Genomic DNA, 57,671 nt, shown 5'->3' on the forward strand with positions numbered 1-57,671 from the left:
GGTATCAAGACATTGGATTGGACAGAAATAATAAGCGGACTTGACATGAACGATCAGGTGGTTGTACCCAATCAAAACTGATATGCCGGCCGTAAATTATAAGATCGCATTTGTTCATTTGACCTTTAAGATCAAACAAACCATGGTAGCCATGCTTGGAGTGGTTTTTGGCATCTCTATGTACGTATTCATGAACAGCTTTATGGCTGGTATCAACGACCTGCAAACGACGCTGGCCTTTGCTAATACGGCGCATATCAGAGTGTACAATGACCAGCCACCGGATCATACCAATATTGCAGAACGGGCATTGAAGGGCTATCCTGTTGTACTCGTCCGGGACAGTCGAGTCATTAAATACACAGAAGGCATCAAAAGTCCGGCTCCCATTATCAGCTGGCTGCTGAACCAGCCGGAAGTGGCAGGCGTGGAACCGCAGGTAAATTCGAGCGTGTTTTTTAGAAACGGGGGCAATAAGGTCAACGGCAACCTTTGCGGTATAGACGTTGAGAACGAAAATAAATTGTTCAAGATCGCGCGTTTTATGACCGAGGGTCGCTGGAATGACCTAAAATTCCGGCCGGAAGGTATCATCATGGGATCGATACTGGCAGAAGCCTTGAGTGTTCATATCGGGGATAACGTTAACCTGCTTACAAACGACGGAATAAGCAAAAATTATAAAGTTGTTGGTATTTTCGAAACTGGTGAACGCGATATTGATAAAACGAAGGCCTACGTTAATATCAACGCGGCCCGGCAGCTACAAGGTAAAAATCAGGATTATGTAACAGACCTACAGGTCAACATTCAGCATTATAAAGAAACCGGTCCGCTAATCAGCCGCCTTGCCCCGGTCATACCTTTTAAAGTAGAAAGCTGGCAGGAGGCTAATGAAGGCATGCTGTCTGCTTCAAAACTGCGCGATATTATTGCGATGGCGGTTTCACTGACCATACTCATGGTCGCCGGGTTCGGCATCTTTAATATCATGAATATTACCATCAATGAAAAAATAAAAGAGATCGCTATTCTGAAGGCCATGGGATTTTCAGGAGGAGATGTAACCGTCATCTTTTTGTTTCAGGCTTTGGTAATTGGATTATCAGGCGGGTTATTGGGGCTTTTATTTGGTTATACGGTATGCCTGCTTGTCGGATTAATTCCTTTCAAACTGGATGGTAAGGAACACTTGCCTTTTACTTATCATTTCGCAGATTTTTATTCAGCGTTCCTGTTCGGGCTTGTCATCACGCTTTTCGCAGGGTATCTGCCAGCCAGGAAGGCATCCAAAATTGATCCGGTAACGATTATAAGAGGTTAACATGAAAAATGAAACAGTATTAAAGGCCAACCATATTATGAAAAGTTTTTTACTGCCTGATTCTTTCCAGGTGTTGAAAAATATTTCGTTTGAGGTTAAGTCCGGAGAATTTTTATGCCTTACCGGAAAGTCAGGATCGGGTAAATCAACGCTACTTTATGTGCTTTCAACAATGGACACTGCTTATCAGGGCGAGCTTTACCTGAAAGGTGAATTACTCACCGGCAGGACGTTGAATCAACTGGCTGCTTTTCGTAACGAACACATCGGGTTCGTTTTCCAATTCCATTATTTATTACCTGAATTCAGTGTATTGGATAACATTATGCTCCCAGCGCTGAAACTGAATAAATTTAGCCGTCAGGAAATTGAGGAAAAAGCGTACCGACAACTTACCCTGCTGGGAATGCAGGAACAAGCTTTAAAGTCAGCTGGCCGCCTCTCCGGGGGACAACAGCAAAGAGTTGCCATTGCCCGCGCTCTGATTAATGATCCGGCCATCATCATGGGCGATGAACCGACGGGAAACCTTGATTCAAAAAATACAGCTATTGTCTTCGACATTTTTAAAGAGTTGTCCCAATCCAACGGGCAAACGATTATAGCAGTTACGCATGATAATGACTTTGCCAAGAAAAGTGACCGCGTGATCGAAATGAACGATGGACAGATTTTATTTTAAGGGATTTGCATTCAGACCTCATGTTAAAAATCAACCCAAGCTACAAGAGGCCCTAATAATGCAATGATGTATTTGATATACCCGATTTCGACGATTCAAAAAGCTATTAACCATAGCCAAAATACTCTTGACAGTTCAACCTCCATACACGAAAAAGAGCCATTCAAACAACGGTATATCCGTTTCAGGCATAACAAAAATGGTAGGGTGAAATACCAAGGTATCATTGCATAAATAAAAGCTAAAAGTTCATTATGAAAAACAAAAATCGTCCCACAAGCTGACAACCCATGGAGTAAAGCGAACTCAATCCATTTCCTTACGAATTATCCTAAAACTATGTTTAAATCAAACCATCTTATTACCATTTTATTGCTGTTAGTGCCGGGCTTGTTGCTTGCGCAGCAGAAAAAGGTTACCATCTCGGGAACCATAAAAGACAAAGCTTCCGGCGAGACACTGCCCGGAGCTACTGTAGGCTTTACTCAACTTCCAGGCATCGGCGTCTCAGCTAATACCTACGGGTACTATGCAATCAGTGTTCCCGAAGGTCAATTGACGCTGGTCGCTTCCTATGCAGGTTACAAAACCGATACCATAAAGGTCGATGCAACAAAAAATACGGTTATCAATATTAACCTGGCTTCCGGCAATAGCCAGTTACAGGAGGTTGTGATTAAGTCAAGTACCAACAAAAATTCTAATGTGCTCACCGCACCGGCAGGTGTACAACGATTATCAATTGAAAGCATTAAAAATGTACCTGTACTGGCTGGTGAGAAGGATATTCTTAAAACCATCCAGCTTCTGCCCGGCGTGGTATCGGCAGGTGACGGCCGTGCCGGATTTTATGTCCGGGGCGGTGGACCTGACCAGAATCTAATTCTGCTTGATGGCGCGACGGTCTACAATGCGTCTCATTTATTAGGTTTTTTCTCTGTTTTTAATTCAGACGCGATCAAAGATATCAGTATTTATAAAGGAGGTATGCCGGCCAGCTATGGCGGCAGGCTTTCATCAGTGGAGGACATTACGATGAACGATGGTAATAACCAGCGCATTGGAGTCAATGGCGGCCTCGGCCTGATCGCCTCCCGTCTGACTGTTGATGGTCCGCTCTTCAATAAAAAGGGTTCGTTCATTGTTAGTGCAAGAAGAACATATGCGGATCTCTTTACCAATCTGGCTTCTGACACAACGATAAAAGGCAGCAAGTTTTATTTCTATGATTTTAACGCTAAGGCTAATTACCAGATTAATGATAATAACCGAATTTTCTTGTCGGGATACTTCGGTAAAGATGTAATGAATATCAAGAAGGTAAACGGAATCGACTACGCAAATACAACGGGTACCTTCCGCTGGAACCATATTTTCAGCGAAAAGCTTTTTTCCAATACATCTCTGATTTATAGCAACTATAACTATAATACTTCATACCTCAATTTTGCCAACAATGTGAAAGTGACCTCGGCGATAACCGACTATCATTTCAAACAGGATTTCAATTATTATATCAATCCCTCGAACAAACTTGATTTTGGTTTTGAAAGCACTTATCATATCACTCAGCCGGGAAGCGCCACGGCAGATGCAGATTCCAAATACAATAATGTGGTATTGGGCCTTAAGCATTCTATAGAAAGTGCCGCTTACCTATCCAATGAATGGTCGCCATCAGCCAAATGGAAAATTACTTACGGGGTAAGACTGAGTGACCTGGACGTGGTCGGACCCGGGAATTTTTACACTTATGATGTTGCCGGTAATGTGCTGACCACCACTAACTACGGGTCATTGAAATCAGTGAAGAACTACTTTAACCCGGAACCAAGGGTTGCCGCCAATTATCAACTGAATGATCAGACCGCTTTGAAATTGTCTTATGACCGCACGGTGCAAAATATTCACCTGCTAAGTAATACCAGCGCTACCTCGCCAACAAGTATTTATTTACCAAGTACCAATATTGTGAAGCCGGAAGTTGGTGACCAGGTTGCCCTGGGTTATTATCACACCTTCCATCAAAATGACTGGGAATTTTCCAGCGAAGTTTATTACCGCACTCTTCAGAACCAGATCGATTATAAGGATGGTGCAAACCTGATCGGAAATGAAAACGTCGAAGCGGATCTGCTCTTCGGCAAAGGCCGCGCTTATGGCTGGGAAAATTTCTTAAAAAAGAAAACAGGTAAGTTAACCGGTTGGATCAGCTATGCGCTTTCCAAATCGGAAAGACAGATTGCGGGTATCAATAACGGCAACTGGTATAACGCTTCCCAGGACCAGACACATCACCTTTCCATCGTTAGTATGTATCAGGCCAGTAAAAAATGGACGCTTTCTGCCAGTTTTGTTTATAGTACAGGAAACCCTATTACTTATCCAAACGGTAAGTTCACCGTAGACGGAGCCCCGGTATATACTTATGGCGACCGGAATGCTAGCCGCCAGCCTGCCTACAACCGTCTTGATTTGGGTGCCACGTTATACACCAAAAAAACCAGCCGTCTCGAAAGTAGCTGGAACTTCTCGATCTATAATGTCTACGGAAGGGCCAATCCATACACCATCGATTTCCAGCGTGATCCGCAGAATCCCGATAAATCCCAGGTTCAGTTGACCACCCTCTTCAAATTCGTTCCGGCAGTTACTTACAACTTTAAATTTTAATCTTATGAAAACGCTAAAAACAATATTCATTCTCTTTGTCGTGGCTTGCGCTGCAATATCCTGTACAAAAACGATTACTCCAGTTTTACCAGATAACGGTACGCAGCTGGTCATTGAAGGTGTCGTGAGCGATACCACCGGGCCATATCACGTCAACATCTCCAAAACGGTAAATTTTTATGCAGACAATGTTGATCCCAGCGTTTCCGGCGCTACCGTTACTATTACTGATGTGACCAGTGGCATAACTGATAATCTTTCAGAAACCTCCGCAGGTGTTTATACTACCCATACCATTGTAGGGGCTTACGGTCACTTGTACAGAATGACTGCTTTCGTAAACGGGAAAACTTACACGGCAACCTCGACCATGCCGCAATTAGTAAAGATCGATTCTGTAAGTTTTGATTATTCGGATAAAAAGCAAATCCGTCCTGTTGCGTGGTACCAGGACCCCGCACAGTTCACCAACTACTATAAGTACTCGCTGACGGTTAATGACGTACGCCTTAAACGCTTTTCGACTTTTGAGGATCGTTTATCCAATGGCAGGTATATTCGTGATAAGGCAGACGTCGATACGATGGAAATTAAAAACCATAATGTCGTTAAATTCAGCCTTGTAGGTATCGACGTAGGTGCATATACCTTTTTGAGCGAGGCGGCAGACGTAGCCTATAACAATAGCAGTCTGGCAGCACCGGCTACTCCGGTATCAAATATCAGCGGAGGATGTGTAGGTTATTTTAGCGCGCAGACCGTAAGCAGTGCAACCGGAACAGCATCTTACTAAAGGATTAAAATTCCCTTGCGCTCGATTCAGTACCAAATTTACAGAAAAAACAGGACGTATTTAACCATCAAATAAGCAAACATACCATAACCAGGCAGAACGGACATAACCCAATTTGCCTGGTTAATATCCTTGCTCAATAACTGCGATTAACGCTATCCAGTTCATTTGATGGTAAACCCCCAGACCGCTTTCAGAATTTCGGGTTTATTTATTGAATATTATGACAAATTTTATTGACATAGATGTAGCCGAAAAATTCGCAACCGATTTGATTCAGCACCTTCCTCCAAGCTTGACTTTTCACAATTGGCAGCATACAGCGGAAGTTGTTGAAACAGCTATGGAGATTGCTGATTATTGCTGTTTAGATCAGGAACCAACCCTGCTATTAAAACTTGCAGCGCTGTTTCATGACACATGTTATCGGGATTCATAGCTTTTTCATTATTTTAGTTTTTGTTGCACACCTCAGTTTTGAAAACACTGTGCCGGGTGGTTTTGGAGTTACAAACCATGATCCGGGAATTGCCGAAACTGGCGACAGGCTTGTTAAATTACGTGATCAATAACAAAGATCAAGATGCGGGTCACTTCAGTCATCTCATCAAGGCCAGCTACACTGATGTTGATGATTTTTATAAAAAGGTTGGATATTTTGGAGACAGCGAGAGCAAGTCCGCCACCTGTGAACAACACCGCTCCTTTTGTCTATTTAAGTTGTCGTTGTAGGGTTTTTACACAATGAAAAGCGTTTGCAACAGACATTTTGAAGTCTTCCGTTAAATCTTCTGCCTTTTCATCAATGATGTTTTTGTATTTCATTGCCGCAGCATTGTATAACAGCAAATCCACACTTCCGAGTTTGTCTGCTAATCCTGTAACGGCATTTTCTATTTGTGACTTGTCATAAGCGTCTGCAACGACATATTCGGATTTAATTCCTTCCGTTGCAAAGTCAGCTACCTGTGCCTTTAGTTTTTTTTCGTTTCTGCTGATAAGTCCGACTGAAAAATTATTTTCGGCAAACTTTTTGGCAACTGCCAGACTTAAATTCGGTCCCGACCCAACGATGATTATATTTTTGTTCATTTTTTACTGTTATCTTTATTGATGCAAAGTTGAAACGTCGGTAAAAAATTGATGTAGCCAAAACGACTGTTGTTGTAGTCAAAATACATTAATTACGCAAACCGTTTATGCTTACGACAAAGCGGGATTTGGTTACAAAGCTAATGGCAAATAAATAGATATTTGAATAACGAAAGTAAAAGATCAGTAGTTATGAAGAAAATTCTTGTTATTGGTGCGTCAGGCTTTGTAGGAAAACGTGTAGCTAAAGCCCTCTTAGCAGAAGGGTATCAGCTACGGTGCCTGGCCCGCAAGCCCGAAAAAGTGGAAGACCTTAGAGCCTTAGGCTGCGAAACTGTCCAGGGCGATATTTCAGATGCAGCTTCTTTAAATTACGCATTGGCTACAGTTGACGCGGTGTATATTTCAATACAGACCCTTGTTTCGCAGCATTCCAGTACGGAGGGAAAAGGCTTTATGGATATTGAAATGGATGGCTTAAGAAATATAATCGAAGCTTGTAAGATCAGAAAGGTTACCAGGCTAATTTATATCACCTTTCTTGGGGTTGCCCCAGACGCAAAAAGCGCATGGATTCGTGGGCGGTGGCAAGCGGAACAACTGTTGCTGAACAGCGGGCTTGACGTAACGGTAATACGGCCTGGCATGATCGTTGGTTCAGGCGGGCAAGGGTTCAATATGCTGATTAAAAACGCAGGTAGCCGCGTTGCGATCGTGATGGGTTCTGGCAAAAAAAGATATCGTTCTATCGCCATTGACGATCTGGTATTTTACCTTACATCCATACTGGAAAACGAACATGCGTACGGCCAATGCTATGATGTGGGTAACAATGACATTCTAAACATGAATGATATGATAAATAGCGTCGCTAGTGTCATCGGAAAACCTCATCCTTTTAAAATACATATTCCTATCGGGCTCTTAACTATTGCTGCCCCACTAATTGAACGGATGAGCAAAGCCCCTAAAGGCGCCATAAAAGGGATGTTGGATAGTACTGCATCTGAAATGATCGGTGATCCGCTTCCGATCCGGAAACTGGCGGAACATATGCTGCTATCATTCAAGCAAGCGGCGGAAAGAGCAGTCAACAATGTATCCTGATAAAGCACATATATCACACGTTGTTGCAACATTAATTTTAATGCTTAAATGCAGTGGAAATAATTAAGCCTCATTCGATCAGATCCCTAAGCGAGGTCCACAGATTATTTGGCTTACCTAAGCCGGTGCATCCGCTGATCAGCGTCATTTATATCGAACCTTTCGTTGAAATACCCGTCGGCTTGCCAAAATTGGTTTATACCGATTTTTATTTGATTTCCTTAAAAAAGAACTTCAAGGCACCTGTTAGAATCAAATATGGTCAGCAACATTATGATTTTGACGAAGGTGTACTTACATTTATGTCTCCCGGGCAAATTTTTGGTCTTGATCCGGAAAAATATGCAAGTCCCAATCAATCAGGCTGGATGTTATTTGTCCATCCCGACTTTCTTTGGAATACTACATTAACCAAAAAGATACGGCAGTACGGATTCTTCGATTACTCTGTCAATGAAGCATTATTCCTCTCCGACAAGGAAGAAGCGGTGTTAACGCAACTCATTCAAAACATAGCGGCAGAATACCAACTGAATATGGATAAATTCACTCATAATATTATTGTATCTCAATTGGAAACACTGCTTAATTTATCCGAGCGATATTATGAGCGGCAATTTTTGACCAGGCGTAAAACCAATCATCAATTACTGGAGCGTATGAACGACCTGCTGGATACCTGTTTTGACCGTAATTTAAACTCACCAAAAAGTCTGCCTACGGTAAAATACATCGCCGACTGCCTTAACTTATCTCCTGATTATTTAAGTGGTTTTCTTAAAACGCTGACCGGCTTAAATGCACAGCAGCACATCCATTTAAAACTCATAGAAAAAGCGAAGGAAAAGTTATCGACCACTAACCTATCGATAAGCGAAATAGCTTACGAGCTTGGCTTTGAATATCCGCAATCGTTCAGCGCGTTGTTCAAAACAAAAACCAAATTTTCGCCACTGGAATTTAGAAGATCATTTAATTAATATCGAACCTGCTTTGAATACAATATCCAGGATTCGCCTACATCAATGATTAACAACTATGAAAGCGATATTATTGAATAGTGCGGGCGGCGCAGAAAATTTCATTTACGGGGATATTGACAAACCAGTCTTGCATGCTGGCGAAATTCTGGTGAAAATTAAAAACATCGGCATGAACCCTATGGATGCTCAAATCCGTGGGAATGAACAACTTCTTACGCGAGTTTTTGGAACCGAAAGACCCGCCATCCTGGGTTGGGATATTTCCGGAGAGGTGGTTGAAAAAGCGAATGATATCACTGATTTTGAAATTGGCGACGCCGTTTTTGGTTTAACGAGTGGCCGAGGTTATGCAATTATGTGACGGTTAAACGTGAAATGATCATACATAGGCCTGATAACATAAGCTATCAGGAAGCAGCGGCTTCTCCCATTGCCGGAATTACCGCCTGGAAGGCATTGGTAGGTTTGGGCAATGTTAAGAAAGGAGACAAGGTACTGATTCATGCAGGGGCCGGCGGGGTAGGACATATGGCCATCCAACTTGCCAAACATCTGGACGCTACGGTGATCGCTACCTCATCAGCCAAAAATCGTGATTTTGTATTGTCACTGGGGGCTGATCAGCATATTGATTATACTGCTGAAAAATTTTATGAATTGGTAAAGGATGTCGATTTTGTTCTTGATCCCGTCGGTGGCGAAACCCGTCAGCGGTCGCTTGATGTTGTCAGGAAAAATGGACTTATCGTATCTATCGTTCCGCCAAATTTTGAGGCAGCTCAGGAAAAAGCGCGTAAAAAGGGTGTGAATTTAAGTCTGCTGCTTGTGAAAGGGAGCAAGGAGGAAATGGAAGCTGTTGCGGCTTTATTACTGAAAGGTGTGTTCAAGGTATTTATTTCCGGCGTTTATCCATTTTCAAAAATGGCCGATGCGCATTTACAAATAGAAAGTAAACGAACAGTAGGGAAAATCGTTGTTGCGCTGTAGCAGCCTGGAGGTCCTGGTGAATAATCCTATGTTTAATCGTTACTTATCTACCAAAAAGTCTTTAACAATATTTATATAAGTATCAGGCTCCTCAAACATAGGTGCATGCCCTCTCGAAAATCTAATCAATTACCTTCAGGACGAACCAATACATGATAGCCAACACGCCAATGTTACACCACCGGAAGCACTTGCATTCAGAAGCCGATTTATTAAAGAAATGATTGTGTTATATCCGCAAGGGCCGGAACAGGAAAACTTTTGGACAAGAGCTGGCGGCGATCCTTCCATTTTTGTTAATATCCTAACAAGAAAAGAGCATTGGCGGCTTGCTTTAAATTATTTGTGGAACGGAGCGGGCGGTCAAGATATTTCGCTCGATAGTTTATTAGCTGCGATAAAAGAAGACTATCCCCAACGGACATTTGAAATTTACTAATAGCAGGATTTTGTGTTGAATCCAACGAAAAACCGTCACCATTCCGTCATGGAATTATTTGCAAAATAGAAAATATTGTCGTAAATTAGCCCTAAGCAAGTCAAAACGCAGTTTTTGGCTCAAGATATTCCGAACCAACTCGACCACTCATAATCTTTTGGTCCCTGGTTCGAGCCCAGGTGGGCGCACTAAGTAAAAAAGCCGCTTTCTGGTACAGAAAGCGGCTTTTTGTTTCTAAACGCAATACTCCAACCTATGGGGCACCACCACGATGAAGAATGGATCACGCCGGAAGACTGGGCGGCTATTGAACAAATGAAAAAGCCCCGGTGATGGCCATGGCTTGCTGTAATGCGAGGTTTATTTGGTAGTTATGGTACCCAGCTTCGCATATTCCACATCATTGGGTTCCCATAGCTCGATCTTATTGCCCTCTGGGTCCATCAGGTGGACGAAGCTGCCGTAGCTGACTTTTTCAACCGAATCGGTCGGTAAAATACCTGCTGCTCTCAGATTCACTAATAGCTGAGCTAAGCCCTCTACGCGATAATTGATCATAAATTGCTTTTCAGAAGGCTGGAAATATTTGCTCGTCTCCTTAAAAGGGGCCCATAAGGTAAAGCCTTTTTTCGTGCTGTCTATGCCCTGGTGCCATTCAAAGTTTGTGCCGCTTTGCACCATGCGCATACCCAGGTTTTTTTTATACCATGCCTTCAGCGCCTTAGGATCCTTAGCCTTAAAGAAGATCCCGCCTATACCCGTTACCCGCGGGCCTTTATTGACGGGGTTGGTAAAACGGCTGAACCCATAGCCCAGCAAAAAGGCAAAGCAAAGCAAGCCGAGAAGTGTAAACTTTTTCATGACATCTGGTTTATGCTTTAAAGATAAGTAATATGTGATTGCGATTTTATTTTTGAGGATCTAAATCCTAACTTCATAGCTTATGAGTTGGATCTGTCCTAAATGTGAGCGGGAATTCCCCAAACCGGAGCAAAGGCATTATTGCGCGCGGGTCAGCCTGGATAGTTTGTTCCTGGGCAGGCCGCCAGAACTGGTCTTGGTGTTTGATAGGCTGCTTGCAGAAGTCGCGGATTGGGACGGCGTGCTCGTCGGTACCACACCGAACTGTATCGTCTTTACCAGGCGGTTAACCTTCCTGGTGATCCGGCCATTAAAAAAGGAGCTGGACCTGAAGTTTTATTCCAGCGTGGCACACCCGGAAAAACCCGTTCTCAAAAGTGTAGCCTCGGGCAATAAATTTGAAAATCATATCCGGATCGCGATGCTCGATGATCTGCGGCCGGCTTTATTTAATTATCTTCGGGAATCCTACCGGCTGTTATAAAAAAGCCAGTCACTAACAAAAACTAATGAATAATAACCGATAAAATAAATCCATGACCGTAACCGAATACATCAGCAGTGCGCCTGCGGAGAGGCAGGCCATCTTAACTACGCTCCATGAAGCAATATTGGCGAATGACCCGACCGTGGTCCCGGTTATAAAGCCAATGATGGGCAAGGAAATGATCCTTTATGAAGAGCGCTCTTATATGAAATATGGGTTGGCCAGCACCAAGAACCATATGTCGCTGCATTGTCTGCCGATTTATATGAACCCGTCCCTTCATGCCAAATACGCCGCCTTGTTACCCGCCGCCAAATTGCAAAAAGGTTGTATCAATTTTACGGGTGAGGAGGCGTTGCCGCCCAAAATCTTAACCGCATTAATTGCTGATTGCTCCGTTATCAGCATCGCCACCATGCTGGAAAATCGTAAGAAAAAATAAATCGCGAAAGTATCATTCGTAAGGCGCTAAAGGGGGGGATCCCCAGGGAAAAATCAATTTTTTGCGCGATAATTTTTTCGCCCCTGGTGAGAGCCCAAGTGTGGGCACGAAGCGGATAATCATTGATCGTCCGCTTTTTTTGTAAACTATTGTTTTTTTATCGATATCGGAATATCAGGCAACCGGATAACCCGGTGACTATATTTGGCATCGTTTTCAGAATGTGTAACCATAATGATAGTGGCGCCGTCTTTATTCAGTTCGTCCAGTAAGTCCATAACTTCCTTGCCGTTGTCATGGTCTAAATTTGCTGTTGGCTCGTCTGCAAGTATCAATTTAGGCCTGTTCACTACCGCCCTTGCCAGAGCAACGCGCTGCTGCTGCCCACCCGATAGTTGCCGTGGATATGTTTTGAGGCGCTGATCGATATGCATTTTATCCAATATTTCTTCGGTCCGCTTTGCACGCACTGAAGTTGGTAAACCGGTGTAGATCATCGGAAGTTCCACATTTTCAAAAATGGTCAAATCATCAATCAAATTGAAATTTTGGAATAAAAAGCCGACATTTTGCTTGCGCAGTTCTGCGCGTTTACGCTCATTAAAATGAGTTACTTCAACGCCGTTGAAAACATAGCTTCCGCTATCGGGATCGGCAAGAAACCCTAAGATATTCAGCAGGGTTGATTTTCCGCAGCCAGATGGGCCCATGATCGCCAAAAATTCGCCTTCATCAACCTCGATGGACAGTTTGTTTAATGCCACGATATCCTGTTCATCGATATGATAGCATTTTTCGATATCAGAGATCTTTATCATATGCTTCAGATTTTAGAGTGTCAAAATCATTATAAAGCTAACGCTACTCAGTGTTCTTTTTTTAATTGACGAACTAAATAGTTGATTACTATAAATTTAGGGAAATGTAATATCAAAATCACTATTTGTGGATAATAAAAACGGGATGATACACATACTCTTTGACGATGCTTGCTATCTAAGCCTTGGAATAATTGATTCTACATATTCAGCAAAAAAAAAAGCAAAAAAATTGTGTAGTTAAATAGCTACATGTATATTTGTAGTCAAATAGCTACGCAATGAATTTAAGACGAGATGTATTTCAAGCCATAGCCGACCCAACAAGAAGGGCTATACTACTGTTGGTTGCTGCACAATCCATGACTGCCGGAGCGATAGCCTCAAACTTTGACACTGCCAGACCAACCGTTTCCAAACACCTGCAAATACTCACCGAGTGCGAATTGCTTGAGCAAAAACAAAATGGCAGAGAAATTTACTACCTCATCAATGCAAAAAAAATGAAAGATGTAGCCGACTTTATAGAGCCATTCCGCCAATTGTGGGATGACAGGTTTAACAAACTGGAAACTATAATGAAAAACTACCAATCAAAAAAATAGCATATTATGGAACTAAAAACAAAGATTGCCGCAGAAGATGGCAAACAGTACTTAGTAATTACAAGAGAATTTGATTTGCCATTGGAATTACTTTTTAAAGCTCATGTAGAACCCGAAATTGTGGAGCAATGGATGGGAACCAAAGTGCTGAAACTTGAAGGAAAAAAGCACGGCGGCTGGCAATTTGAAACAACAGATGCAAAAGGAAACGTGGTATTCAGGGCCAACGGCGTGATTCACGAGTTTGTTCCGAACCAGAAAATTACACGAACATTTGAAATGGAGAACACGCCGTTTCCCGTTCAGCTGGAGTTTTTGGAATTTGAAAGACTTACCGACGATACCAGCAAAATTAATATACACATCGTATATAAATCTGTGGCGCACCGCGACCAGATGTTGCAGCTTCCTTTTGCCCAGGGGCTTAATATGGCACATAACCGTCTGCAAGATACCGTAAGCAAATTAAAATAAGATACCATGACAAAGCGAAATAAAATCATTTATTGGGTTGCTACCATCTGGCTTGCATTAGGAATGGTATCCACCGCTGCAGTACAATTGCTCAAAATGAAAGAGGGGCAGGGAGGGGCAGATAGTATTATACATTTAGGTTATCCCATTTATCTTTTAACAATTTTAGGTGTTTGGAAAATTTTGGGTGTTGTAACGGTGCTTATTCCTAAATTGCCTTTGTTAAAGGAGTGGGCTTATGCTGGTTTTTTCTTTATCATGTCTGGAGCGATACTTTCGCATATCGCTTTGGGTGATTACGTTAAAGAAATATTTCCCTCGCTGCTGTTGCTGATCCTTACAATGGTATCGTGGTATTTGAGGCCTGCAGATAAAAAGATCATTTCCGTTAATTAATAAAATAAACCGTATGAAACCTAAATTGTCATCAGAACAAAGTGAAGAATTGCTCAAAGTATTGAAAGCTCGTTTTGAGAAAAATATGAGCCGTCACCAGGGGCTTGAATGGGCGAGCGTACAAGCTAAATTGGAAGCTAATTCTGAAAAACTATGGTCGCTTAATGAAATGGAACAAACTGGCGGTGAGCCGGATGTTGTTGATCATGATAAAAAATCGGGCGAATATATTTTTTATGACTGTTCAGCCGAAAGCCCTAAGGGTCGCAGAAGCCTTTGCTATGACCGTGAAGCGCATGAGGCAAGGAAAGAATTTAAGCCAGAAAATACGGCTATTGATATAGCGGCTGCCATTGGTATAGAACTGTTAACAGAAGAACAATACCGGGAATTGCAAAAACTAGGTAAGTTTGATTTGAAAACATCCAGCTGGGTAAAAACTCCGGCCGATATCAGGAAACTTGGTGGGGCTGTTTTTTGCGATCGTCGCTACGACACCGTTTTTCTTTATCATAACGGAGCAGAATCCTATTACGCAGCCAGGGGCTTCCGGGGCTCGCTACGGGTCTGAGTTTTGTACAGAAAGTTTAATAACTATAACCAGGCGCATAATGAATCCTAAGGTTGATTTTTATTTTAATAAAGACAAAAAATGGCAGCAGGAACTGGAGCAATTGAGAATGATCATTCTTGATTGTGGGCTCACCGAAGAATTGAAATGGGGCGTTCCTTGTTACATGTTTCAGGGGAATAACATCGTTTTAATACACACATTTAAAGAATACTGCGCGATTTTGTTTTTTAAAGGCGCCTTGTTAAATGATGCCAATAGTATTTTGGTGCAACAAACAGAGAATGTGCAAGCAGCGCGCCAAATCAGGTTTACCAATGTCGGGGAAATAGTTGAGACGTTACCCACCTTGAAAGCTTATATCTATGAAGCCATTGAAGTGGAGAAGGCCGGATTAAAAGTGGATTTTAAAAAGACAGCAGAATTTACCATTGCCGAAGAATTTCAAAATAAATTAGACGAGATGCCTGCACTAAAAACTGCTTTTGACGCATTAACGCCGGGACGGCAGAAAGCATACTTGTTGCATTTTGCCGCACCTAAACAATCCAAAACCCGCGAGGCAAGGGTTGAAAAATGTATGCAACAAATTCTTGAGGGGCAAGGATTAAATGATTGAAGAACAACCTAGTCAGAAATATGAAAACCTCTGCCTTTTTTACAGCGATATTTTTACTGTTGATAACACCATATTGGTTACTTGCCCAGCATACGCTATCAAAACTAAATGGTGAGTATTCAAGCAATTTTGGAAAATTCACTATCGTTGTAGATAACAACGTTGTTACCGGCTGGTATGAGTATTATGAGCAATACGATAAACAAGTGAAAGGATACCAAAGGGAAAACGTTTTCTTTTTAAAAGGAAAGGTTACTGATGGAAAGGCTTTTGATATTATAACTACTAATCCATCGTTTCCAAACGATATTGTAAAAGGGAAGCTTTCGTTCCTTGGCGGGAAAATGAAAATCGTTTTAGATGGAACTCCCGCGTTAGATGCTGGGTTTGATATTGATCACGAGTCGGAGAAAAGTTATTTTCCGTTCGTAAAACCTAATAAATACACGCTGTTAACTTTTATTAAATCTCCCAAAGCGCATTTATATAATTTAAAGGACCGCCACTTTACGGCGCGAAAAGGATATTTAGTAAAAGATGAATTTGTGAGGGTGATTGAAAAGAAAAGCGGTTTTTCGAAGGTTTTATATGAGCCTGTACCCGAAGATAAGATTTTTACATACTGGGTAAGCGATAATGATTTGCTTGACCCTACAGCGGATAGCTGGGAAGGGTTTGTAAAATGAGCCACCTGGTGAGTGTTTCTTCCTAAACAGAAGGGCCTTATAATTCTCCTTTTGTAACAAAATAAATATAAAGTCTATAGATTTTGTAGTTTATTAATTAATTTCTATGTTTGCGCTGTAACAACAAGCAAACAAAGTAATGAATACTCCTTTTACCAAACAAAGAGTAATCTCAAAATGCAACCAACGAATGCCTGCTTCTCTAAAAGTACAGGCTTGTTGTTGTTATAAACAATAACTTCTAATTGATAAAATTGATGATGGCGGGTTTATATCTGCCCAGTATCGCTATGGGCTATACAGTTAAAAATTAAGGTGATAAACGCTTATGAAATAAAATATACTACTACTAAAAATTAAACCGGCAAGGAAGCCTTGCCGGTTCGGCAATGAAAGATCAGTTACGTAACGCCAATCACTCACTGATCTTCATTTAAGCTTAAGCAAAAGCATTAATCATTTACTTAAAACCTCGTTAAATATGGAAATATTTATCCGTAAAAAAAATATAACGTTTTTACCAAAATTCCTGTTCTTATTATTCCTTTCAATACCGTTCACGTTATCGGCGCAGCAGGAGCCACCGGCAACTATCAACTCAATTTTAAAAGGCCGGGTGTATGATGCAGCATCCAAAGATGTATTGCCCGGTGCATTAGTAACCATTAAAGGTACAACACACGCGGTGTCAACAAACGCCGAAGGTCGTTTTGATTTCATTACAGGTCAAAAATTTCCTTATACGCTTGTCATTCGTTTTATTGGCTTTGAGCAGCAGGAAATCGTGGTAAACGGCAGCCCCGTCGAAATTTATCTCAAACCTATTCCGCAACAGCTAAATGATGTGGTTGTGGTAGGATATGGTACCAAAACCCGCAAAGACCTCATCAGCTCGGTATCTACTATAAAAGCCGATGAAGTAAAACAGATCCCTGTTGCCAGTTTTGATGCGCAGCTGCAGGGTAAGGCGGCCGGGGTACAGATCAACTCAAATACCGGTGTTCCCGGCGATGGTATTTTTATACGTGTACGCGGCACCACATCCATTAATGCAAGTAACGATCCTTTGTATATTGTAGATGGTGTTTTTTTGAACAATACCAGCCTGCAAACTATTAGTACAGGAGGCCGGGCTACGTCGCCAATTGCAGATCTTAATCCCGATGACATTGAAAATATCGAAGTTTTAAAAGACGCCAGCGCAACAGCCATTTATGGTTCCCGCGGCGCCAATGGCGTCGTTATTGTTACAACCAAAAGGGGAAATTACAATTCCAGGCCTAAAATCAATTTTAACGTTTCGCAAGGTTTGGCATGGGAGCCCAAAGGAAAGCTCTGGAAGCTCACAACAGGCCCCCAACACGCCGAAATTGTAAACGAGTTTTACCGCAATTCAGAAGCAGACGCTATCGCGGCGGGCAATACGGCAGGTATCAATACTTATAAAAATGTGCCCTTTCGCGCATTGGGCGATAATCCCACCGGAACGCCTTTACCGAGGGGATTACCTTCAGATCAACAAACTTATGATCGTTTAGGCGAGATCTTCCGCACAGCCAATCTTGCTACCTATGATCTTTCTTTGGAGGGAGGCAGCAAGGATACCAAATATTATATAGGTGCCGGGTATACCAAACAAGAGGCCGATATTAAACCTATCGATTTTAGCCGCCTTGGTTTTAAAGTAAACCTGGACCAGCGCATAAGCGACCGCGTACAAGTGGGTACAAGCAACAGCATTTCCCGTTCGTACCGTAACCAGGCCCGGTCTGGCGATGGCCCGGCAGGTGGGTTACTGCAATCAGCCTTGCATACGCCAACATATCTGCCCGAGGTGAACGCCGATGGTACGCCGGCAAGGTATGCTGGTTTTGATAACCTGCAGGTATTGCTCAATAATTATAATGTACATACAGCCAGCCTTCGCTACATCGGTAATTTATATGCCGATATTGAAATACTGAAAGGCTTAAAATTCCGCACAAGCTGGAGCCTTGATTATAATAATTATAATGAAGCTGAATACTGGAATGATAAAACCCAATTAGGTGCTTCGCCAACCAATGGACTGGCCACATCAGCTATAACGCAAAGCAGCGCCTGGATCAATGAGCAAACCTTAACTTACCATCATTTATTCGGCGAAAAACATACGTTAGATGTAGTAGCCGGTAATACACTGCAAAGTAATATCGTACAGCTTACATCGGCGCAAGGATCAGGTTTCCCTAATAATGCTTATACCGATATTTCATCGGCTTCAACCCGCACCGCTAATCAAACGTGGACAAAGGGAAATCTTTCATCCTACTTTTCACGCATCTCTTACAACTACGCCAGTAAATACTATCTGGAGGTAAGTGCCAGGGCCGACGGATCATCTAAATTTGGGGTAAATAACAGGTGGGGTTACTTCCCATCTGTGGGTGCTTCATGGCGTGCTAAGGAAGAAAGCTTCTTAAAAGATGTTAATGCAATCAGCGACCTGAAGTTACGTGCCAGTTACGGCGTTACCGGCAACCAGGCCGGCATCAATAATTTCGCGGCCCAGGGTTTATGGACAGGTGGGGCAGGCTACCCGGATAACGTAACCGGTGGTGATAAAGCAGGAACCGCACCCCAGCAGTTAGCTAATCCTAACCTGAAATGGGAGCGTACTGCCCAGGCAAACGTTGGTTTTGATCTCGGTTTGTTAAACAACCGCCTCAATTTAGCTGTCGACCTGTACTCTAAACAAACCAGCAATTTGTTACTGCAATTGCCCGTGCCCGAGATTACCGGATACAATACCTATTACAGCAACGTTGGTAAAATAAGTAACAAGGGATACGAGGTTAGTATCAGCTCAACCAATATAAAAACCAAAGACCTGACATGGTCAAGCAGCTTCAATATATCGGGTAACGTTAATAAGATCACATCGCTACCGGTACCTATTAATCAATATAGCCGCGATTGGATCCGGATGCAACAAGGTTATTCTATGTTTTCCTTCTGGATGTACAAGCAAACGGGTGTTGATCCGCAAACTGGTAATGCCATATTTCAAGACGTAAATAAAGATGGTGTTATCAATACCGCCGACCGCCAGATTGTAGGTAACGCGTTGCCGAAGTTTTTTGGCGGACTGAGCAATACCATTACTTACAAGGGCTTTGATGCCAGTTTTTTATTCAGCTTTGAACAAGGCAACAAAGTGCTTAACCTCAATCGCTTTTTTGGCGAAGGCGGTGGTACCCGCGATGCCAACCGTGTAATTTTTGCCAGCCAACTTAACAGGTGGCAGAAACCCGGCGACATAACCGATGTACCGCGCCTTACCGCTTATGGCAACAACTACACGCTTGAGAAAAACAGCCGCTTTTTAGAGGATGGATCATTCATCAGGCTTAAATCATTAAGCATCGGTTATACACTACCGAAAGCGCTTACGCAAAAAATTGACATACAGGCATTGCGCTTTTACGTGGTGGGTACCAACCTGTTGCTTTTCACCAAATACACCGGTCCTGATCCGGAAACAAACGTAGGCGGTGGGCAGGATGTGCAAGGTATTGACCTTGGCACGCCACCACAACCGCGCACGGTTCAGTTAGGTGTAAACATTACTTTATAAGGAGGCCCTTGATCATGAAAATATTAAAAACTATAAAATATATAATACCTGTTTTAGCCCTTGTAGTGCTGGCTTCCTGCAAAAAATTCCTGGAGGTGCAGCCAAAGGATTCTGTATCTGATACGCAAACCATTTTTGACCGTGCCTCAGCCGAAACCGCTGTTCGCGGCATTTACCGGGCACTGTCTGCCGATAATTATTACGGTGTAAACTTTGTGTCAGTTGGTTATCTGTCAGGCGATAACGTGCAATGGACAGGTTCACAATCCATCGTACAGCAATTTATTGATCACAATGTAAAAGCAGATAACGCAACTGTGTCTGGTATCTGGCTGGCTATTTACGCTACCATAAACCGGGCCAATTATGTAATTGCCAAACTCCCCGGAGTTACCGATGGATCATTGACTGCGGCAGAAAAGAGCCAGCTTTTGGGTGAGGCCTATTTCATCAGGGCTTTATGCTACTTTGATCTTGCCCGTACCTGGGGCGGCGTGCAAATAGTTACAGCTCCAACACTATCCGCAACGGATAAAAATGGGATACAACGCAACACTGTTGAACAAACCTACGCGCAGGTATTGAGCGATCTGAACACCGCCGAACCTTTACTGCCATTACCAACAGCTCAAAACCCCGTAAGGGCCAATAAAGAAACAGTTTATGCTTTAAAGGCAAGGTATTACCTGTATCAAAAAGATTGGGCCAATGCCGAAAATTATGCCACACTGGTACTTGCGGATACTAAGAACTATGCATTACTAAAACCATACGGCTCCTGGTTTGCCAATAACGTGGTGGGTACAAGAGAATCTGTTTTTGAGCTTGCTTACAGTGCAACCTATACCAATGGGCACCGCGGGCAATGGCAGCCACCTGCAAACAGTGGTACACGCCAGTGGGCACCCAATAATACCTTTATCACTTTGGTTAATGATCCAACCATTGGTGGTAACCGCAGCGCGTTGGTGGCCAAAACATCTGCCGGTTTGTGGTATGGCAACCTGTACTATCGCAGCCCCGCTACCGACCCGGCTTACATTATCCGTATTGCCGAATTATACCTCATCCGCGCAGAGGCCCGTGCCCAGCAAAGTAAACTGGATGATGCCCGCACCGACCTGAATGCAGTGCGTGATAGGGCAGGTTTAATTGCCACCACGGCGGTTTCTAAGGATGATGTACTGTTAGCGATTGAAAATGAGCGTCGTATTGAGTTTGCTTTTGAAGGTCACCGCTGGTTTGACCTGGTACGCACCGGCAGGGCCGCTACCGTATTGGGAGTAGTCGATGCCAAAAAATATGTATTGCCCATCCCGGTAGATCAATTGAATGTTGACCCATCGCTTACGCAGAATCCCGGTTATTAATAGTTGAAATGAATTTTTAAAAGGACAAAAAAAGTCGGGTGACTGAGTGGCTAAGTTGAGGTCTGCAAAACCTTTTACGGCAGTTCGAATCTGCCCCCGGCGTCTTCTGAATCAATTAATCATAAAATTAAAATGAGCACTTTAACCACCAACCAAACCAAATGGAAGGAATACGAAAAGACCATTTTTCGTTTCTTCTTCATTTACTTTTTGCTGCAGGCGCTTCCGCTCGATTGGAAATACTTTGGCAACCTGTTTCGTATTCAATGGACAAACCTGCATTTCGGCGACATTTTTTACATTAGCCGTTACACTCCGCAATTTATATCAGGCGGCAGCACGCCCGGAACCTGGGGATTAGCTACCCTTGCCGATTGGGCATTGATTGCAGCTATAGCTTTAATTGGAACAGCTATATGGAGCATCCGCGATAAAAAGAGCGAAAACTATAACAACCTTTATTACTGGTTACGGGTAATATTGCGTTATCGCCTGGCCATTGGCATTATTGCTTATGGCTTTATCAAATTTTTCCCGCTGCAATCGCCACTGCCATCATTGAGTAACCTCAATACCGCTTATGGTGATTTTAACCGCTGGAAGCTGTTTTCATTAAGTCTTGGTATTGTACCAGGTTACGAGTCGTTTTTGGGTTTGGTGGAGATCGTGGTCGGCATACTATTGCTGTTCCGCAAAACAACCACATTTGGCGCGGTGATTATTTTGGTATTTACCGGCAATGTGTTCATCTCCAACCTGGCTTATGATGGCGGCGAGGGAATCTATGCGCTCTACCTCATCAGCATAGCATTGTTCCTGACAGTTTATGACGCGCAGCGTATTTATAACCTTGTAGCATTGCGTAAACCAACACCACCTAATGAATTAAAGCCTTCATTAAGTAAGCAATGGCAAACCCCACGGCTGGTATTAAAAAGTCTGTTTATCTTCTTTTTTATCATACTGTACGGGTACAAAACTTACGCTGCTTACCATCATGATATTTATCAATATCCGCAGGCAAAGGGCCTGGCAGGATTTGCCGGTTTGTATAATGTAAGCGATTTTAGGTTGAACAACAAACCGTTGCCTTATTCGCAAACTGATACTACCCGGTGGAACGATGTTGTTTTTGAAAAATGGGCAACCATCAGCATTGGCTCAGTTAAAAAATACAAAGTTGATATTGCCAGTACCGAAGAAATAAGCGTTAACGATCAACAGCGCAATTACGAAGTTAATGGCACCAGCGGCAGGGCTTATTACAGCTATGTGGCCGATACTGTTAAACAAGAGTTACGGCTCAAAAATAAGAACAGCAATTACGCCGCCGATCAGTTTACCCTGCATTACACTAAACCTGAAAACGGTAAGATTATCCTTACAGGTATCAGCCCTAAGCGAGATTCTGTATATGTACAGCTGGATAGGATCAACAAGAAATACCTTTTGCAGGAAGCAACACAGGGCAGAAACAAGGCACTTAAACTTTAATGGCGTTAATTCTCAAAAATATTAATCATGGCAACAACAGCAATTACCCAGGAACCCACTGACCTTAAAGATAGCTCAACGGATAAAAAAACGCTAACTGAACCCGCCGTAAATGGACAGCCGGGCAAGGCATGGACAACAGCTCAATTGGTGAGCTTTCGTATCGCGTTCATTTTCCTGATCATCATGTGTATCCCGGTAACAGGCGAATGGTGGAATAACTTAATCACCATCAACTGGTTTCACCTGCATTACCGCGACCTGTATGATATAGCCCGCTTTTCGCCCAGCATTTATAAGTTTCAAAATCCCGCTTATAATTTGTTAGGCTATATCGACTGGGTTGAGGCATTGGGCATAGGTATAATCGGCGGCCTCATCTGGACCGCTATTGACCGTAAAAAAACGGCATATCGCGACCTGTATTATTGGTTGCGCGTAATAGTACGCTACAGGGCGGGCATCGGTATAATTGGGTTCGGTTTTACAAAGCTGTTCCCGGTTCAAATGCCATACCCTTCATTGGGTGTACTCAACGCTCATTTCGGTGATCTTACTGCGCAAAAAATCTATTGGCTTTCTGTAGGTATTGTGCCCTGGTACCAGGTATTTGCCGGCGTAGTTGAACTTGCAGCAGGCACCATGCTATTTTTCCGCAAAACCACCACATTTGGCGCTGTATTGCTTTTAGGCGCCCTGGGCGATATTACTTATGTGAACTTTGCCTATGACGGTGGTGTGCATGTTTATGCCTCGTACTTTGTACTATTTGCGGGATTTTTAATATGGTACGATGCGGTGCCGGTTTATAATCTTTTAGTTAAAGAGCGCTTTACCGTACCGCCGGTGCTGATCCCGGTATTCACTAAAAAGTGGCTTAAAATAAGTCGCGTTGTTTTAAAAACGGCAACCATAGGTATTTTCCTGGTTTGGTTATTTTATTTGCAATATGTGAACTTTAAATATGATCCGTACAAGCAACCTGCTACCAGCGGTTTAAAACAATTGCGCGGTAACTATAATGTAAGCGAGTTTAAACTGAACGGACAGGACATCCCTTATTCGCCTTTAGATTCCGTTCGCTGGCAGGGGGTAACGTTTGAAAAATGGTCGTCGTTAACCTTTAACGTTCACAAACCATTAAGGCTCGACCTATCTAACGGCGGCGGTGCTCCCATGCGTGATGTTAACCGTACTTTTGAGTTAACCGGAGTAGCAGGGGGCAAAAGGGTTTTTTATTACGATGCAGATACCGTGAACAAGGTGCTTTACCTGCAGGATAAATTGCCCGAGTATACCAAAGGTAAAGGAAGGCGCGGCAACCGGGGCCGGGATAATAATGCCGGGGATAAAACAGCAAGATCGTTCATACCGGCCGAAGCGAAGGCTAATATCCGGAATGAGGTTACCGCCATAGATCCTGCAGCGCAATCAACGCGCCGCGAACGCGGTATACCCCAGGAACTGAAGGATAAACGCAAACGCGCCCACATGGTATTGAGTTATACTGCCGATGCCAGCGGATCGCACATTGTGCTAACCGGTAAGGACGATAAGAAAAATGATGTCTATATTGTACTGGAACGAGTTAATCGTCCTTATGCACTGGTAGATAGTAAATTAGTAGCAGGGAAATATTAACGAAACATTAGTTAGTCCATTTGGGCAATGAGCCCGTAAGGATGCAATCCATAGTCAAAACCAAATTATAATAAATAAATTTATAACTCAATTATCACACAGTAAAATTCTCAACTTATGTCAACCACCACCACTAAACTAACATTGCACGAAGACTGGGCAGTAGTTATTTTAGGCTCATTAATTATCATCCTGTCTTTGGCAGGCCTGCTTTTACCCATACCCACTTTTGCCTGGAAAGACAGCGCCGAACTAACCGGGAAGGTCCTCGGCTCGGCCAATTTAATTAAAGTACTTGTCCAGTTTGGCTTCGTCATTATTATTGGCGGTATCGGTGCCCTCATTACGGGCAAATCCATTAAAAACTATGCTTTAGGTTTCCCGCTGGTATATATAATTACCACTATAGCTTTAATACTGGCCGGCAGTAGCCAGGCCAAAGCTTTAAACCTCGAAGCCGTTATATTCAGTCTTGTTTTAGGTTTGCTGATCAGTAATTTTATCAAGCTGCCGGAGTGGCTTAAAACATCCCTGTCAACCGAGCTGTTTGTTAAAATAGGCCTGGTGCTGTTGGGTACCAGCGTCATATTCGGCGATATATTAAAGGCGGGTTCTTTGGGGTTGATACAGGCCCTGGCGGTGGTTACATCGGTATGGTATTTTGCTTTTTGGGTGTGCAAAAAACTCAAGGTGGATGACGAGATAGCCATGATGATATCCAGCGCGGTATCTATTTGCGGTGTATCGGCAGCTATTGCTACAGCGGGAGCCATCAAGGGCGACTCTAAAAAGCTATCTTATGTTATTTCGATGGTATTGATTACCGCTATCCCGATGATGATCTTTATGCCTATCATCGCCCATTATTTTCATTTTTCGCAGGAAGTTACCGGAGCGTGGCTTGGTGGTAGTATTGACACTACCGGGGCAGTGGTGGCCTCGGGTTCGCTGGTGGGCGAAGTAGCTTTAAAGATCAGCACCATTGTGAAATTTTCGCAGAATGTGTTGCTTGGCCTGGCTGCTTTTGCTATCTCCATTTACTGGACCTACACTAAACATCCCGCGGGAGAAGATAAAGCTACCAAACCAACGCTTAAAGTGATCTGGGAACGCTTTCCTAAATTTGTATTAGGTTTTATCGGTGCCTCACTGCTGTTCTCGTTCTTTCTTTCACCGGCTGCAGCGGCAACTGTAAAGGATAGTTTGAAAAATCTGCAGGGCTTATGGTTCGCACTGGCATTTACAAGTATAGGCCTCGAAACCAATTTTGCCGATCTGTTTAACGAAAATAGCAAAAAGCCACTTTACGCGTTCCTTATCGCCCAAACTTTTAATATTTTCATTACGCTGGGTATTGCATTCATATTGTTTTAATCAATGTAAACGATGAATGTAAAGCTTCATTTAAATAAAAAATATGTTGTTGTTATAACGGGTCTGATTATTATCGGGGTGATGACATCAGAAAAGCGAGGTTATTTTAGCCCTGGATATGGTGCAACAACCGATACCGGCAAATGGCCTAAGAGCTTCGGTTTTGGCAGTACAGCAAGTCCCCAGGATATCGTTAAACTGGATATCGATGTTCGTCCGGATGGTAAAGGGCTGCCGGCAGGGGCAGGTGATGCAGCCCAGGGAAAAGCTATTTATGTGGTGAAATGTGCGGCCTGTCATGGTGCTACGGGGCTGGAAACGCCGGGAATTAAGTTAATGGGCCCTGCTTTGGTGAGCGATACTGCAGCAGCCAGTAAACCCAAAACCATCGGCAATTACTGGCCTTATGCAACTACGTTGTTTGATTATATGCGGCGTACTATGCCTTATACGCAGCCTGGGTCACTGACCGATAATGAGGTTTATAGCCTAACCGCTTTTCTGCTGAGTGCCAATAAGATAATCAGGCCCGAAACTGTGCTGAACGCGCAAAATTTGTGGCAAATTGAGATGCCCGCCAAAAAGTTATTTATAGTTGATGATCGCAAAGGCGGTCCGGAAGTTAAATAAGCCCTTGAATGGAACAGTCAGAGAATAATTCTGCAGGAAAAATAATTGAAAAGAAGATCAGCCGCCGCACCTTATTGGGCGGCGCCATGGCGGCGGCTATTTTACCGGTTACATCCTCATTTGCAAAATATATACAGGTGGGTGTGCCGGCCATTGATGATCCAACTAAAAAATTGGGCATCCCGCCCGGTAAGCTGGGTAAGCGGTCGCCGTTCGAAAGTCCCGTGCGTAAGGCCTCTGATATCTCGTCCCGCAGCCCCCTGCAGGACTTTTATAGCACCATTACACCGTCTGATCTGCATTTCGAACGCCACCACGCAGGGATCCCAAATATCGCACCCGATAAATATGAACTGCTGATTCACGGCATGGTAGAGCGGCCTATGAAGTTCAGCCTGAATGATCTTAAACGCTTTCCGTCATTAACGCGCACTTGCTTTTTAGAATGCGCGGGCAACTTCCGTACGGGTAAAGAAGCTATGACTCCCCAGGATATTTTGGGACTTACCAGCCAGAGTGAATGGACAGGGGTGATGCTATCAACCTTGTTGAGGGAAGTAGGGGTGAACCCTAAAGCTACCTGGTTTTTGGCCGAAGGCGGAGATGCCTCTGTTATGACGCGGAGTATTCCGCTTAAAAAAGGTATAGATGATGCTTTTATCGCCTATGGCCAAAATGGTGAAGCAATCCGGCCCGAGCAAGGGTATCCTGCCCGCCTGCTGCTTCCCGGCTGGGAAGGCAATACCAATGTAAAGTGGTTACGGCGAATCGAGATTTCCGATCAGCCTTATTTTACCCGTGAAGAAACATCAAAATATACTTACCCGGTTAAGGGAAAGATCAGGATGTTTAGCTTTGAGATGGATGCACGGTCAATCATAACCTTTCCGTCATATCCCCAGAAAGTTGAACGGGGATGGATTGAAATCCGGGGTATAGCATGGACAGGCCGGGGTAAGATTGTTCAGGTTGATATTAGCACAGATGCCGGTAAAACATGGAATGCAGCCAGGCTGCAGGAACCCGTGCTGGATAAAGCGCATACCTATTTTCGTTATCTATGGCAGTGGAATGGTGATGAAACAGAGATTTTGAGCAGGGCTGTTGACGAAACCGGCTACGTGCAACCTACCATCAGCCAATTGGTGGCGGCCCGGGGCAATGATCTCGGCGGTTATCACATGAACCCTGTAACCTCCTGGCAAATTAAGCGGGATGGCAGTGTGCTGTTTAAGCCGGAGAATTATAAGTAAGATTTTAGCCATACCATCGAGGATAAAGTGCCAATTATTTTAAATTCAAAATAAGGTAATGCCGGAGCGCTCATCACACCGATGTTCGGGTATTGGTCGCGGAATAGTATTTGTTTCAATTTGTAACATCCGCCATGAATCTGCGTCTTGTTTATAATGCCCGGCACTCGTTAAACTCATTGGAATGCAAAAGTTCATCACTACTCAGTTCATCCTCTTATTCCTTTGCTGCTCTGTGTTTGCGCAGGAGCAGGACAAAGCGGCACAGCTAGCAGAAATAATCCGGTCGGTTAACGTGCCCGGGATCCAGTTGATCCATACCAAAAACGATAAACCGGAAATCTATAATATCGGGATGATTGGCTACGGAGCTACGCAGCACGTCAGTTCTAATACGATCTTTGAAGCTGCGTCATTAAGTAAAAGCGTATTTGCCTATGCCGTATTACGCCTGGCCGACCGCGGGCTGATTCAGCTGGATACTCCCTTGTTGACTTATATAGGTAAATATGACAGGTTTGATCGCACCAACCCGGCTTACGGAAAGATCACGGCCAGGATGGTGCTGCGCCACACCACCGGCCTGCCCAACTGGGGTGATTCTTCAGGTGCTAAATTACTGTTCCCGCCGGATAGTTGCTTCTCCTACTCGGGCGAGGGTTACCAGTTCCTGCAAAAAACGGTGGAAAAGATCACCGGTAAAACGCTAAACGAATTGGCGCAGGCAGAGGTTTTTGGCCCATTACAGATGACGCATAGCAGCTACCAATGGATCACCAAATTCGATACTGTGTCCGCATTCGGCAACAGCCCGGAAGAGATCAAAAGGCATTCCGTTCAAAACGCGGCCTACAGCTTGCTAACCAACGCGCATGATTATTCCATTTTCCTGCAGTCGCTGGCCTCTGGAAAAGGGCTGAAAAAAGAAACCTGGCAAATGATGCTGTCCACACAAACGCCAGCCAATTGGTTTGGGCATGAAACTACAGAGGCCAATAGTCATATCTCCTGGGGCCTCGGCGTTGGCTTGCAGCAAAATGAAAAAGGGAAAGCCGCCTGGCACTGGGGGGATAACGGCAGTTTTAAATGCTTTTATATCCTCTTCCCGGCTACGCACGAAAGCCTGGTGTACTTTACGCACAGCAATAAAGGCCTCTTCATTGCGCCGGAAGTGATTGACCTGTTCCTGGGCAAGCAAACTACCTGGGCTATCAAATGGATTGGCGAAGGTTATGATTCGCCCTATGCCCTGAAAGCATTCCGTGCCAAACTGCTAAAAACGGGTTTTGGACACGCTGCAGCCGTCATGAACGATCTACAGCGCAAAGATCCCGGCTTCACGTTAACGGAACATGATCTGAATGAATTCGGCTATGTATTATTGCAACAGCACGACAACAATGATGCGATCGAGATATTTAAACTGAACACAGCCTTACATCCGGAAAGCGCCAATGCTTTCGACAGCCTGGCCGAAGGCTACGAAAGTGCCGGCAATATAGGCCTCGCAATCCAAAATTTTAAACGCTGCCTGGAACTCAACCCCAAAAACGATTATGCCGCAGAGCATTTGAAGAAGCTGAGTGGAAAATAAACTTGAACTTCGTTAGCTTATCATCCTTCGGGATATGCAGATGGGATTTAGAAATAATTTCCGGGGACTGACATGTCTGGATAGAAACGTGTTGAATAAAATTCAAAACAAACAAATGTTTTCGTGGGCGTTGGTCTAATACCTAAATTTAGCAATTCATAACCAGATTTGTAATATGCCTGATAAGATCACCGCTGTTTTCATGATTCCGCCGAAGGTGCACCTATTGGATATTACAGGACCGGCCCATATATTTTACGAGGCGGCCTGTTATGGGGCGCCGGTGAGGGCGCTTTACAGTACTATTTTTCCGGGGCATAAGGGCGAGGAAAGTAGTTGTGCACTGGCTTTTCACCAGCTAATACCTTACAATGAACTGGAAGCAGGCGACCTGGTGTTTATTCCCGGGTTGGATTCGGCCTTGCTGTTGGACGTGGGTTTTATGGATTCGTCGAGAGCATTCCAGTACTGGCTAAAGGCGATGCACGCGCGGGGCGTACTGATCTGCTCTGTTTGTACGGGTGCTTTCCTTTTGGCTGAATCTGGCTTGTTGGATGGACTTTCGTGCACCACGCACTGGAAATATGCGGATCGGTTTAAATCACGGTTTCCGCAAGTCAATTTATTAAGCAACAGGTTGTTCGTGGCGGAAGCCGGGATTTATACGAGCGCAGGTGTGGCCTCAGGAATCGACCTGGCCCTGTATTTAACGGAAGTACTTTGGGGCGCGGCTTTCGCGGCCCAGGTAGCGAAGGAAGTAGTCGTCTATTTTAGGAGGGGGGAGGCCGACCCGCAACTGAGCGTGTTTACTCAATACCGCAACCACATGGAGGAGCGGGTGCACCGGGTACAGGACCGGTTGGCACAACAGCTTGATAAAAAACAGCCGGTTGAAATACTGGCAGAGCTGGTGAGCATGAGCCCGAGAAACCTGACGCGACTGTTCCGGAAAACCACGGGTATAACAATTGGCGAATACCAGGACCGGCTCCGCACCGAACGTGCGACCGTGCTGCTCGGGGATGGGCATACCTACCAGTCAGCTGCTTTACACGTTGGGCTGAAGAGCACCAGCAGGCTGCGGGAATTACTAAACGAACGGTAGTTGCTCAACTTGGCTTAATTCCGGTCTTTATTGTCCTCATTTCTGCTTTTGCGAGTGGTAGCTTTGGTAAAAAAAGAGCTATGAAAGTATTTTTATTGAACATATGCTTACTGCTGTTAACAGCAGGAGCTTTCGCCCAACCCAAAACCGCCTATTACTGCCCGCCCTGTGGGAACTGTGATGAAACCGCTTACAGCAAACCGGGTAAATGCCCATATTGCGGGATGGAGTTGGTGCAGGAAAACGTAGCAGATCACCAAAAAAAAGCGGAGCATCAAACTTATAAAGTGTTGTTCTACTTGCAGGATGGTGTAGAGGTGCTCGATTTCGCAGGGCCGCTGGAAGTGTTCTCCTATGCCGGTTTTGACGTTTCCATCGTTTCCAAAACCAAAACTCCTATCAAATCCCAGGGCATCCTGACCGTAACACCCGACTACAGCATTGCCGATGCGCCGCCGGCTGATATCGTGGCTTTTTTCGGTGGTAATTCTGGCGTGGCCAGCAATGACCCGGCTGTGATCAGCTGGCTGCAACAGCAAAAGCCGAAATATTATTTTTCAGTTTGTACCGGTGCCTTTATTATGGGCAAGGCTGGCTTGCTTGACGGGCTGACGGTGACTACTTTCCATGAAAGCATCGATAACCTGAAAAAAGCGGTGCCCAAAGCGAAAGTGCTGAGCAATGTGCGTTTTGTTGATAACGGCCGCGTGATAACAACAGCGGGAATCTCTGCAGGGATCGACGGCGCACTGCATCTGGTTGAAAAGATCCGAGGGCGGGAAGCTGCTAAGCAGGCCGCAAAATACATAGAGTACGACAAATGGGTGCCGGAACAAGGCCTGGTATTAGCGCCTCAAACCGTCGCGGTAAGATGATGTTTTTGGCTGATGCGGGGGATTATAGCCGGGTGGCATCTTATCCAGAAGCTTGAGAATTACAATATTATCGCACAAAAAAGTCTCCTTAGATTGCTCTAAGAAGACTTTTTTTCTGATGTCTTACTAACACAGTACTTAGTTTTTTTGCTGGGAAAGAAAAGTGATGAGAGAGGCAAACTCATCATATGACAACGCATTGGCAAGACCAACAGGCATCATAGATGTTTTCAATTCTTTACGGCTAACTATGTCAGCAGTCTTGATCGTAAAAACGTCACCGGTAATATTTCTCATTACTATCTTTTGGGCCGATTCCTCTGTAATGAAGCCCATATAACTTTTGTTTCCTTTTGCGGATATCATAACCGTGGCAAATCCCTGGGAAATAGATGCACTTGGTTTAAGAACCGACTCTGCAATTTGTTGCCGTGTCATGATAGAACCGATTTGCCCCATGAACGGGCCTTTCAATTTTTCACCTCTGCTAAGGCTATGGCAGGCAATGCAACCCTGGCGGGCAAAAAGAACCTTTCCCTTTAAAGGGTCGCCTTTTATTTTTGCGATCATCAGCATCACATCCTCAATAGATGATTTTCCAATCTGCCCTTTTTTATTAGTGATCTTAGCAAGGTCTATCTTAACTTCTTTGGTGGCTGCACTTTTTTCTTCGCCGCCAAATATGGTAATACCCATTTGATGGCGGGCATTTAAATCGGCAAAAACTTGTTTTCCCTTTGGTGTTGATTTTGTCCATTCGGTTTTTAAGAACTTCTCAATCCGGGCAGAGCCACTCCAGGTAACCCCTTTGTAAATAGGCCCGTGCGAATCCGGTCTTGTGCCCCACCACCATGACGCATCATAATCAGCCTCTTTTTTATAAAGCCTGGATATGGTTACCAGTATTTGATTTTTAATTTTTACATCCTTAACTTTTGAGTAGGACGCAATTAATCCATCAACAGCTTTGGTATCATACATGTATCTTAAAGCCCAAAGCGCCAGGGTTGAATGCTCTGTTCCGATGGCGTTGACACACTCATTAACCGCATACATACCTACCAGGGCCCTTACTGCCAGATGCGCCGGTATAATTGCCGAATTAGGTTTGGCATGCGGACCTTCCTCATTTTTGCCCGGTGCTACAAAACTGGCCGGAACGTTTGTTGTTAATAAGGACTGTGCTGCAGCGATTCTGCCAAGGCGACCCAGGCCTACAATAGCTGCTACATGAACGCGCTCGGAAGGGTCTTTTAAACCAGCTAAAAACGGCTCGATAGGTGCGTTCTGAATACCAGGCTTCCTGTCTGCGATTGCCCGTAAGGCAAATTCCCTTAAATCTTTATCTTCCGAAAGTTGTACCAACGCCGGTATCCCTTTTTCACGGGTTGCCTGGGCGTAGGTATAAATACCTGCTACCCGTGCATATAATGGCAGGCTTGCATCAGTTGCAATGGCAAGCGACAGCTTGCCGGCTTCATCAGCAGGACGGGTAATCAATTCCTGAGATGCATTTAACCTGGTTACAGCGCTTGCTGATTTAAGGTAAGCCGCCAAATCACTTGTTGAAGCAGCTTTAAGATTAGGGAAAGCCTTATAAGTCCAGTTGCTTGGTACTGCCCTTACAACATAGCCTTTGGCTGGATCGCCAGAGTAGCCCGCGCCATCCCATGCAGAAAGATAGAGTCGTCCGGATCCATCTACATCCAAATCTGTAATTTGAGGCAATTGAATAAATTCTTCTTCTTTTTGCTGAAAGCTGGCGCCATCTGGTGTTACCCGGTTAATATAAAGTTCACTTCTTCCCCAGTCGGCCGTCATCGGTACATGGTTATATTTTTCGGGCCAGGTGGGTTCGTCCATAAATAAAGAGCCTGTGCCTGATCCTCCTCCTAAATCTACTAAGGCAGGTAAAATCTCATCTGTAAAGTGTTGGAACAATAGGGGATATCCATATTCGGCTGATTGTATATGGTGAGAAAAACGAATGTTCCATCCGCCACCATCGTTGGTATTGTCCCTTGTAAAAACATTCATATAAGGATCAATGGCCACATCATAAATATTCCGGGTTCCGTGTGTGTAAATCTCCATCTCGGTTCCGTCAGGCCTTACCCTAACGATACCGCCACCCAGCATGGTTAGTTTTTTGCCGCTTCGGTCTGTAGCGTCATGAAAACCAAAATCGCCAACAGCAATATATATCCAGCCGTCAATACCCATACGTATTCCGTTGGTAGCATGGTCTGTGCCTCTTTCTGCCAGCATGTGCGCATTGCTTATATGCTCAATAAGCAATTTGGCAGGGCCGTCGGCAATGCCGTTCTGGTCTTTATCTTCAAAAACTTCCAGGTTCATCCCGGCAGCTTTACCTGTTTCTTTTGAAAAAACAGTATGCATCACAAAAACCTGATCGCCTGAAACGAGGATACCCCGAGGATCATCAACTTCGGCAAATTCTGTATGCTTATCTATCTTACCGTCATTGTCGCTGTCTACAAGTTTGAGTATTTTTCCTTTTCCGGGAGTTTTGCCCAATGAGCCTATCATATCTACACCAACAAATACCTCACCTGTAGGTGCTACCGCAAGGCAGGCAGGACTTGGTGTAAGATCGGGGCCTGCAAATGTAGTAACCGTTAAACCAGCGGGCCATCGCGATGAATCTGGTAGCCGGTTACTTAAAGCGGTTTTTTGATTTAGCGAAGAATGAGTAGTTTGAGGTTGATTTTTTTGAAAATCGGTGCCTGTAAAGTATTTGAACATACCTAAAAAGGCGACAACAAAAAGAAAGGTAAAGGAAACTTTTAACATAGGTGTTTTAAATGGTTATGAATAATTATGGCGTTCAAAAAGATAAATCTATGTGTTTCGTTTAATGATAGTTGCATTTATTTTAATTTAGTTAATTATTTTCTGTCAATAAGTAACGCCGCCGCGCCTCTCCATCTTAAATAATGCTAAATCGATCCCTTGAAAACGGGTAATGGTGCCTCTGTGCCAAAGGCAAACGTTACTAATGTTTGTAGGATGGATCGTGCAGCAACTGAGTGGCCTGGATCGTAAACTGGCAGCAGCCTATTGTACGAGTGGAAGGGAACTATACGCCGACGCTGGAATGGGTGGAGGAGGAGATGAAACTGGTGAAGTTTGCCTGTGTGCAACGCTTAAAGCAGCAGGCATTTTTACATGCACTGCTGCCAAAATTTAATGAAGGTATATTTTTTGATTACATCGCCTTTTAATTGGCTTCGTCAACTTTTAAAGAAACTGTTACACTTTCACCAAAAGCAGGCTTTTGAGATTTAATATTTGGTTTAGTGTTCCATAAACATTCACGTACGGTGAGTAACTGTTTTTCGGTATCCATACTGATGAGCTGAAATGAAAGCCTTTTTTCGTCTTTAGATGATAAATCTCCTTTCATAGGCGAATCCACCCTAAATGTATTCAACTTAACATCCTTATCAGGTCCCTGGTAAACATAAAATTCGTTCCAGTTGCTGTTGCCATGAAAATAGGCTTTGATGTTTGGATGTGCTTTTAAAAAACGCACAAACCCCCGCTGTTCTATATCGGTGGCTCCGCTTCCCTTTTCCGCAACTGGGCCTTCTTTATAATGTTCAGCAACAAGATTTTGAAACTCATTAAGTGCCGTCATATTATAAGGCGGCAATGGATTGGTAAAATGCTTTGACTCGGAAGTTGGCTGATCATGAGTAAAAATAATTACGGGAGCTTTTGAATTAACTGTATCCAGATCTTTCTGTATCCATATTCGCTCGGCAGAATCTGGCCATAGGGTGATAAACATCATGTGTATCCCTTTCAAATTAAAGGCATAGTTAATTTTATCTGCAGCGTAATTATAAGTAGCATTGGTCAAAGGTATTTTAGGCTTCAGCATCAGGTTATAAATTTCAACCATGGATGTAGGATCTGTTAACGGCTTCATGGGCTTAGCAAACCCGATGGCGTTTGAGATATCATGGTTACCAGGCGCCAGGAGCAGTTTAGCGGGTTGTCCATTATGCCCGGTTAATTTTACGCTCTGCATATAATCAGTTTCAAATTGAGCCCATGATATGGCAGCACTTTGAATGGGGATTTCCATCCGGTTAGCAATGTCCCCGGTTTGGATAAGATAATCAACGGCGGTCACTTTGTTTCCGCCTCCAACGCCACCGTCTGCAGGCAGCATCAAATTGGGCACACTATTTATCTCGCGGATCATTGCTGCATTAACCTGGCGACCGGTCACATTGGTATCACCTCTGAAATTTTTTCGGGTGATGCCATAATGCGCATCTGAAGTAAAAACCATGTTGATAACCGCAGGTGATTTGCCCTGGCAGTAACCTTTTTGTATATAAAATGTACCAATGACAACCGTCAGCAAAAAATTGATGATAATGACTGATATTTTAGGCTGGCGTATAAAAAGGGCAAGACGCATATTTAAATAAAATTATTTTCTCTTATAAAAGGAAATTGTTGCTAAATGACCGGGGTGGTCTTTAATTTCAGTATCAGTATAATACCCCGTACCATCAGCCGCAAACCCTATACCTTCGCCTTGTGGTTCATTATTGGCATAGGGTGCTATCTGTGGCCGAGTTTTTAAACCTGCCGCTATGCTGGTTCCGGCAGGTAATTTCCAATACCAGATTAACTCATTACTCCTGAGTAAAATCTCCGACCCATCGGGCGATATATCACCGCTGGTGGCTTTGTTAAAATACAATTGAACTACCGGGCTCATTATGGTAGCTGATGTTGTACTTTGTGGATAAGTTGCGGTATATACAAAAGATATATTGCTCTGCTTGCTGGCAATAAAAATGTCCCTGGTTAATGGATCAACCATCAATGTTTCCGCATTGTGCGGGCCATCGGGATATTTTAGTTCGATGATATCCACTGAAGTAATGTCTGCAACAAAAGGCGTACTCTTCCCTGTCAGATCAGGTTCCGGGAAACGATAGATAAAGACCGAACTGTATTTAGCATCGTTGTCGCCTATATTGGCTACATAAACATAGCTTTTACCTGCAATGGGGCCTGGCCCAACAGCAATATCTTCCCAGTCGCGGTTATTAACTGGTGTTAATGTAAGTGTTCCCTTATCTGCCCCGCTGGCATCAGTAAGATAAACCTGGTTGGAGTTACCGCTATCATTATGAATATATAATATTCCCGGGTTGACCTTGCTGGCAGCTATGCCTGAAATTTCAAACAGATCTTTGCGGGCAAGATTATTTGTAACCGGTATTCGATTAAACAATTTAGTAGTGTCCAGCGCGGCAGGATCGTAGGTTGTTTTCGGGAAAACAACGGGTTTAGTGACTATGCCAACGGTTGTATCTTTAGCAGGTAAAACCTTATTGCCAGATTTACCGCAGGAAAGTATAGCAAATGCTAAAAAGCAAAACAAGCTACCTTTAACAGATGCACTGATGCTTCTGTTAAAGGTAGCTGTTAAATTAAAAATCATATGGTGACTATAATTATTAAAATTAGTGGTGATTACCCGTTCCGTCAACCTGGTAGCAACCCATATCTTTACCCGGAAGTGTAATGCCGCTTGAACCAAACGTTGGATCAATAGGGATACCTGCTGTGATAGGCACAAAAGCAGTAGTTGTTCCTTTGCCAATTGCTGGAGAACCACCCTGTAAATGGAAGTTATAGCTATCAACAGATGCTTGGGTGATCCAGAAATTGGTAGCGGCAGGCAATGGGTAGTTCACAAACATAGGATTGTTTTTACCTACCAACGAACTGCCATTATAAACAAACCCGAAAGTATATGATGCGCCCAAGAATGCGGCCATATTAGGAATGTCAGTAGCCTGAGGATGAGTAACTACTGGTTGTGCAACACTGGTTGGTACAAACTGGCCAGCCATAGCTGCGTTGTCGGCATAATAAAAATTGTAACCATAAGCTGTTTTAGGGATTACGCTTGATGGGTTAGATGTTGTATCAGCCAGGTAAACTTTAGCACCACCCGGACCGCCTGCAATACGTACGCCGAAATTACAGTCAACGATCAGGTTATTGTATACCAACGCTCTTGAGTTGTTTTCAATTTCAACAGAGCCGCTTCGTGCGCCATACACGCCGCTGTTTCTAAAACCATCATTCACATAGGTATTATTGTACATGGTAAACTGGCACTCACCAGCTGTTGTACCGTCGCTTGCAGTTTTTGTACCGTTGGTTGCACCACCTATAATAAGGTTATAAGCCATGTTGCCCATCGAGCTGCCTTTAGCATTAAAACCATCACCACCTGTGCTGCCGCATTTTTCCATCGTATTTCTCATGATGTTATAGTAACCACCATAAAAACGGGTTGCATCATCAGGTGAGCCATACATCCATGAATCCTCCATAATAAATACGCCGGTAGGGTTCTGGAAGTATAAAATATACTGGGCACCGGCTTTTAATGAGTTACCATTAGGAAAAGGAAGCGCTTTTAAAGCTGCGCCGCCAAAGTCGAGGTGTGTCCATTTCAAAACAACCAGCTTGGCAGTGCTGCTGCTGTAAATACCACCCCAACCACCTACATAAGCAGAATCGGTAGCTACTGTTGATGCTCCTGTTAATTTGGAACGACGAGGGTCTGTGATGGTTATGGGCGCATCACTTGTTCCCAGGCTGATAAAAGTACCGTTATTAATAATGTTGGCACCATTTGTCATATTTAGTTTTACTCCTTTTTGAATCAATAGTGTATCTCCGGCGTTAATGGTAATATCTCCGCCTATGGTATAAGTTTGGTTTGTAAGCATGGTACCTTTATAAGTACCTGCAGGTAGGGTACCAGTATTTGGGATGGGTTTCCCAATTTGTACCAGCGGTATTGAGATAACTGCCTTGTCGCCTTTTTTGCTGCAAGCTGCAAGCGCAAAAAGGGATAAGCCTAAAGAAATTAGTTTTAGCTTTTTCATGATTAATTAATTGTTATTTTATTTGATTTTGTTTTTGGGTTTTAAAATTTAAACCTGCAGCCCAGGTTATACCGTGAATAGTATCGGTCATACTCTACAGTGGTATGATTAGCGCTTTCCTGGTGAGGGTATTTAAGTATGCCTGTATAGTTGTTGGTATTATTTTGTTTGATGTATAGCTCGTAAGGGGTATTTAAGATGTTATTAACCTTTACAAAAACTATAAAATGGTTTCCGATAGTTTTCTGAGCCGAGAAATCAAGCGAAGTCGAGGCTTTCTCCCATGTATCCAAATTGTAGTATCCCGATACATAAGCAATTCTTTCACCGGTATATGCCAGGGCTAACTGAGCGTCGATACCATTCCTCGAGTTTTTATATAATAAGGAAACATTGCCAATGTGCGCGGCCTGGTCCTGTAAAGGCCTGGTTTGATCGCGGTGGGTTATGCCTACGTTTTGAACATCAATAATTTTAGAGGTGGTAATTTTAGATTGGGTGTAAGTGTAATTGGCTGATAATCCTACATCTCCAAAAACCTTTTTCACTAAAAACTCAGCTCCGAAATTACTGGCGTTGCCCAGGTTTTGCGGCTCCAGGTATAAACTGGCTCCTGATGGGCCTGGCCCCAGCACTGTTTCGATCGGGTTCATTAGGTTTTTATAGAATCCGCCAACCATAAACTCGTCAAAAGCGGCCGGGAAAAACTCATATCGTAAATCATAGTTATCAATGGTAGTATGCTGTAAATATGGGTTTCCTAATGTTGCGTAAGGTTGATCGGGAGTTTGATCTGGATAAGGGATCAAATCAGCAAATGCCGGGCGCAGAACTGACCTGAAATAAGAAGCCCTTAATGCCTGGTTATCGGTCAATGCATATTTAGCATTGATGCTGGGCAGGAAATCATCATAAGTAATGCTTCCCGATTTTCCGGGGAAGGTTGCGGGAAGGCTTGATAAATAACTTTGATCTGTATGTTCGGCCCTTAAACCAAATGTTACGTCGAATTTGTTGTTTATAAAGTATTTAACCATGCCATATTCCGCATGAATGTTTTCTGTGAAACTATATACACCCGCTGAACTAAATGAACTGCCACGGGCATACTCAGGAGAGTTGAACTGAAAGGTTGACGCGGGAATAGAAACGAATACCTCATCTGAGGTGGGTGATCCCGGGTCAGAACCGTGGTTTAAATTGTAACTGTCTTCAAAATTATCCCTGGTTTTATGCCTTAACATTCCGCCGGCAGACAAGGTAGCTTTGTGTCCGAAAATGCTGGCGTCATAATTCAGGTTTAAATACCCGGAAATATCTTTATCAGTATTATGTGTCCATACTCTTGATTCATCACCTAACAGTGTTGGGCCGTTAACAATAGTCGGCGCCACATAAGTAGAGCTTCCTGGATTACCTGGTGTAGGCGCATTAGTACCACCCGGGCCCGGGCTGGTGTTATATGAAGTTTTAAATTCTGCAATATCAGGTACCTGGTGTGATGCCTTTGAATCGGCAAGTATCCAATCCAGGTTAAATGACTTACTGATGTTGTGTTTGCCTTTTAAAGTAAAATTATATATCCGCTGCAGATCGGTTCGTGTTTCTATCAAATTATCAATACCATTGGTATAATGATACCCCTGGTAAGAGTAACCGCCATAAACAAAGTTCTGCGTATTACGTACCCGATGATCGTCTAACTGTAAATAGGTGCCAAATAAACTGATCGTATTATTAGCGTCAAACTTATAATCAATTGAAGCTACGGTTCCCAACCTGTCAATATGTGCAGAATACTGGCGGTTGTATGAGCTTTGAAAATTAGTTTCCTGGTTTTGCGAATTGATATCGGGAGCTGGTCCTACAGTACTTTCCTGAACTACTACAAAAGTGTTATTGCCTTCATATCTGTTTTGAAAAGTACCCGATAGCAAAAGGCCTAACTTGTTGTTTAAAAAGCGGTTGCCTATTGTTAAGCTCACATCAGTGTTTGGAGGCGGATTCTGTGTTTTGGTTATGAGATTCTGGTATGGGAAATCACTTATCGAAGCCAGTCCCAGAGGAGGCAATTTTTCGCCGGGGGCCTTTCTGCTAACAGTGCTTGAGTTAAAGCTGCTGAAACCCCTGTCAAAAAATAATTGGCTGTAACCCGTTCCTACATAACCGTCAATCCTCAGTTTGTCGGGTGCGCTTTTCATGATGAGGTTTACAACCCCACCGGATGCATCACCCTCCATGTTTGGTGTAAGTGTTTTAGAAACTTCAATTTTCTCAATCAGATCGGCAGGGAAAATATCCAATGGCACATACCTGTTCTTATTATCAGGGCTTGGTATTTTTATCCCATTTATTAGCACGGTATTATATTGTTTATCCATACCGCGGATGATCACGTGCTGTGCGTCGCCGCTATTGCCTCTATCTACAGAAACACCCGATACCCGGCTAAGTACATTTGCAACCAACACATCGGGCGAGATAGCAATTGAATGCGCGGAAACCACATTCATGGTAGTAACGGCGTTCTTTTCATCGCTTCTTGCAGATCTATCTGTTTCCCTGCTGGCGTGCTCTCTGATTGTCACCTCGGTAATTCCGTTGGCGTTATCAACCATTGCTATGTTCAACACGGCAGGGCGTGTTTCCGAAGCTTCTATTGTATATTCCTTAGTTGTTTTGTATCCCACATAACTTACATGTAGCTTATAGGTACCGGCGGTTACATTTTTAAACAGGTAGGCACCATCGAGCTTTACTGTTGAGTTAAGTTTAAAATTATCCTTTTCAATATGGACGGTAGCCCCAATAAGCGCCTCACCGGTTTTGGCATCGGTAACGCTGCCTTTAATAGATTGTGCTTTTACAGTGCTAAAGCCAATAAGTAATGCGATACCGAGAAACAGCTTTTTGGCCGCTGATGAAGATGATAAAAGGGAAGAAAGAAGAGGTAAAAAAGTAAGGACTTGTTCCATTCAAATATTCAGTTTTGCGCAAATAAGCCACCTCAAATCTGTTTAAATCCTGAATTTTTATGTCCAATACAATTTCTTAATACAATGTTATCCTGCGGGTAACAAACCCACTTTAAAATAACATTTACATGCCTTGATTTTTACAATTGCTTAACCTTTATTTAATGGAGCTCAACTATAATATGGCAGGAGGCAGAACTATTTTATTCCCAAAACAACGCGGTTGATGTTGAATCGGATTTTAAAAAAAAGTAAAGATCTGGCGGCTATTAATAGCAAGGGAAATTGTGAAAAACAGGGGAACGGGTTATGCCTGGTAATCATCCGTGCTAAGCCAGGGCTCTCGGGGATAATTACATTGAAAACAGCGATGATATTATTGAGATCCGCATATTCTTGGCCCTTTCGTAATCAGGAAAGAACGTTGATAAGGTGGTCAATATCACTCATGGTATTGTAAACCGATGGCGATATGCGGAACCGGTTTTCATAAAGTTGTATGTTAATACCGGCAGTTGCCAGTTTTTGATGAAGCTTTTTTTCAGCGCCTTCCAGGGCGAAACTCACAATTGGCGAAGTAGACTCGCGGGGCGTCATGGGTTGATAGCCCAGCCTGGCCAGCTCCTGCTGAAGTTTATCAATCATGGGCTGGCGGTAGTTTTGTATCTTATCCACACTTGTATGGAGCAGGTAATTTAAAGAAAAAATGAGCGCGGGCACAGCGGCGTTGCCCAGGGTTCCCACTTCAAAATAGTTTCGGGTCTTTTCGCCCTGGATAAATTCAAAGGGGCTGTTTCCGGCGCTATCATAAGGAAAAATGTGTGACTTCATGTCTTTTAACTGGCGATAACCAAATTGGCTGCGTTTTATTAACGGAAGTCTGTCTTTTCGTACATATAAAAAACCGGCACCAAAATCGCCCATCAGCCATTTATAGGTAGCGCAGGCACAAAAATCAACTCCACTGTCATGCACATCTATAGGCACCGCACCTGCGGCTTGTATAATATCGGCGTAAACCAACGCTCCCCTGGCATGTGCTATGTTGCAAAGGGCCTTTAAATCGTGCTGAAAACCATTGATCATTGATACCAGCGAAATGGCTACCAGTTTTGTGCCTGGTTTTATGGCCGCGTCCATATCGGCCAAATTTATTTTGTTGTTTTTAGGAATAACGATCTTAACATCAGCACCCTGTTTTGCCAGTTCGTTGTACATGTATAAGGAGCCATCAAAATGATAGGCATCAGTAACAATCCGGGCACCTGTTCCCGGCAAGCCCAGGCCATTTACAACCAGGTTTTCGCCAGCCATGGTACTGGAAACCCATGAAATTTCATCGGCATCGGCATTAATCAGGCGGGCAAACAAAGTGCGCGCCGTATTTCGATCTTCATCAATGGTATCTGCTGCCTTTCCATTAGCCAGCCTCAAATTCAGGTAGCTTTTTATGCTTTCGGCACTGCCGATGCTCATGGGATGTGTGTAGGCCGCGTTTAAAAATGTTCCTTTAATGGCAAATAGCTTTTTGGAGGGAAGCGTGTCCTCATTTAATAAGACTTTCTGCGCACTATACTGGCTTTCACTCATGTGGGTTAACATGCGGGGTGCAAAGGGGAGCACGCCCAAAAAAGAAAGCAGGTTTCGGCGCGATAGGCTATAACCTGGTTTATCAGAAATGTCTTTATTCTTCATCATGTTTATCAAGTAAAGTCTGGTCGTTTTTATTGGCCTTGAAAAACTACCTTGTATAAATCTCTTTTATATTAGTCGTTTCGCTGATTTCTAATACAGGTATACTATCCCGGTAATCAATTTTAAAGCCATCAATCAGTTTAATGGTTTTAAAATCCAGCGTTTTGCCCTGTATCATATTCGTTTCTATTTCGTCCCTCACCTGTTTTTCGGGGATGAACTTTGCTGCTGCTGCAATATAATCATCCAGCGTTAAATTACCAGTGGGGTTTGCCGCGTGTATTTGCTGGTTTCTTTTAAATAGGGTGAGCAAAAAATCCCTGATCGATAGCTTTCCGCCAGAAGCAAGGCGAATCTGGTTGTCAAAGTAAAAGGCATAAATGAATCCTCTTTTATAAGGCAGGGTTTGATAGTTTTTATCCACCCAAAACTTAGCGGCTATGGAATCGTTTGGCGCGTTTTTAACACTGCTGCTATAGTGAGCCAGTAAGTTATCTTTATTTACGTAGTCAAGGAAGGCAGTTTTATCCTGGATGCCCGATTTTACCAGGTTAATCAGCATAACATAATCATTAAAACCTTCGCCGAACCATTGGTTGTCAAACTCATCATTCCCAATCTGCATATTATTTCCAATCCACGAATGTGAAGTTTCATGTGCCAGTACCCGTTTTTTGTTATCGTCAAATTTTCCGGAGTATCTCATTACAAATCCATGTTTCTGGCTATATCCGGTAGCCCAGGGCTTATCAATTGATAGTAAGGGTAATATACTAATGTAATAATAAGGCGCCTGGTCATCCTTCCAGAAATCCCGCAGACCGGGGAAATAATGCGCAAAAAAAGGCTCAAGCTCGGCCTTTATGTTATTGATGGTATCCCTTTTTGAGGTAATGGAATAATAGGGGATGCCATGTACTTTATAAGTATTAATTACCAACCCGGCACCCATTAGGATCAGCACATCCTGTTCTTTATTTACAGGGATGCTTTGTTTTAAGGAAGGGTTAGTTCCGGCTGCGGTTGAGATAAAGTAGGGTAAACCGGCCGGAAATGAATCCCATTGAACACTTGCGGTAACAGCGGAATGCCCCACCGGGTTAATCATGAAAAATTGAGGAACCAGGTACAATATGTCGGGGGTAATCAGCGGCCTAAACAGTTCATCAACCGTTGCCCGTTTGGGGTCGCCAACCAGTTGCCCGTTAATGGTATAGGTTATCTTCTTTAGTCCGGCCCCGGTATGGTATACAGTTATTTTTCTTTCGAGGGGGGTAAGCTTTACTTTGTCTTTAGTATCGATGTTTTGCAGTACCTTAAAAATTTCCTTTTGTCCGCCAAAATTAAGGTCGCCATAAATAAATACGGTACTGTCTTTGGTTGCTGGGCTATATTCAAGGCTTACTTTCAGGATTGGTGATTTACCGTCCCAGCTGAGATGATAATCAAGTTGAGCAGGTAATGTGGTGCTTTTATTTTGTGCTTTCAGAAAAAAAGGGATACTGAAAAGGATACCCGTCGTCAACATAAATCTGATCATGAGCTATTTTAATATAGAGCGACAAGATAGAAAAATTGCATCAAATCTGGTGCTAAAGGCTGCGGGTGACTGTGTATAAACCCATCGCGGGATTAATCATTGTTATATATCCGTTTAATATTAGGTAGCGAGCGGATAAGTTTACTGGTTTAGTAAGTGATAAACTTCCCGCAGGTAAACCGTTTCTTCCATTGCTTCGGATAACTCTCTGTATTCCTGTAACGTAAAAACAAAGTTAATGTCCCGGTTGGGGGTGCAAAGTATCACTCTTTCTTCTCCATCGGGAAAGGGGAAAGAGCGGTCACTGAAAACGAGGTTAGTGATAAAGTCACTAAAACTATTAAACTGTTGTGGGGTAAAATACAACATCAGGTTGTTGTTCCAAATATTGATCATTTGACAATCAGGGCAGTGACTGATCACAGATGCTCCTTTTTGACTTAGAATTTGAGTCTGGCACATGGTAGATTCTTTTGTGCCTGTCTTACCCACGATAACCGTTAGATAGCTATCGCGGGTAAACAGGGCTTGCTTTTTTAAATTGCGTTCGCTAATTCATTTAAAATAGTTCTCCAACCTTCACTTTCGGGTATTCCGGGTTTGCGTTTTCCAAAAAACTGCACAATGGTATTGCCGTCACCATCATAAACCTCCAGGCTATGTACAAGCCCGTCAACAGTTGGCTTTTTAACCAGCCATATGGCCGCTATGCCGTCCTCGCGCAAGTGCATATTAAATTCAGGATCAAGCACATTAAACCATGGTCCGGTTTGTACCAGTTTTGTTATTTGGCCGGTATGGATCTGTATGCAACCGGCACTCCCGGTAAAAACCATGATCTGTAATGCTGTTTCAGCAGCTTTGGTTAAAATTTGTTTCAGGGAATTTAAACTGATCTGCTGAGCATAACCGTCTGGGGCCAGCCTTAAAGCCTGGGTACGGGTTAGGCCATGTTTTTTTAATAAACCATGAAAATCATGCGTATCCTGCAATGCTATCCAGGCATCTTTAAAAGTTTTGATATCTACCTCGTTGTCGGGTTTTTCAGCGGGAGTCTCCAGGCTGGGTTGAATAGCCAGCAGCTGATGCTGTTCTTCAGCCGCATATTTTGCAATCAATTGGTGATAAGCTTCGACGTCACTTTGATCTGTTAAGTAAATTTTGTGCACGGCGCTGCCATCGGCATCAAAAAACTGCAGGCTCAGCCTGTCGTTTTCATTCACCGCGAAGCCGAAATGCCAGTGCGTCATAAACAGTCGCAGGTCGATGTCAGGCGTAACCACTAAACCCACATGGCCGTTAAATCCCACTTTTTTGTAAACGCCTTTACGCTCATGTACGCAGTAATCATTACGGGTAAGGGCCATTACATACCCCAGCGATGCGGTTTCCTTCAGTAATTCTTTGAAGTCGGCATTAAGCAGTGTATTGTGCTCACCTACGCCGGTATTCACCAGCTCAGCTTCGGTTAGGCCTAATTGTTTGGCGGCATCGCGGATGCGCAATTTGGGGTCTTTTAATTTCAAGGCTGCCCATTGTTCTTTTATTGATGCTGTTATATTTTCCATTTTTATCTGTTTATTAAATTAAATCAATATGCCGCTGGGAATAACCAGCGGGCATTTAAAGCCTTCGCAATCCATTAACTTTACTTTAATGTTGAACGCCTGGTGAATGTTGTCGCAATTGATCACCTCCAGGGGTGGCCCGAAAGCTACTGTTTCTCCGTTTTTAAGAATCAGGATCTGATCCGCATAGCGTGATGCAAAGTTGATATCATGCAAAATGCTGATCACCGTATACCCCCTGTCGGCCATATTGCGTGCCAGTTGCAGTATTTGTTGCTGGTATAACAAATCGAGCCCGTTGGTAGGCTCATCCAAAAAGAGGAAAGCGTTTGGACAGTCGTAGATTTGGGCTATAACCCTGGCCAGGTGTACCCGCTGCTGCTCTCCGCCTGATAAGGTATTATAATCGCGTCCGGCTAAATGTGTTATACCAGTTTCATTCATCACTTTGTTCACCACTTCGATGTCATTTGTTGATGGATGATTTTCAAAGTGGGGGTAACGCCCCATCAGTACCAGTTCCTTAACCGTAAACATTACGCTTACTGTATTATGCTGGGTTAGTACCGACCGAAGTTGCGCCAGTTCTTTGATGGAATACAAAACAAGATCCCTATCATTTAAGCTGATGTTACCAGAAGCTGCGTGGATTTCCCTGCAAAGCAGTTTTAGTAATGTACTTTTTCCTGCGCCGTTGGCACCGATCACGGCCAGCATTTCTCCTGATGTTACCTCAAAACTAACGTTATTGAGTATCTGCTTTTTTCCCGCCGAATACGAAACATTTTGTACGCTTATCATAATTGCTGTTTTTTAAGCTGTGAAAAGATCATATAAATAAATACGGGCGAGCCGCCAAGTGCGGTGACAATTCCTATGGGTAGTTCGGCCGGCGCTACAATGGTACGGGATATTAAATCAGCCAGTGTTAAGGCTGCGGCTCCTAACAAGGCCGATCCGGGCAATACCAAACGATTATCAGACCCAAAAGCCATCCGCAGGATATGAGGAATTACCAAACCAATAAAGCTGATAATACCCGCCACGGCCACCGAAGCACCGACAGCCATTGTGGCCAGGACTATTACTGTTCTTTTTGTACGGTTAACACGGATACCCATATGCCCGGCCTGTACCTCACCTAAAGCAATAGCATTCAACGATTTGGCCATAAAAGGCAAACCAACAAGCGGGAGAGCGATAAATGGCAACACACTGCTGAATGATACCCAACTGGCGCCGCCCAAACTGCCCAGGCTCCAGAAGGTAATGTTACGCAACTGTTCATCTGTTGAAAGGTAGGTGAGGAGCCCTGTAAAAGCGAAAGCGAGTGCATTGATAGCTATCCCTGTTAAAAGTAAAGCGGTTATCACCGTTTTTCCCTGGTGCATGGCCATGCGGTAAACCGTAAGGGTGGTAACAAAAGCCCCTATAAATGCGGCAACGGCCAATGCATAATAACCGTAAATACTGCCAATGGTACTGAGCAGGTGACCGCCAAAAACAATCATCAATGCGGCAAACAAAGTAGCGCCGGATGATATGCCAATCAACCCCGGCTCGGCCAGCGGGTTACGAAACAAACCCTGTAAGGACGCGCCTGAAATGGCCAGGGCGGCGCCAATGATTACGCCCAGCAATACCCTTGGTAACCGCAGGCTGAACAATACTGCTGTTTGCTGCGAGCTGAACAAAACCTCCTTACTCAGGCCGGAATGATAAGTAAGGATAGACCAGAATTGTGGCAGACTGATGTGTACCGCACCTATACAAACCGAAGCAATGATCACGGCTATCAAAAACAAGGTTAACCCGGTTAGGATCAGTTGATGGTTTTTAAACACTTTTATTTTAGTTTTTGTGATAATTGTGCCACAGCCTGCCCCAATCGCGGACCAAAGCCAGTTAGCAGTTCACCATCCATGGTGATGAATTTTTTGTTTTTGCCTGCATTGGTTTGGCTTACGCCTTGTACATTGAGTAAACCAGCTGCGCCACCTAAACTTTCCATACCGCTGCTAAATAATAATATCACATCCGGGTTGGCGGCTACAAGGGCTTCGGATGTTAATGGTTTATAATCATTGAACCCCGTTACCGCGTTTTGTCCGCCTGCTAATTGAATGATCTTGGTTAAAGGTGTATTATCCCCGGCAACCATCATGGTACCGGTTCCCCGCGCGTAGATGAACAGTATTTTGGGTTTATTAGTTGTTTTATTCACCTTGTTTGCTGCGGCCAGATCGGTATCCAGTTTTTTAATCATGCCTGCGGCTTGCTGCTGACCGCCAAATGAAGCGGCAACATCTTTAATTAGTTTACGGGTGCCATCTGCCGAAAACTCCTGGGTAAATAAAACCAGTTTGATGCCCGCGGTTTTTAACTGAGCGGCCAATTCTGGTTTTATTTCGGTAGTTAATCCGGTCACCACATCAGGCTGCAGGGCAATAATGCCTTCGGCAGAGATATTGCGGTTGTGACCTACCTTGGGTTTGCTTTTTAAGCTTTCGGGGTAGTTACTTGTTACATCGGTGCCAATAATGTTGTGCTCTAAACCTAAGCCCGCTAAAATTTCACTAACCGTACCATTAAGAGATATGATCTTTTGATTAGCCGGTACTTGTTCACTGGCTTTTGTGCCGGTGACAAACACTGCCAGCATCATTACTATGATTATTTTTTTCATCTTCAAAAATTTAAAAACAGTCCCCCTTTCGGGGGAGCATTCATTAACCAACTAAAAAAACTATTTAAAACTTGTAGTGCCATCGCCTTGATACGCAAAACGGAAAGTATAAAAGCGCGATGCCGGCCTAGTTGCCAGGTCAGCAAACGTGGCAGTTGTTGTATTGGGGTTACCCTTATAGTAACTTATTATTTCAACCTTAGCATAGTTACCCGCTGATGTTTTTAGCACTATTATTTTACCCGGAACTGTAAGTATAGCGTGCTGTGGCTCGGTGGTAGCTGTGTAGGTATACCATCCTGATATGGCAGGCGTGCCTGCAGCATCCGATTTATAATTGGCTGTGGGCGCTGTAGTTAAGGTTTCAAAAGTATTGCTCACTATTTGGGCTTGTGTGGTTCCGGTACCGGATGTGCCGCCGTTTATAAATATGCTCGTTCCTTTAAATTTAATATCCCATTTGGTTGACGCTGTATCGGCGCCGGTAATTTGCGCGCCGGTTGAAAGGCTGTAATAAGCAGCGGCTGTTGAGCCATCAAGATCGGCAACGGTTTTTGTAGTGAGTTTACTTACTGCAGGAGTGGGATCATCGCTGTTTTTACTGCAAGATGATGCCAGTAAAATGATAGCGCTGCTTAATGCCAATGATAAAGTTGTGAATTTGTTCATGTGTTCTATTGTTTGAATTGTTATTTAATTTGTGTGTTATTTTTTATTGAAATTATAGGTTATGCCAGCGTAGATAAGCCTGCCCGGCAGGTTAAGGATAACCTGGGCATCTTTATAGTTCAGCAGGTTTTGCGCCGTAAGCTGCACCCTAAAGGCATCTTTGAGGAAGGGTTTGGATAGTGATGCGTTAACCAATACGTATCCTTTGGTATATTCATCATTGCGATTTACGATGCCGTTTCCGTCGGTATCCTTATAACCATACCTGCCGCGATAGATCGCCCTTATGGAAGCATTAATACCGGTTTTATCTTCCTGGTAGTTTACCCGAACATTATAGGTGTATTTTGACCGGCCAAGCAGGCCGCCGTAGTCGCTTCTTTTAATAACCTTAGTGAGGTTGGTTTCCGGGTCTTTTGTAAAAACCTTGCCGGCGGCAATCTGGTCTAATACATCCTGGTCGTAAGCTTCGAGGTATTGAAAGCCAGCTGCTACCTGCAGGGGTTTAAATAATTGGTAGCTCAGGTCGGTTTCAACGCCTTGCGTGTAAACCTTATTGAGATTAAAGTAAGAAAATACGGATTGCCCGTTAGTTTTGATAGCGATGGCCGCTGTTTCAATCAGATTTGTAATGTTGTTGCGGAAAAGATTGGCTGTCCAGTAGAGTTTATTTGTAGGTTTGTAGCGGTAACCTAAATTAAAAGCGGTAGAACTTTCGGCATTTAAACTTTTCAGCGTAGCAGGATCTATCAATATGGTTTCAATTTGCCCCGCCTGCTGTAAGCGCTGTATACCCGCGCTTGCTTCTTCATAACCAAAAACACTGTAACCAACTTCGGCATTGGTGAAGTTTAAATAAAGCTGGCGAAAGTCGGGCGCTTTATAGCCTTTGCCTGCCGAGCCCAATACGGTGAACTTTGAACTAAGCGCATAGCTTGCCGCCAGCTTGGGGCTAAACTGCGATTTGTAAACGCTATGCATATCATACCTGCCACCGGCAATAACATCCAGTTTTTTTACCGGCAGCCAGTCGGCCTGGAAATAGCCATAGCCAGAAGTGAATGATTGTAATTTGGTGTATCGTGTGGCTTCAACTGTTTCATACTGGCCGCCAGCTCCGGCGGTTAGTTTCAGATTATCCTTTACCGCATAATCGTTCTGCAATTCGGCACGGTTAAAGGCCTGGTTAAAATAGGTTTGGTCATATACCGATTTATCATCCTCATACCTTACATCAGAATTGGTTTTATAAGTAGACCGGTAGAGTTGCAACGTAGAAAGCAGCTTATCCGTAAAGCGATGGGTGATAACCGGTGCTATGTTAAAGTCTTTTTCGGTACCCGTTCCCCCGGCATAACGGTTATCTACCAGGTACCTGCTATCCTGATCATTGGTATAATATCTTACCGAAAGTTTGATCGTTGTTCTATCGTCTATTTTATAAGATGATTTACCATTCAGCGTATAACCAGCAAATGGGGAAACCGTAGGCAGGCCAGACGAAGATTGTAACGTATAGCCATCACTGCTGTATCGGTTAGCAAAGCCCGAAATGTAAAACCGATCATTCTTATAGGCCGAATTTAACGTGAGGTCTGCTGTGTTGTTAGTGCCATACCGCGTAGCGACATCTCCCGAAATGCCTTTGACAGGATCGGCAGTTATAATATTCACAACACCAGCCATCGCTTCGCTGCCATACAGGGAAGATGTAGGGCCTTTTACAATTTCTATCCGGTCGATATTATTAGTGGTGATTCTGGAAAGCTCCAGTATACCTGTATTGCGGCCAATTAAAGGTAATCCGTCTATTAGGATCATTGTATAGGCCGGATCAAAACCCTGTATTTGTATGCCTTGTCCGTGCGGGTCATCTAAAATGGTCATGCCGGTTTGTTCTGCTAAAACTTCATTTAATCGTACCAAACCTTTTTTCTTTATTTCATCCGCCGTAATCCGTGTTATAGGTATGGGTACCTGTTGCAGGCTTTTGGGCGTGCGTGTGCCGGTAACTACCACTTCTTTCAACTGCTTAATATTTACAGTGTCTTTTTTTAATGTATCCCGCCTTTGCGCATAGGCTATATTGAATGTAAATGGCATAGCTAAAACGTAAAGGATATATTTTATTTGCATTTATTTAGACTAATTAAAAATAATGATGCAAATTTGGACGATTTATAAATAGCATGATAACGCAAACGGGATTATAATAAACGCGATACGGATTAATGATGATCAGGATTACTTCGCCCTTAGCAGGCACATATGATTATACCCTAAGCGATCTTTGGGATTTAGGTACAAATGAGGAATCGATATTTAACTATTCAGCCAATTGGGGCGATTTAAAAGTACAACCCATAGTATTAACGGATATCATGATTTTTGATATTGATATCAGCTGTAAAGAAGGTCTTGCAATTACAGTAGAGATCAATTCGTTATGCCTAATGATGAACTTTACCTTATCCGGTAAGTCGCTGCCTGTAGCAGATGACGGTTTTATCTTTGAAGAGGGGCAACACCACAGCATTTTTTCTTCGGGTTATTCAAAATTCACGGTAGGTGTTAAGGATAATTTCAAGTTCGTTTGTATTTATTTTTTGGAGGGCAGTTTAAAACGAATCGTGTCTGATGTAATTGCGCAACTCTCTGAAGTTTCGGAAATTGCCAGCCAACGACTTATCTTACTTCAGTCAAGCAGGCCAACAACACGTCAAATGAGCGATATCATTCAGAGTATGATGTATTGTATCCATAAAAAAGGAAATCATCATATTTATTTTGAGGCAAAAGCGCTGGAGCTGCTTTTCCTGGAGTTGGATCAGCTTGAAAACATCTCCATGCAGTCATCAAATTTGTTTTTAAAGGAACATGACCTTGAGCGGATCCATCAGGCAAAAATGATAGTAGAGAAAAACTTACTAAATCCATGCTCATTGATAGAACTGGCGCATAAAGTAGGCCTGAATGATTTTAAATTGAAAAAAGGCTTCAGGGAAGTTTTAGGAACAACTGTTTTTGGCTATTTATATGATTTGCGGATGGAAAAAGCTAAAATGCTTTTAACTGGTGGACGATCTGTACGTGAGGTTGCTTATGAAGTGGGATATAAAAATGCGCATCATTTTACAAAGGCATTCAAGAAAAAGTTTGGTTATCTGCCCAGTGGAATTAAAAAACTAACGGTGATTATGTTTTTTTCGGTCGGGATATTTTGAATAGCGATAATTTTGTAACCTCCCAATCGATTGGGATTTTTTGTTAAATAGACTTAATCAACTGAAATCTTCCTGGTGATACGTTTTTACAATAAAAATAAATTGCATATTTGCGTGCTTATTATTTAAGTTGAAAGCGTCCTGCCGCGTTTCAGTCAATAACCAATTAAAAATGAAAGAAGATTTACTTAGGGGCAAATTCAAAATTTTTAAGCAATTATTTTTATGCCATTCTAAAGTCTCGTCTTTTTCAGGTGATCTTAGGCACCTGAAGTTTATGCTTTGCAACTGATTTTAAGGCGGGATAAAATAGATGTTGAACTTAAGTAGCTATACCGATCCGGAATTAGTCGATCTACTCAAAAAAGATAACCATACAGCTGTTAATGAAATTTATAACAGGTATTGGAAGAAAATGCTCTTAATAGCCTGGAATCATAGTAACGATAAGACAGTAGCCAAAGATATTGTTCATGAAGTTTTTATTTCGCTTTGGGAGCGGCGTCATTTGGTTGATGTTTTAAACCTGCCGGCTTTTTTGGCCACTGCTGTTAAATTTAGTGTATATAAATATCAGCAAAGGGAAAGTCGACGTTTAGAACTGGCAAAACAAAACTATCAATTTAATGAGTTAATTGATGATGAAGAAAAGTTAGATGCCCGTTTTCTTCAGGAATATATTGACGGAATTGTAGAAGAAATGCCAGAAAAATGCCGCCTGGTATTTCGTTATAGCCGGGAAATGGGTTTGAAAAACAACGAAATAGCCGATAAAATAAATATTACCGAAAAGGGAGTTGAAGCAACTCTAACCCGCGCATTAAAGATCATCAGAGGCGAACTTAAAAATTACGGCCTCAGCATTTTAATCGCACTCCATACCATTTACATGCTGTTCAGGTAAATTATTCAGCCTCATAATTTTTTTTATTTTTTTTTTATTGAACCATATAGGGTAACCCCATGCCTTATGGTACATGTATATACTAACACAATAACCAATTGGACCAGGAACATATTTACAGCTTAATCAAAAAAATCAGGGATAATACTGCCTCAGAAGCTGAGAAAGAAGAACTGTTAAATTGGTATCGCCAAAAGGCATATCAGGATGCAGAATTTCCCGAAAGCGAAGATAGTGTGGGCGATTTTATGCGCGCACGTCTTAATAGTCAAATTAAGCCGGCCGGCAGAAATAAAAGAAACAGAACCTGGCTGGCAGCAGCGGCTATTTTGATATTGCTCGGCGCGACGGGAGTTTTAATCTCACGGTTTTCTGGAAAAGGAGGAAGTGACAATAACGCTTTATCGAAAGTAAATGATGTTTCTCCCGGCGGCAATAAGGCAATATTAACCTTAGCCGATGGTTCAAAAATATCGTTAAACGATGCCGGTAATGGAAAAATTGCCAGTCAAAGCGGTATCAGGGTAACACAGACGGCAAATGGCCACCTTATTTATACGATTAAAGAGCCCGTAAAATCTAAGGTAGATTCTGATCAGACAAATAATGCCCCGATAGCCTATAACACCATTGAAACCCCGAAAGGTGGGCAATACCAGGTGATTTTGCCCGATGGATCAAAAGTTTGGCTCAACGCGTTTTCCTCAATTAAATTTCCGTTAAGCTTTGCTGCGGCAAAGGCGCGCCGGGTTGAATTAAAAGGAGAGGCGTATTTTGAAGTTGTTCATGATCAAAAATCTCCTTTTAAAGTACAAACTGAAATGCAGGAGGTAGAGGATTTAGGAACCCATTTTAATATCAACGCCTATGCTGATGAGGCAAGCACCAAAACCAGCTTATTACAGGGTAAAGTTCGTGTAACTGCCGGTAGTAAAAGCACTCTGCTTGTTCCCGGTCAGCAGGCTACACTAACCAATGACTTCAAAATCTCTAAAGTAAATACAGAAGAAGTTATCGCCTGGAAGAATGGCTATTTCAACTTTGACGACGAACGACTGGAAAATGTGATGAAAAGTATTGCCAGATGGTATGATGTAACAGTTGTTTACCAGGACGAAAGTTTAAAGAACGAAACCTTTGGCGCGGTAACCACCCGTTTTGCCAATATTTCAACGCTTCTTAAAATAATGGAACAAACCGGCGATGCTCATTTTACCATTGAAGGCTCAACTATTAAGATAAGCAAGTCAAGACCATCCCCGTCAATTAAGAATAATAAACCAACCAATTAAATCCAATTTAAATATGAGAAATACAAATATTCCCCCTTAATGTAAGATCAAAAAAAGGTTTATAAAGCAGAACAGGAGCACTCGCGATGCCCCTGCTCAATGGCTTTGTTTAAACCGGAATGCAATTGTCATAACATTTCTTACTTAAAACAGCCTTAACAAATGTATAAAAATTTTACTACAAACATTTGTATGCCTTCGGGCTACGCCAAGAAATTTCTGTTCATCATGAAGATTACCACATTTATCCTCTTTCTTGCCTTTATGCAAGCAAGCGCGGCGGTTTTTTCTCAAAAAATCACTTATAAGGAAAATGATGTCTCTTTAAAAAAGGTGTTCACAGAAATTAACAAACAAACAGGATACAATATTTTCTGGTCGCCAAAAAGCATTAAAAATGCACATAAGTTAGATGTGGATTTTCAAAACACATCGCTTGAAGATGCACTTAAAATTTGCTTAACCAACCAACAACTTACCTATACTATTGAAGGTAAATCGGTAATTATTAAAAATGCATCGGTAAATAGCACCAATGATCCTATAACTTCCATAATGGCAGATATTACCGTTACCGGAACAGTAAGGGATAATAAAGGGGCAACCTTGCCAGGGGTAAGTATATCTGTAGTGGACAATCTTAAAGTTGGTACGGTTACTGATAATAATGGTAAGTTCATTTTAGATGTAAAGAATGGTGCCACTATCAGGGTATCATTTGTAGGCTTTGTTTCACAAACTTTCACTATCAGTACTGATAATAAGCTATTTAATATTGTTTTAGTAGAAGATGTAAAGCAAGCCGAGGAAGTAGTCATTACAGCTTACGGTAAAAAAGAGAGAAACGAGGCCATAGTAGGCTCTGTTACATCTGTAAAGCCGGGCGAACTAAAGATACCGGCGAGCAATTTAACTAATGCGTTGGCCGGGCAGGCCGCAGGTATTATCGCATTCCAGGGGAATGGCCAGCCGGGGCAGGATAATTCTACCTTCTTTATCCGAGGTGTTACTACTTTCGGCTACAAGGTTGATCCGCTTATCCTGATCGATAATATCGAGCTTACTACCAATGACCTTGCACGTTTGCAGGTTGATGATATAGCAAGCTTCTCTATATTGAAAGATGCAAGTGCTACAGCATTATATGGTGCCAGGGGAGCGAATGGTGTTATATTGGTTAGTACCAAGCAAGGTAAAATAGGGGCGCCGCTCATTAGCTTCCGTGTAGAAAATTCCATATCTCAAAATACCCAATCACTACAGATTGCCGATCCTATTACTTACATGAATTTGTATAATGAGGCCACGCTATCCAGAGATCCTTTATTGCCTGTACGTTTTAACCAGGATAAGATCATCAATACGCAAAATACCATCAACAAAACCCCTGGTTATAACCAATACGTTTATCCTGCGGTTGATTGGTTAGACTTATTAGTAAAACCCCGCACATCAACGCAAAGAGGAAATTTGAGTGTAAGTGGGGGCACCCCGTTTGCCCGCTATTATGTTGGAGGATCATACAATCTTGATCATGGGAATTTAAAGCAGGATTTGGCAAATAATAATGATAACAATGTTAAGTTTCAAAATTACCAGCTGCGTTCAAATGTAAACCTCAATCTTACTAAAACAACGGAAGCCATTCTTCGCTTTTCCGGAACTTTTAGTGAATACTCAGGACCTCAAACTACCAGTGGTTCGTTCAGTTCGGATGTTTACAAGCTGGCGTTACATGTAAGTCCGGTTGATTTTGCCGCATACTATCCCGCCGATTCGGCTAACAGGGGAACTCAGCACATTTTATTTGGTAAACCAACTGACATTGGCGTACCGGCTACCAACCCCTATGCCGAACTGCTGAGGGGACATAAAACATCCTCGGAATCAAGGGTATTGGCGCAAATAGAATTAAACCAAAATCTGAACTTTATTACCAGTGGGTTAAATTTTCATGGTATTTTCAGTACCAACCGGTATTCATACTTTGATGCCAGTTATCTGTACAAGCCATTTTACTATAACATAGCCAGCTACGATAAAAGTCATGATACCTATACTTTAAACTGGCTTAACCCCAAACCCGGTGATGCTCTTGAATACCTCCAATATTATGGCGGAACGCCGGTAATAAGCAACCAAGTGTATTTGCAGGGAAATTTGGATTATAGCAAGCAACTGGATAGTCACAATATTTCGGCAACCCTGGTGTGGACACGACAGCAAACGGTATACTCCAATGCGGGCAGTCTTATTAATGCGCTCCCTCATCGCAACCTTGGGCTTGCAGGCAGGGCGGGTTATAATTACCTGAGCAAATATTTCCTTGAGTTTAACTTTGGCTAGAACGGTTCGGAGCGGTTTTCTGCCGAACACAGGTATGGTTTTTTCCCAACCATTGGTGCTGGCTGGCTGGTATCTGAGGAGAAATTCTTTGAGCCATTCAGGAACTTTTTTGATAGGATGAAAATACGGGCAAGCTACGGCTTGGTGGGTAATGATGCCATTAGTGATCGTCGTTTTTTTTATGCTTCTGACGTAAACCTTGATGCTGGCGGGTACGCTGTTTTTGGAACAAACGCAGCCTACGCGCACGGCGGTGTAAGTATCAACAACTACCCCGATCCTAATGTAACATGGGAAACATCCAAACAGGCCAACATTGCATTGGAGTTAACCATGTTTAAAAATTTAAATATTACGGCCGAGTTTTATAACTATAACAGGTATAATATACTACAGCAGCGATCTTATATCCCTACAACTTCTGGTTTGGAAGCGCCTATATATGCCAACTTAGGTAAAGCCAATTCAAAAGGTATTGACCTTTCCATGGATTATAAGCAAAATATCAATAAATCATGGACGATATCCGGTCGGGGAAATTTAACCCTTGCCACAGACAAGTATACTTATTACGAAGAACCAAACTATCCTGAAGCATACAGGCATTTTGTAGGGCAGCCTATCCGCGAAGGGTATGGGCTTATTGCCGATAGGTTGTTTGTGGATGATGCTGAAGCGCAAAGTTCGCCTACGCAAATATTTTCAGCCGGCGGCAAAGCGCCAAGAGGTGGCGATATTAAGTACCATGATCTTAACGGCGATGGTATTATTGATAACCGCGATCAAACCTTTCTTGGTTATCCGCAGGTTCCTGAAATTGTA

49 protein-coding genes and 1 pseudogene (1 of these 50 running past the window's edge) are annotated in these 57,671 nt (G+C 43.1%); 33 read left to right on the forward strand and 17 right to left on the reverse strand.

Going from position 1 to position 57,671, the window contains the following annotated elements; translation table 11 throughout:
- Positions 1–82 precede the first annotated feature (82 nt).
- The 5 genes from Q0R88_RS05785 (at position 83) to Q0R88_RS05805 (ending at position 5,911) form a co-directional block, all read left to right on the forward strand.
- A complete protein-coding gene (locus Q0R88_RS05785; RefSeq protein ID WP_295713543.1) occupies positions 83–1,324 on the forward strand; it encodes an FtsX-like permease family protein in 1,242 nt (413 codons plus the stop codon).
- Position 1,325: 1 nt separating this feature from the next.
- The gene (locus tag Q0R88_RS05790) at positions 1,326–2,006 is read left to right on the forward strand and encodes an ABC transporter ATP-binding protein (protein ID WP_295713546.1); all 681 of its coding nucleotides are present in this window, start codon (positions 1,326–1,328) and stop codon (positions 2,004–2,006) included.
- 339 nt (positions 2,007–2,345) lie between these two features.
- Entirely contained in the window at positions 2,346–4,679 is a 2,334-nt protein-coding gene (locus Q0R88_RS05795; protein WP_295713550.1) for a TonB-dependent receptor, read from the forward strand.
- 4 nt (positions 4,680–4,683) lie between these two features.
- Complete coding sequence (locus tag Q0R88_RS05800; protein ID WP_295713552.1) at positions 4,684–5,472, forward strand: DUF4249 family protein; 789 nt, start codon at positions 4,684–4,686, stop codon at positions 5,470–5,472.
- A 223-nt stretch (positions 5,473–5,695) separates the two neighbouring features.
- Positions 5,696–5,911 (forward strand): HD domain-containing protein, encoded by a 216-nt coding sequence (locus Q0R88_RS05805; RefSeq protein ID WP_295713556.1) that lies wholly within the window; start codon positions 5,696–5,698, stop codon positions 5,909–5,911.
- A gap of 272 nt (positions 5,912–6,183) precedes the next feature.
- Here the strand turns inward: Q0R88_RS05805 and Q0R88_RS05810 are convergent, their stop codons facing one another.
- Positions 6,184–6,564, reverse strand: coding sequence for an SDR family NAD(P)-dependent oxidoreductase (locus tag Q0R88_RS05810; RefSeq protein WP_295713559.1), 381 nt, complete (start codon positions 6,562–6,564; stop codon positions 6,184–6,186).
- A 192-nt stretch (positions 6,565–6,756) separates the two neighbouring features.
- On the opposite strand from Q0R88_RS05810, the gene Q0R88_RS05815 reads away from it, so the two are divergent.
- The 5 genes from Q0R88_RS05815 (at position 6,757) to Q0R88_RS05835 (ending at position 10,080) form a co-directional block, all read left to right on the forward strand.
- Positions 6,757–7,671 (forward strand): SDR family NAD(P)-dependent oxidoreductase, encoded by a 915-nt coding sequence (locus Q0R88_RS05815; RefSeq protein WP_295713562.1) that lies wholly within the window; start codon positions 6,757–6,759, stop codon positions 7,669–7,671.
- A gap of 53 nt (positions 7,672–7,724) precedes the next feature.
- Positions 7,725–8,651, forward strand: coding sequence for an AraC family transcriptional regulator (locus tag Q0R88_RS05820; protein ID WP_295713565.1), 927 nt, complete (start codon positions 7,725–7,727; stop codon positions 8,649–8,651).
- A gap of 58 nt (positions 8,652–8,709) precedes the next feature.
- Positions 8,710–9,015, forward strand: a complete 306-nt coding sequence (locus tag Q0R88_RS05825) for an alcohol dehydrogenase catalytic domain-containing protein (protein ID WP_295713568.1) — start codon at positions 8,710–8,712, stop codon at positions 9,013–9,015.
- Positions 9,012–9,641, forward strand: coding sequence for an NADP-dependent oxidoreductase (locus tag Q0R88_RS05830; protein ID WP_295713571.1), 630 nt, complete (start codon positions 9,012–9,014; stop codon positions 9,639–9,641). The genes Q0R88_RS05825 and Q0R88_RS05830 overlap by 4 nt, the downstream gene beginning before the upstream one ends.
- A 220-nt stretch (positions 9,642–9,861) precedes the next feature.
- Complete coding sequence (locus tag Q0R88_RS05835) at positions 9,862–10,080, forward strand: hypothetical protein (RefSeq protein WP_295713574.1); 219 nt, start codon at positions 9,862–9,864, stop codon at positions 10,078–10,080.
- A gap of 360 nt (positions 10,081–10,440) precedes the next feature.
- Here Q0R88_RS05835 and Q0R88_RS05840 read toward each other — a convergent pair whose 3' ends face one another.
- Complete coding sequence (locus Q0R88_RS05840) at positions 10,441–10,941, reverse strand: VOC family protein (protein ID WP_295713577.1); 501 nt, start codon at positions 10,939–10,941, stop codon at positions 10,441–10,443.
- Between the two features lie 82 nt (positions 10,942–11,023).
- On the opposite strand from Q0R88_RS05840, the gene Q0R88_RS05845 reads away from it, so the two are divergent.
- Both Q0R88_RS05845 and Q0R88_RS05850 read left to right on the forward strand, forming a co-directional pair.
- Complete coding sequence (locus tag Q0R88_RS05845) at positions 11,024–11,425, forward strand: DUF5655 domain-containing protein (RefSeq protein ID WP_295713580.1); 402 nt, start codon at positions 11,024–11,026, stop codon at positions 11,423–11,425.
- A gap of 52 nt (positions 11,426–11,477) precedes the next feature.
- Entirely contained in the window at positions 11,478–11,870 is a 393-nt protein-coding gene (locus Q0R88_RS05850) for a DUF1801 domain-containing protein (RefSeq protein ID WP_295713583.1), read from the forward strand.
- Positions 11,871–12,016: 146 nt separating this feature from the next.
- On the opposite strand, the gene Q0R88_RS05855 is transcribed toward Q0R88_RS05850, so the two are convergent.
- Positions 12,017–12,688 (reverse strand): ABC transporter ATP-binding protein, encoded by a 672-nt coding sequence (locus Q0R88_RS05855; RefSeq protein ID WP_295713586.1) that lies wholly within the window; start codon positions 12,686–12,688, stop codon positions 12,017–12,019.
- A gap of 281 nt (positions 12,689–12,969) precedes the next feature.
- On the opposite strand from Q0R88_RS05855, the gene Q0R88_RS05860 reads away from it, so the two are divergent.
- From Q0R88_RS05860 to Q0R88_RS05935, 16 genes are all read left to right on the forward strand, one after another.
- A complete protein-coding gene (locus Q0R88_RS05860; protein ID WP_295713589.1) occupies positions 12,970–13,293 on the forward strand; it encodes a metalloregulator ArsR/SmtB family transcription factor in 324 nt (107 codons plus the stop codon).
- A 6-nt stretch (positions 13,294–13,299) separates the two neighbouring features.
- A complete protein-coding gene (locus Q0R88_RS05865) occupies positions 13,300–13,767 on the forward strand; it encodes an SRPBCC domain-containing protein (protein WP_295713592.1) in 468 nt (155 codons plus the stop codon).
- Between the two features lie 6 nt (positions 13,768–13,773).
- Positions 13,774–14,163 (forward strand): DoxX family protein, encoded by a 390-nt coding sequence (locus Q0R88_RS05870; protein ID WP_295713595.1) that lies wholly within the window; start codon positions 13,774–13,776, stop codon positions 14,161–14,163.
- A gap of 13 nt (positions 14,164–14,176) precedes the next feature.
- Complete coding sequence (locus tag Q0R88_RS05875) at positions 14,177–14,734, forward strand: DUF4256 domain-containing protein (protein WP_295713599.1); 558 nt, start codon at positions 14,177–14,179, stop codon at positions 14,732–14,734.
- A 40-nt stretch (positions 14,735–14,774) separates the two neighbouring features.
- Positions 14,775–15,353: a YdeI family protein gene (locus Q0R88_RS05880; RefSeq protein WP_295713601.1), complete on the forward strand. Its 579-nt coding sequence runs from the start codon at positions 14,775–14,777 to the stop codon at positions 15,351–15,353.
- Between the two features lie 20 nt (positions 15,354–15,373).
- Entirely contained in the window at positions 15,374–16,039 is a 666-nt protein-coding gene (locus Q0R88_RS05885; protein ID WP_295713604.1) for a hypothetical protein, read from the forward strand.
- Positions 16,040–16,520: 481 nt separating this feature from the next.
- Entirely contained in the window at positions 16,521–19,655 is a 3,135-nt protein-coding gene (locus Q0R88_RS05890; protein ID WP_295713608.1) for a TonB-dependent receptor, read from the forward strand.
- A gap of 14 nt (positions 19,656–19,669) precedes the next feature.
- Positions 19,670–21,025, forward strand: coding sequence for a RagB/SusD family nutrient uptake outer membrane protein (locus tag Q0R88_RS05895; RefSeq protein ID WP_295713610.1), 1,356 nt, complete (start codon positions 19,670–19,672; stop codon positions 21,023–21,025).
- 132 nt (positions 21,026–21,157) lie between these two features.
- On the forward strand, positions 21,158–22,519 hold the full coding sequence (locus tag Q0R88_RS05900; RefSeq protein WP_295713612.1) for a DoxX family protein: 1,362 nt from the start codon (positions 21,158–21,160) through the stop codon (positions 22,517–22,519).
- A 27-nt stretch (positions 22,520–22,546) separates the two neighbouring features.
- Positions 22,547–24,160: a hypothetical protein gene (locus Q0R88_RS05905; protein WP_295713613.1), complete on the forward strand. Its 1,614-nt coding sequence runs from the start codon at positions 22,547–22,549 to the stop codon at positions 24,158–24,160.
- A gap of 117 nt (positions 24,161–24,277) precedes the next feature.
- Positions 24,278–25,534 carry a putative sulfate exporter family transporter gene (locus Q0R88_RS05910; RefSeq protein ID WP_295713616.1) on the forward strand — a complete coding sequence of 419 codons (1,257 nt, stop codon included), beginning with the start codon at positions 24,278–24,280 and terminating at the stop codon, positions 25,532–25,534.
- 12 nt (positions 25,535–25,546) lie between these two features.
- The gene (locus Q0R88_RS05915; RefSeq protein ID WP_295713619.1) at positions 25,547–26,164 is read left to right on the forward strand and encodes a cytochrome c; all 618 of its coding nucleotides are present in this window, start codon (positions 25,547–25,549) and stop codon (positions 26,162–26,164) included.
- 8 nt (positions 26,165–26,172) lie between these two features.
- Positions 26,173–27,417 carry a sulfite dehydrogenase gene (gene soxC, locus Q0R88_RS05920; protein WP_295713622.1) on the forward strand — a complete coding sequence of 415 codons (1,245 nt, stop codon included), beginning with the start codon at positions 26,173–26,175 and terminating at the stop codon, positions 27,415–27,417.
- Positions 27,418–27,601: 184 nt separating this feature from the next.
- Positions 27,602–29,011, forward strand: coding sequence for a serine hydrolase (locus Q0R88_RS05925; RefSeq protein WP_295713624.1), 1,410 nt, complete (start codon positions 27,602–27,604; stop codon positions 29,009–29,011).
- Positions 29,012–29,186: 175 nt separating this feature from the next.
- Complete coding sequence (locus tag Q0R88_RS05930) at positions 29,187–30,116, forward strand: DJ-1/PfpI family protein (protein ID WP_295713627.1); 930 nt, start codon at positions 29,187–29,189, stop codon at positions 30,114–30,116.
- An 80-nt stretch (positions 30,117–30,196) separates the two neighbouring features.
- Entirely contained in the window at positions 30,197–30,991 is a 795-nt protein-coding gene (locus Q0R88_RS05935) for a DJ-1/PfpI family protein (protein ID WP_295713630.1), read from the forward strand.
- Between the two features lie 138 nt (positions 30,992–31,129).
- On the opposite strand, the gene Q0R88_RS05940 is transcribed toward Q0R88_RS05935, so the two are convergent.
- Positions 31,130–33,805: a c-type cytochrome gene (locus tag Q0R88_RS05940; protein WP_295713633.1), complete on the reverse strand. Its 2,676-nt coding sequence runs from the start codon at positions 33,803–33,805 to the stop codon at positions 31,130–31,132.
- Positions 33,806–34,041: 236 nt separating this feature from the next.
- Between Q0R88_RS05940 and Q0R88_RS05945 the strand changes: the two genes are divergently transcribed.
- Positions 34,042–34,236, forward strand: a complete 195-nt coding sequence (locus tag Q0R88_RS05945) for a hypothetical protein (RefSeq protein WP_295713636.1) — start codon at positions 34,042–34,044, stop codon at positions 34,234–34,236.
- Here Q0R88_RS05945 and Q0R88_RS05950 read toward each other — a convergent pair.
- The 13 genes from Q0R88_RS05950 to Q0R88_RS06010 all read right to left on the reverse strand — a co-directional run bounded on the left by Q0R88_RS05950 (position 34,233) and on the right by Q0R88_RS06010 (position 51,219).
- A complete protein-coding gene (locus Q0R88_RS05950) occupies positions 34,233–35,447 on the reverse strand; it encodes a metallophosphoesterase (protein ID WP_295713639.1) in 1,215 nt (404 codons plus the stop codon). The genes Q0R88_RS05945 and Q0R88_RS05950 overlap by 4 nt on opposite strands.
- Before the next feature lie 12 nt (positions 35,448–35,459).
- A complete protein-coding gene (locus Q0R88_RS05955) occupies positions 35,460–36,485 on the reverse strand; it encodes a hypothetical protein (RefSeq protein ID WP_295713641.1) in 1,026 nt (341 codons plus the stop codon).
- Between the two features lie 22 nt (positions 36,486–36,507).
- Positions 36,508–37,950: a hypothetical protein gene (locus Q0R88_RS05960; RefSeq protein ID WP_295713644.1), complete on the reverse strand. Its 1,443-nt coding sequence runs from the start codon at positions 37,948–37,950 to the stop codon at positions 36,508–36,510.
- 41 nt (positions 37,951–37,991) lie between these two features.
- Positions 37,992–40,925, reverse strand: a complete 2,934-nt coding sequence (locus Q0R88_RS05965) for a TonB-dependent receptor (RefSeq protein ID WP_295713647.1) — start codon at positions 40,923–40,925, stop codon at positions 37,992–37,994.
- Between the two features lie 411 nt (positions 40,926–41,336).
- On the reverse strand, positions 41,337–42,623 hold the full coding sequence (locus Q0R88_RS05970) for an aminotransferase class V-fold PLP-dependent enzyme (protein ID WP_295713649.1): 1,287 nt from the start codon (positions 42,621–42,623) through the stop codon (positions 41,337–41,339).
- A gap of 43 nt (positions 42,624–42,666) precedes the next feature.
- The gene (locus Q0R88_RS05975) at positions 42,667–44,160 is read right to left on the reverse strand and encodes a M1 family aminopeptidase (RefSeq protein WP_295713652.1); all 1,494 of its coding nucleotides are present in this window, start codon (positions 44,158–44,160) and stop codon (positions 42,667–42,669) included.
- Positions 44,161–44,301: 141 nt separating this feature from the next.
- Positions 44,302–44,622, reverse strand: coding sequence for a DUF6686 family protein (locus Q0R88_RS05980; protein ID WP_366086822.1), 321 nt, complete (start codon positions 44,620–44,622; stop codon positions 44,302–44,304).
- A 74-nt stretch (positions 44,623–44,696) separates the two neighbouring features.
- Positions 44,697–45,728 carry a ChuX/HutX family heme-like substrate-binding protein gene (locus tag Q0R88_RS05985; RefSeq protein ID WP_295713658.1) on the reverse strand — a complete coding sequence of 344 codons (1,032 nt, stop codon included), beginning with the start codon at positions 45,726–45,728 and terminating at the stop codon, positions 44,697–44,699.
- Between the two features lie 18 nt (positions 45,729–45,746).
- Complete coding sequence (locus tag Q0R88_RS05990; protein WP_295713661.1) at positions 45,747–46,529, reverse strand: heme ABC transporter ATP-binding protein; 783 nt, start codon at positions 46,527–46,529, stop codon at positions 45,747–45,749.
- Complete coding sequence (locus tag Q0R88_RS05995; RefSeq protein ID WP_295713664.1) at positions 46,526–47,572, reverse strand: iron chelate uptake ABC transporter family permease subunit; 1,047 nt, start codon at positions 47,570–47,572, stop codon at positions 46,526–46,528. Before Q0R88_RS05995 ends, Q0R88_RS05990 begins: the two co-directional genes overlap by 4 nt.
- Positions 47,573–47,574: 2 nt before the next feature.
- Positions 47,575–48,414, reverse strand: a complete 840-nt coding sequence (locus tag Q0R88_RS06000; protein WP_295713667.1) for an ABC transporter substrate-binding protein — start codon at positions 48,412–48,414, stop codon at positions 47,575–47,577.
- Between the two features lie 60 nt (positions 48,415–48,474).
- Positions 48,475–49,083, reverse strand: a complete 609-nt coding sequence (locus tag Q0R88_RS06005; protein ID WP_295713669.1) for an HmuY family protein — start codon at positions 49,081–49,083, stop codon at positions 48,475–48,477.
- Between the two features lie 36 nt (positions 49,084–49,119).
- A complete protein-coding gene (locus tag Q0R88_RS06010) occupies positions 49,120–51,219 on the reverse strand; it encodes a TonB-dependent receptor (RefSeq protein WP_295713672.1) in 2,100 nt (699 codons plus the stop codon).
- Between the two features lie 95 nt (positions 51,220–51,314).
- Here Q0R88_RS06010 and Q0R88_RS06015 point away from each other — a divergent pair, with 95 nt between their 5' ends.
- The 4 genes and pseudogenes from Q0R88_RS06015 to Q0R88_RS06030 all read left to right on the forward strand — a co-directional run.
- The gene (locus Q0R88_RS06015) at positions 51,315–52,307 is read left to right on the forward strand and encodes an AraC family transcriptional regulator (protein WP_295713675.1); all 993 of its coding nucleotides are present in this window, start codon (positions 51,315–51,317) and stop codon (positions 52,305–52,307) included.
- 313 nt (positions 52,308–52,620) lie between these two features.
- On the forward strand, positions 52,621–53,211 hold the full coding sequence (locus tag Q0R88_RS06020; RefSeq protein ID WP_295713678.1) for a sigma-70 family RNA polymerase sigma factor: 591 nt from the start codon (positions 52,621–52,623) through the stop codon (positions 53,209–53,211).
- Positions 53,212–53,309: 98 nt separating this feature from the next.
- On the forward strand, positions 53,310–54,503 hold the full coding sequence (locus Q0R88_RS06025) for a FecR family protein (RefSeq protein ID WP_295713680.1): 1,194 nt from the start codon (positions 53,310–53,312) through the stop codon (positions 54,501–54,503).
- Positions 54,504–54,767: 264 nt separating this feature from the next.
- Positions 54,768–57,671: pseudogene (locus Q0R88_RS06030) on the forward strand (TonB-dependent receptor); it runs 495 nt beyond the window's last position.

Origin of the sequence: Mucilaginibacter sp. (genome assembly GCF_025362475.1) — a bacterium.
Lineage (GTDB): Bacteria > Bacteroidota > Bacteroidia > Sphingobacteriales > Sphingobacteriaceae > Mucilaginibacter.

Excerpts from the sequence above, each read along its gene's own strand:
- Q0R88_RS05785 (WP_295713543.1), top strand. The coding sequence starts at position 83 with ATGCCGGCCGTAAATTATAAGATCGCATTTGTTCATTTGACCTTTAAG.
- Q0R88_RS05880 (WP_295713601.1), top strand. The coding sequence starts at position 14,775 with ATGAATCCTAAGGTTGATTTTTATTTTAATAAAGACAAAAAATGGCAG.
- Q0R88_RS05930 (WP_295713627.1), top strand. The coding sequence starts at position 29,187 with ATGCCTGATAAGATCACCGCTGTTTTCATGATTCCGCCGAAGGTGCAC.
- Q0R88_RS06010 (WP_295713672.1), bottom strand. The coding sequence starts at position 51,219 with ATGCAAATAAAATATATCCTTTACGTTTTAGCTATGCCATTTACATTC.
- Q0R88_RS05855 (WP_295713586.1), bottom strand. The coding sequence starts at position 12,688 with ATGATAAAGATCTCTGATATCGAAAAATGCTATCATATCGATGAACAG.
- Q0R88_RS05805 (WP_295713556.1), top strand. The coding sequence starts at position 5,696 with ATGACAAATTTTATTGACATAGATGTAGCCGAAAAATTCGCAACCGAT.
- Q0R88_RS05910 (WP_295713616.1), top strand. The coding sequence starts at position 24,278 with ATGTCAACCACCACCACTAAACTAACATTGCACGAAGACTGGGCAGTA.
- Q0R88_RS05900 (WP_295713612.1), top strand. The coding sequence starts at position 21,158 with ATGAGCACTTTAACCACCAACCAAACCAAATGGAAGGAATACGAAAAG.
- Q0R88_RS05890 (WP_295713608.1), top strand. The coding sequence starts at position 16,521 with ATGGAAATATTTATCCGTAAAAAAAATATAACGTTTTTACCAAAATTC.
- Q0R88_RS05795 (WP_295713550.1), top strand. The coding sequence starts at position 2,346 with ATGTTTAAATCAAACCATCTTATTACCATTTTATTGCTGTTAGTGCCG.
- Q0R88_RS05960 (WP_295713644.1), bottom strand. The coding sequence starts at position 37,950 with ATGAAAAAGCTAAAACTAATTTCTTTAGGCTTATCCCTTTTTGCGCTT.
- Q0R88_RS05940 (WP_295713633.1), bottom strand. The coding sequence starts at position 33,805 with ATGTTAAAAGTTTCCTTTACCTTTCTTTTTGTTGTCGCCTTTTTAGGT.
- Q0R88_RS05885 (WP_295713604.1), top strand. The coding sequence starts at position 15,374 with ATGAAAACCTCTGCCTTTTTTACAGCGATATTTTTACTGTTGATAACA.
- Q0R88_RS05925 (WP_295713624.1), top strand. The coding sequence starts at position 27,602 with ATGCAAAAGTTCATCACTACTCAGTTCATCCTCTTATTCCTTTGCTGC.
- Q0R88_RS05975 (WP_295713652.1), bottom strand. The coding sequence starts at position 44,160 with ATGATCAGATTTATGTTGACGACGGGTATCCTTTTCAGTATCCCTTTT.
- Q0R88_RS06020 (WP_295713678.1), top strand. The coding sequence starts at position 52,621 with ATGTTGAACTTAAGTAGCTATACCGATCCGGAATTAGTCGATCTACTC.
- Q0R88_RS05800 (WP_295713552.1), top strand. The coding sequence starts at position 4,684 with ATGAAAACGCTAAAAACAATATTCATTCTCTTTGTCGTGGCTTGCGCT.
- Q0R88_RS05905 (WP_295713613.1), top strand. The coding sequence starts at position 22,547 with ATGGCAACAACAGCAATTACCCAGGAACCCACTGACCTTAAAGATAGC.
- Q0R88_RS05850 (WP_295713583.1), top strand. The coding sequence starts at position 11,478 with ATGACCGTAACCGAATACATCAGCAGTGCGCCTGCGGAGAGGCAGGCC.
- Q0R88_RS05845 (WP_295713580.1), top strand. The coding sequence starts at position 11,024 with ATGAGTTGGATCTGTCCTAAATGTGAGCGGGAATTCCCCAAACCGGAG.
- Q0R88_RS05875 (WP_295713599.1), top strand. The coding sequence starts at position 14,177 with ATGAAACCTAAATTGTCATCAGAACAAAGTGAAGAATTGCTCAAAGTA.
- Q0R88_RS06015 (WP_295713675.1), top strand. The coding sequence starts at position 51,315 with ATGATGATCAGGATTACTTCGCCCTTAGCAGGCACATATGATTATACC.
- Q0R88_RS05810 (WP_295713559.1), bottom strand. The coding sequence starts at position 6,564 with ATGAACAAAAATATAATCATCGTTGGGTCGGGACCGAATTTAAGTCTG.
- Q0R88_RS05990 (WP_295713661.1), bottom strand. The coding sequence starts at position 46,529 with ATGATAAGCGTACAAAATGTTTCGTATTCGGCGGGAAAAAAGCAGATA.
- Q0R88_RS05870 (WP_295713595.1), top strand. The coding sequence starts at position 13,774 with ATGACAAAGCGAAATAAAATCATTTATTGGGTTGCTACCATCTGGCTT.
- Q0R88_RS05985 (WP_295713658.1), bottom strand. The coding sequence starts at position 45,728 with ATGGAAAATATAACAGCATCAATAAAAGAACAATGGGCAGCCTTGAAA.
- Q0R88_RS05835 (WP_295713574.1), top strand. The coding sequence starts at position 9,862 with ATGATTGTGTTATATCCGCAAGGGCCGGAACAGGAAAACTTTTGGACA.
- Q0R88_RS05950 (WP_295713639.1), bottom strand. The coding sequence starts at position 35,447 with ATGCGTCTTGCCCTTTTTATACGCCAGCCTAAAATATCAGTCATTATC.
- Q0R88_RS05980 (WP_366086822.1), bottom strand. The coding sequence starts at position 44,622 with ATGTGCCAGACTCAAATTCTAAGTCAAAAAGGAGCATCTGTGATCAGT.
- Q0R88_RS05965 (WP_295713647.1), bottom strand. The coding sequence starts at position 40,925 with ATGGAACAAGTCCTTACTTTTTTACCTCTTCTTTCTTCCCTTTTATCA.
- Q0R88_RS05865 (WP_295713592.1), top strand. The coding sequence starts at position 13,300 with ATGGAACTAAAAACAAAGATTGCCGCAGAAGATGGCAAACAGTACTTA.
- Q0R88_RS05970 (WP_295713649.1), bottom strand. The coding sequence starts at position 42,623 with ATGATGAAGAATAAAGACATTTCTGATAAACCAGGTTATAGCCTATCG.
- soxC (WP_295713622.1), top strand. The coding sequence starts at position 26,173 with ATGGAACAGTCAGAGAATAATTCTGCAGGAAAAATAATTGAAAAGAAG.
- Q0R88_RS05935 (WP_295713630.1), top strand. The coding sequence starts at position 30,197 with ATGAAAGTATTTTTATTGAACATATGCTTACTGCTGTTAACAGCAGGA.
- Q0R88_RS05915 (WP_295713619.1), top strand. The coding sequence starts at position 25,547 with ATGAATGTAAAGCTTCATTTAAATAAAAAATATGTTGTTGTTATAACG.
- Q0R88_RS06000 (WP_295713667.1), bottom strand. The coding sequence starts at position 48,414 with ATGAAAAAAATAATCATAGTAATGATGCTGGCAGTGTTTGTCACCGGC.
- Q0R88_RS05815 (WP_295713562.1), top strand. The coding sequence starts at position 6,757 with ATGAAGAAAATTCTTGTTATTGGTGCGTCAGGCTTTGTAGGAAAACGT.
- Q0R88_RS06005 (WP_295713669.1), bottom strand. The coding sequence starts at position 49,083 with ATGAACAAATTCACAACTTTATCATTGGCATTAAGCAGCGCTATCATT.
- Q0R88_RS05825 (WP_295713568.1), top strand. The coding sequence starts at position 8,710 with ATGAAAGCGATATTATTGAATAGTGCGGGCGGCGCAGAAAATTTCATT.
- Q0R88_RS05955 (WP_295713641.1), bottom strand. The coding sequence starts at position 36,485 with ATGATTTTTAATTTAACAGCTACCTTTAACAGAAGCATCAGTGCATCT.
- Q0R88_RS05840 (WP_295713577.1), bottom strand. The coding sequence starts at position 10,941 with ATGAAAAAGTTTACACTTCTCGGCTTGCTTTGCTTTGCCTTTTTGCTG.
- Q0R88_RS05895 (WP_295713610.1), top strand. The coding sequence starts at position 19,670 with ATGAAAATATTAAAAACTATAAAATATATAATACCTGTTTTAGCCCTT.
- Q0R88_RS05790 (WP_295713546.1), top strand. The coding sequence starts at position 1,326 with ATGAAAAATGAAACAGTATTAAAGGCCAACCATATTATGAAAAGTTTT.
- Q0R88_RS05860 (WP_295713589.1), top strand. The coding sequence starts at position 12,970 with ATGAATTTAAGACGAGATGTATTTCAAGCCATAGCCGACCCAACAAGA.